This window comes from Peribacillus sp. Bi96 (assembly GCF_918698115.1).
Taxonomy (GTDB): domain Bacteria; phylum Bacillota; class Bacilli; order Bacillales; family DSM-1321; genus Peribacillus.
Window position 1 is genome coordinate 57672 of sequence record NZ_CAKKLV010000004.1, and the last position, 57069, is coordinate 114740.

Sequence of the window (57069 nt, forward strand, 5' to 3'; positions counted from 1 at the left end):
TATATATCAGTGTAAGCGTTACGAAAGGAAGCCCACGAACCTACGCTCGACAATGCCATGCTAAATAGCGAAAGGCTCGGTATGACGGTAAACGAAATATTTTATAGGGAAAAATCATGACGTCCATTGCTGGGCGTTTTTTTTTATGCCTTTGCCTTTTCAACTCCGTTTAATTTTTTGTTAGGTCGCGACTTGGAACGTGTAAAAACGCTCAACCCTACGTTTAATATGTCCGATATGAAAACGGAGAAAGACAAAGACGTTCGACCGACTCTATACGTAAAAAAGCCCCGACAATTAGCGGATCACTCCGTAAGGTCGAGGATTTTTTCTTGAACAAACGAAAGTGCGATACTGCTGATTTAATTTGTCACCACGATGCTTTCAAGTGTTATATAGGTATTCAAACATAAATTATAGGGGATTGGGATAGTCAAGAACCTGAAAAGGGACCTAAATAGTCCCTTTTGTTTTGATTAATAAAATAATCGATGGGCTCGATTATACTGACTATCAAAAGTTTTCTTTGACAAATTCTGCTTCTTGTTCAGGAGTAAGAACTCCGGTAGCTTTACCAACATTTCCATTTTGGGCACCCCAAAGGTAGTTGTGATCTTCCACTATATTGTCGAAGTTTCCTTCTTTCCAGTTTCCTACGATCCTCAGTAATTCTCTTTTAAGTGTGAAGCCGATGTCAATATCTTTAATAAATGCATAAACGACATTGATGTTTTCAGGAGTCATCTCAAGGTTGTACCATTTTTCTTCAGAAATTACTTTTTGATGAGTCATACTATGCATAGTTTTCATCACGTCTTTTGCAGTTGAAGCCGGGCCAAGACCTAATTCATATAGAACTTGTTCATATTCTGAAGTTTGTTCTTCCATATCCTTATCTTTCTTATTTTTCCCCGAAACTTCCATAACAGCAATACCGGTATTTGGTTCATTATGCGTTGCTTCATACTTTTTAGCATTCTGCTGTAATGTTATTACCACTGCAAGAACTGCTGCAGCAACAATAATTGAAACCACTGACCATCTAAATTTATTCATGTTAAGTTCCTCCGAGTCATAGTTCAATTATTCACTCATCAATTACATCCTTTTATGGATAAGCTAACCAGTATTATATTAACATAAAATATTAACCGATAATCTTAAACAATTATGTAACCATAAAGAATACATATAAATTTTTTATCGGAAACCAATACAGAGTATCCTGAGACAACTGGTGACTAAATGAACAGGCGCATTGGCGATACACGTCCGTGTATGTAAAGAGAGCGACTGCAATTGTTCACTTCCCTGCTTATTATATAGACGTCCACGTGCATCTTCGTGTTGCCTTTTTCGAAAAGGTTTTCCGGTAAATGATATCGATGAAAATAATCTTCCGTTTCTTTTCATAAAATTGGGGATATAACGATTTTTGGGAGAGGTGGCAGATTTCATCATGACCTTAATCTTTGCTCATCGAGGCTCATCAGGTACCCATCCGGAAAATACGATGTCGGCGTTCAAAGAAGCAGCCCGTGTAGGAGCAGACGGAATTGAAACGGATGTCCAGCTCTCGAAAGATGGAGAAGTAGTCATCATTCACGATGAAAAGCTCGATCGGACGACGAATGCCTCAGGGTATGTAAAAGATCGGACCTTAATGGAGTTGAAAACTCTTAAAGCTTCCTCAAATTATAAAGGTAAATGGGGTAAAGAAAAAATTCCGACACTTGAAGAACTTTTGATATGGCTAAACAATAATCAGCTTTTTTGCAATATTGAATTGAAAAACATGCTTTTTCTGTATCCAGGCTTAGAAGAGAAAGTCATACGCCTCATCCGTACCTACCAAATGGAAGAAAGGATCATTCTTTCTTCTTTCAATCATTATAGCTTGGTTCATTGCCACCGATTGGCACCTGAAATGGAAACGGCACCGCTTTATAGGGATGGGCTGTACATGCCGTGGGTTTATGCCAAGGCAATAGGAGGGAGCGCTATCCATCCAAATATCCGGGTTGCCCCTGATGTCATTATTCGAGCATCGTTAAGAATGGGTGTTCCTGTAAGGCCCTATACCATTAATAAGGAAGCGGAGATGAAGCGATTATTCAATTTGGGATGCAGTGCCATCATTACCGATTTTCCTGAGGATGCGATACGGGTCAGAGAAGGACTTAAATAGAGATAATGAAAGAAGAAGGTGCCATATCTTACATGGCACCTTCTTTTTGCGCATTAAAATTTATTGAATCTGCTTTGAACCTTATTTTGTTTTCGATCTCGATGAAGGACGAAGCCGGCGATGAAGGCTATCCCGCCAATTGTGATAAGCAGGCCGATTAAAAATTGCAACCACAGGACTGGATAGGGAGGCTGTAAAATGCCGAACACCATGTCCCTCATTATTTTTATGCCATAGGCAGCAAATGCCCCGGGAATAAAAAGAATCAAAAAAGCGATTAAACGTTTCATGCGGTCAAATCCCTTCCGAAAATTCCGTCTTTTAAAAATGATAAAGGATATAGAATATTTGTCAAGTTTCGGGAAACTAGAAAATGACTGGAAGGCAATGACTGTTTTTAAGGGATATCAATATGGTAAAATGAGAGGGCGTGGAGTATGAAAAAAATTGCAGAGATGAATCTTTTAATGGGGTAAATAAATCATAAGGGGGATGGCTCATGCAAAAAGTCATGATAGTAGGGGGAGGAGTGGGAGGGACGACCGTGTTGAAACTCCTTTCGGAAAGCGAAGTATTCTCAATTGTTTGTATGGCTGATACGAATGGATCCGCAGAAGGGATGCTTGCAGCAAAAGAACGAAGGATTCCTACAGTGACTAATTGGAGCAAGGGATTGGATGGGGATTTGGATATCATTTTTGATACGACTGGAGATCCGTCTGTTTATAATAAGATAAAAAGGGATATGCATGATCAAACGATACTCATTCCTGGAAGTGTCGCCCACATCATGACGAAGTTGTTTGAAGAGAAAAATCGTTTAATAAATAAATTGGAGAATGCTTCGGCAAAAATGGACCTGATCCTGAATACGACCAGTGAAGGGATGGTGGTGATTGATCAGGATGGATTCATCATCATGTTCAATGATAGTGCCGAACGAGCATCTGATATAAAACGCAGGGACGCGATTGGCAGACATATTAAAGATATCTTCCCTACAACTGGATTGCTTCGAGTGATGGAAATGAACAAAAAAGAAGTAAATCAGGAGATCACCATTTCTAATGGGATGGAACTCATAACGACAAGGATTCCTCTGGTAAATGCCGATAAGGAAATCATAGGGGCTTTTTCCGTGTTTAGGAATAAAACGGAAGCTGTACAATTGGCAGAGCAGATCACTGATTTAAAAGAGATACAGACAATGCTCCAGGCGATCATACAATCCAGTGATGAAGCCATATCTGTCGTGGATGATCAAGGGAGGGGACTATTGATCAATCCAGCCTATACGAGAATCACTGGCCTGACAAAGAACCAAGTGATCGGGAAGCCGGCGTCCATCGATATTTACGAAGGGGAAAGTATGCATATGAAAGTGCTACAGACGAAAAAGCCTGTTCGGGGTGTCAATATGCGTGTCGGGCCAAAACATAAGGAAGTGATTGTGAATGTAGCTCCAATCATTGTGGATGGGTGTCTGAAAGGGAGTGTTGGCGTCATTCATGATGTATCGGAAATTCAAGCCTTGACTCATGAATTGAATCGGGCAAGACAGATTATCCGGACATTGCAGGCTAAATATTCCTTTGATGATATAATAGGAGCTTCCGAAGAGATGAAGCTTCCCATTGAACAAGCGAAATTATCGGCAAGGACACCGGCTACTGTCTTATTGAGAGGGGAATCAGGGACAGGCAAAGAGTTATTTGCACACGCCATCCATAATGCAAGCGATAGGAAATTCAATAAATTCGTACGTGTAAACTGCGCGGCAATCTCGGAAGCATTACTTGAAAGTGAACTGTTCGGTTATGATGAGGGAGCGTTTACAGGCGCAAGCAGAGGCGGAAAGGTCGGTTTTTTTGAAGAGGCAAATCAAGGGAGCATCTTTTTGGACGAAATTGGTGAATTACCAGCGAACATCCAAGCAAAATTACTGAGGGTTTTACAAGAGCGGGAAATCATCAGAGTGGGGGGAACAAAGCCGATTCCCATCAATGTCCGGGTCATAGCCGCTACGAATATCAATCTTGAACAGGCAATAGCAAGCGGATCATTCAGGGAAGACTTATATTTCAGGCTGAACCGCATGCCAATTTTCATTGCTCCTTTACGAAAACGTAAAGAAGATTTAAGAGAATTGGCGGAGCATTTAATTCATAAAATCAATCAGGAGTATGGACGGAGCATAGAGGGAATCACTGCAGAAGCTATACATAAGATGCAAATCTATAACTGGCCAGGGAATGTGAGGGAACTGGAAAATATTTTAGGACGGGCGATCATTTTCATGAAATTGAACGAGACGATCATTGATGTACAGCATATTCCGGACTTTATCGAATCGATTCCAATAATACAGGAGAAAGACTCAATGGAGCCATCTGGCTACGTATCGGGCAGACCGCTCTCGGAGATAATAGACCAGTATGAAGCAAAAATCATTCAGCAAGCTATAAATACACACAAAGGAAATAAAACACTTACGGCAAAAGTGCTGGGGATTTCGGTTAGAAATCTATATTACAAAATGGAAAAATTCGAACTGTGAATATACTTGCATGCTAAAAATTGCACACTATGAAAAAAACTGCGTGGAATATTCTGATTTATTTTAATTTAAGTGTAAGTCCACTTCTAACATGAAATTTTTTTAAATCTGGTATAGGCTATAGTTGTTCACCTTATTAACCAGCATCTCCTTTTTTTGGTTATAAAGGCTCTCGCATTTCAATTTATTGGCATGTTATTTGCATATTTAAAGGTACATGGATTTTCCAAGGGAACCATTCCCAATGGGGAAAATATCATGTGATTAGCGGATTTCATTTAAAAAGAACGTAGTAGCCAGTAAGAATGAGGAGTAATGCAATGTCCTCATATCTGACACGAATTAAAACATCTAGGGAGGATTTCTTTATGGAAATTTTTAAATATCTTGAGAAGTATGACTACGAACAACTGCTGTTCTGTCAGGATAAACAATCGGGTTTGAAAGCGATTATTGCCATTCATGATACAACATTGGGACCTGCACTTGGCGGCACACGGATGTGGACGTATGCTTCTGAAGAAGATGCCATAGAAGACGCTTTAAGGCTTTCAAAAGGAATGACATATAAGAACGCAGCTGCCGGCTTGAATTTAGGCGGAGGAAAAACCGTCATCATCGGCGATCCGCGCAAGGATAAAAATGAAGAAATGTTCCGTGCATTCGGTAGGTATATCCAAGGGCTTAATGGACGTTATATAACAGCTGAAGATGTAGGGACGACGGTCGAGGATATGGATCTCATCCATGAGGAAACGGATTTTGTCACTGGGATTTCCCCTGCATTCGGTTCTTCAGGTAACCCGTCCCCTGTAACTGCTTATGGGGTATACCGCGGTATGAAAGCTGCTGCAAAAGAAGCATTCGGCACTGATTCTTTAGAAGGCAAGGTAGTTGCAGTCCAGGGCGTCGGGAATGTAGCTTATAACTTATGCCGTCACCTTCATGAGGAGGGCGCTAAGTTGATCGTTACGGATATCAATAAAGATAGTGTGGCCCGTGCGGTTGAATCCTTTGGGGCGACAGCAGTGAATCCTGATGAAATTTATGGGGTTGAATGTGATATCTATGCTCCATGTGCATTAGGGGCTGTCATAAATGATCAAACAATCAATAAAATCAAGGCGAAAGTCATTGCAGGTGCAGCCAATAATCAATTGAAGGAAGCTGTTCATGGTGATCAAATACATGAAAAAGGTATCATATATGCTCCTGATTATGTCATTAATGCAGGTGGAGTCATCAACGTTGCTGACGAGCTTTTAGGGTATAATCGGGAAAGAGCCCTTAAAAAAGTGGAAACGGTTTATGATACCATTGAACGAGTCATTGAGATTGCAAAACGTGATCAAATTCCAACCTATAAAGCAGCTGATAGGATGGCAGAAGAGCGAATTGCACGTATGAGGAACTCCAGGAGTCAATTTTTACAAAATGAAAAGCATATTTTGAATGGACGAAAATGATTTTAGTTGTACGAGATTTTAATTCCTGTGTTTTTTTAACGAAACACAGGAATTTTCAACATTGATAACGTAATAAACATAATGCAAGTAAAAATAGTGACTATCTTTTATTAGTGAGGAGGAGTGGTTTTGGCTGAAGAATTTGACCTCGTTATCCTCGGAGGAGGAACAGGCGGGTATGTGGCAGCGATAAGGGCTGCTCAATTAGGATTGAAAACTGCTGTCGTGGAGAAAGGCAAGCTCGGCGGAACGTGTCTACATAAAGGCTGTATCCCTTCGAAAGCACTTTTACGGAGTGCGGAGGTTTATCAGACTGCAGTGAAAAGTGACGAATTCGGTATAGTTACCGGGGATGTAAAGGTAGATTTCCTTAAGGTGCAGGAAAGAAAGAATAAAGTGGTTGATCAACTCTATAAAGGTGTTCAACACTTGATGAAACAAGGAAAGATAACGGTTTATGAAGGGTTAGGACGGATTCTTGGTCCATCGATATTTTCACCGATGCCCGGAACAATTTCCGTGGAAATGAACAATGGCAGTGAAAATGAAATGCTTATTCCTCAGAATGTCATCATTGCTACCGGTTCGCGTCCAAGGACCCTGCCCGGATTACAGATTGATGGGGAATTGGTACTAACATCCGATGAAGCTCTAAACCTTGAGAACTTGCCAAAATCAATCATTATTGTAGGCGGGGGAGTTATCGGCATTGAATGGGCTTCGATGCTGAATGATTTTGGTGTGGATGTGACAGTGCTTGAATATGCAGATAGAATCATACCGACTGAAGATCACGATATTTCCAGTGAGATGCTTAGACTCCTAACAAAAAAAGGCGTCAAATTCGTTACAGGTGCGAAAGTATTATCGGAAACTCTGAAAACGGATGTCTCAGTATCCATTTCTGCTGAAGTAAACGGTTCGGTAGAGGAATTCACAGCTGAAAAAATGCTGGTTTCCGTAGGAAGATCAGCAAATGTTGAAGGGATCGGCCTGGAAAATACAGAAATTGTGAAGGAAAATGGTTTTATTGAAACCAATGAGTTCTTCCAAACGAAGGAAACACATATCTATGCGATTGGTGATTGTATCGGCGGTTTGCAGTTGGCTCACGTTGCCTCCCATGAAGGAATTACAGCTGTTGAACATATGGCAGGTAAAAAGCCGGAACGGATCGATTATTCACTGATTTCAAAATGTGTGTATTCTAGCCCTGAAGCTGCAAGTGTCGGTTTGACGGAAGAACAGGCAAAAAAGGAAGGCTATGAGCTTAAAGTGGGGAAATTCCCATTCCGTGCAGTTGGTAAGGCCCTGGTATTCGGGGAAGCGGATGGTTTTGTCAAAATCATTGCCGATAAGAAAACGGATGATATCCTTGGCGTTCATATGATAGGACCACATGTTACGGATATGATTTCTGAAGCAGGGCTTGCAAAAGTGCTTGATGCGACACCTTGGGAGATAGCAAAAACAATTCATCCGCATCCAAGTCTTTCTGAAGCAATCGGCGAGGCGGCGCTTGCTGTCGATGGACTTGCCATTCATTCATAAAGAATAAGGTCAGGAGGTTTTATGATGGTAGAAAAACGTCATGAACAATTAGGCTTAAATGAGGAAACGGTTTTAGATATGTATCGGACAATGCTTTTGTCCCGCAGGATTGATGAACGGATGTGGCTGTTGAACCGGTCCGGGAAAATTCCTTTTGTGATTTCCTGTCAGGGGCAAGAGGCAGCACAAGTAGGGGCAGCGTTTGCACTGGATCGGCAAAAGGATTATGTACTTCCTTATTATCGGGATGTGGGTGTGGTACTTACCTTCGGGATGACCGCAAAAGACTTAATGCTATCTGGTTTTGCGAAAGAAGAAGATCCCAATTCCGGCGGACGCCAAATGCCTGGACATTTTGGTCAAAAGAAAAATAGGATCGTCACTGGTTCATCCCCTGTAACCACACAGGTGCCACATGCAGTTGGAATTGCGCTAGCAGGGAAGATGGAAGGTAAGGATTTAGTAACATTCGTAACGTTTGGGGAAGGTTCATCCAATCAGGGCGATTTCCATGAAGGTGCCAACTTTGCAGGTGTGCATAAGCTACCGGTCATTTTCATGTGTGAAAATAATAAATATGCCATTTCCGTGCCTATTTCGAAACAGTTATCATGTGAGAATGTTTCCGATAGGGCGATTGGCTATGGAATGCCTGGAATAACAGTGGATGGCAATGATCCATTGGAAGTGTATGCAGCCGTGAAAGAAGCGGCGGACCGTGCACGAAGGGGAGAGGGCCCTACCCTTGTTGAAACCGTTTCTTACAGGCTTACGCCTCATTCCAGTGATGATGATGACCGAAGCTACCGTACTGCGGATGAAGTGGCCGAAGCGAAAACAAAGGATTCCATAAAGACATTTGGAGCGTATTTAAGAGAAGCGGGAATCATGGATGATGATCTTGAGAAACAAATGAATGATGAAGTCATGAAAATAGTGAACGAAGCAACTGATTATGCTGAAAATGCTCCATATCCGAAGGCTGAAAGTGCGATGACTCATGTGTATGCACAAAAGTAAGGGGGTAATAGAATGCCAGTGATTTCATATATAGATGCCGTAACAATGGCAATGAGGGAAGAGATGGAACGTGATTCCCGTGTATTCGTATTGGGAGAAGATGTTGGGAAAAAAGGCGGGGTCTTCAAAGCTACTAATGGTTTATACGACCAATTCGGTGAAGCCCGGGTCATTGATACCCCGCTTGCTGAATCTGCAATAGCAGGAGTGGGGATTGGAGCAGCCATGTATGGGCTACGGCCAATAGCAGAAATGCAATTTGCTGATTTCATCATGCCTGCCATTAACCAAATTGTCTCAGAGGCAGCCAAAATTAGATATCGTTCTAATAATGACTGGAGCTGTCCTATCGTAATCCGTGCTCCATATGGGGGAGGAATTCATGGAGCTCTTTATCATTCACAATCGGTTGAAGCGATCTTTGCTAATCAGCCAGGTTTGAAAATTGTGATGCCTTCCACTCCATATGATGTCAAGGGATTGCTTAAAGCTGCCATTCGTGATGAAGATCCAGTGCTTTTCTTTGAACATAAACGAGCCTATCGCTTGATTAAGGGTGAAGTGCCCACTGAAGATTATGTACTTCCGATCGGAAAAGCGGATGTGAAAAGGGAAGGGGAAGACATTACGGTCATATCCTATGGACTTTGCGTGCATTTTGCCCTTCAGGCAGCAGAAAAATTAGCAGCAGATGGAATCTCTGCACATGTTCTGGATTTGCGTACCGTCTACCCTTTAGATAAGGATGCTATCATAGAGGCAGCATCTAGAACGGGAAAGGTTTTACTGGTCACAGAGGATAATAAAGAAGGCAGCATTATAAGTGAGGTCGCAGCCATCATTGCCGAGCATTGCCTTTTTGATTTGGATGCCCCGATAAAACGATTGGCAGGACCTGATGTACCTGCCATGCCATATGCGCCTACGATGGAAAAACATTTTATGGTGAATCCTGATAAAGTGGAAAAAGCGATGAGGGAATTAGCTGAGTTTTAATGACTGTTAAGAAGGAGGAACGATTCATGGCTATGGAATTAATGAAGATGCCTCAACTGGGCGAAAGTGTCACAGAGGGAACCATCAGTAAATGGCTTGTAAAGCCTGGAGATCATGTAACGAAATACGATCCGTTAGCTGAAGTGATGACGGATAAAGTAAATGCTGAGGTTCCTTCTTCCTTTACCGGCATCATCAAAGAATTGAAAGCGGATGAGAATCAAACGTTGGCAGTCGGAGAAGTCATTTGCTCGATTGAAGTTGAAACGGCAAAGACGGATAACGAAAATGAAGGGCAAGAGATTTCTCATGGAGAGGAAAACGCTGATGCAGCCGTAACAAGAGATATACAGCCGCCAGTGGGAGAGCCGTCAGGAAAAGCTCGCTTCTCACCGGCAGTGTTAAAACTCTCCCAGGAGCATGGGATCGACCTTTCAAAAGTAAAAGGAACGGGAAGTGAGGGGCGGATCACACGTAAAGATTTACTGAAACTTGTTGAATCCGGCACACTTCCTAAGGCGGATGAACCTGCAGCAATATCCGATTCGACTCATGAAGAGATTGCCCCTCAAGTTAATCGTCAAACCAGTTCAGTAACAAACGTACCGACTGTTGCAGGCGACAAGGAAATAGCGGTTACCGGCATACGTAAGGCAATTGCGTCCAATATGTTAAAAAGTAAGCACGAAATTCCGCATGCTTGGACAATGGTGGAAGTTGACGCAAGCAATATGGTAAAGTTGCGTGATAATCTCAAATCCGATTTTAAACAAAAAGAAGGATATAACTTAACGTATTTTGCCTTTTTTGTAAAAGCGGTCGCTCAAGCTCTTACCGAATTTCCAGAGCTCAATTCGATGTGGGCAGGCGATAAGATCATTCAAAAGAAAGAAATCAATATATCAATAGCTGTTGCAACGGAAGATGCCCTATTTGTCCCGGTCATAAAAAATGCTGATGAAAAATCCATTAAAGGGATTGCAAGGGAGATACAAGAACTTGCATCCAAAGTGAAGGCAGGCAAGTTAAAAGCAGAGGACATGCAAGGTGGCACGTTCACTGTCAATAACACTGGCTCATTCGGTTCTGTTCAGTCCATGGGAATCATCAATTATCCACAGGCAGCTATTTTACAAGTTGAAACGATTGTAAAACGGCCAGTGGTCATCAATGACATGATTGCTGTACGAGACATGGTGAATCTCTGTTTATCACTGGATCATCGTGTTTTGGACGGACTGGTTTGCGGCCGTTTCCTTGCAAGGGTTAAGGAGATCATTGAAAAGATTTCCAAAGATAACACGCCCATATATTAAAAAATTAAAGGAGGATAACCTTAATGGTATCCTCTTTTTTATGGTGTGCCCGGCATGGGTCTAATCTATACGGTGCGGCTCTCACCATGAAGGCGGTAGTGGTGGCTTCATGAAAGGTATAATTGGATGAGCAGCCAAAGGTTAACTATGAGAAATAGATGCATGATCCTACCTGTAAAAGAACGTCTTTCGGTCGAAGTCAAAGAAGATCCATAAGCTTTGAATCAGGGAAACAACAGAACCAAAGTAAATAGAATGACAATACTAAGTAAGACTTAAACTGATCTGCCGTTTCCTGAACCATATGGTTGTATGAGAGGGAGGAGGCTAGGCGCCTCCTTCTACTCGATTAATCTGTACCTATTAATGGAATAAAATTCTATTCTATGTAGAAAAACATCGACAAATTTTTTTTTTATGCTTATTATTTTATAGAGAGCTGTTCTAATACACAACTGACTCTAACTCATAAAAGATAATACATTGTTGATTATTTTAATAGCTGGGCATTGGTCTTTGTAAAAAAGCAATCATTCATCCTTATCTGTGTGCAAAACCGGACAATTTCTTGTGTATAAGATACATTTCTTTTTATTGTTCACAAAAATGGACACTTTTTTCATTTGTTAACACGTGAAAGCAATCTCTTCAATGATATTATCTTTTGGCATTATTTTTGCATATTGAAATAAGGAATATATTTTTATCAGATCAAATTGATGGGAGGGTAGTTTTCTTATCTAAACTGACTGAGCGTTCGTTCTCCCGAAGAATGGGTAGGTCGTTTTAAACGTCAGACGATAAGAAAGCGATTACAGATGGAACTGAAAGATGTAAAAAACATAACCTTTCCTAAGCCTTCTTATGAAGAGTGGAAAGAAGCTGTGGAAGCCAGTTTAAAAGGTAAAAGTGTAGAAAAATTAAAAACGAATACATATGAGGGCATCACTCTATATCCGCTCTATACAGAAAATACAGATTCGAAAAACAATGCAGCGGAATTGCCAGGATTCTTTCCTTTCACCCGCGGTACGTCTCCAGCGGGTTATTATGAAAAGCCTTGGCTTGTCGTCCAACCTGTAAGCGGTATCACAGCTGAAGAGGCAAATGATAAAATGCGTGCGTCATTCAAGCGCGGTCAAAATGTCGTGGCATACCCTGCGCGATTGCTCGCTGAGGGAGCAAGGGTTGAAAAATTGCTTAAGGATATCCCATTAAAGGAAATCCCGATTTTCATTGACCTTAAGGGAAAACAAAAAGATTTATTCCCGCAATTTAAAGCTGTTGCAGAATCACAGAATGTCCAATTGACAGGAGTAGCTGCGGAAGATCCGATTGCAGAATGGCTCATTTGCGGTCAGTTACCTGAAGATACGGACCAATATTTTGCAGAGTGGTTGAAAACGATCCAAGACTATCAAAAGGTAGGTCCAGATTTAAAAACCATCCTGATTAATACGTCTGTATACCATAATGGAGGAGCTAACGCCGTACAAGAAATCGCGTACGGATTATCGGCAGCCGTCCAATATGTATTGGAAGGGCAAAAACAAGGACTCTCAATTACTGAAGTTTCCGAAAGAATCGTTTTTTCTTTTGCAGTGGATTCCAACTACTTCATGTCAATCGCTAAACTGCGGGCGGCCAGGAGGCTATGGGCCGGTCTATCTGAAGCCTTTGATACAGCTCCGGACTATTTTAAAATGGCCATACATGCCGTTACGTCCGAATTGACAGAAACGCTATATGATAAACACGTCAACATTCTTCGGACCACCAACCAGGCATTCGCTGCCGCCATTGGAGGCATTCAATACCTTCAAATTCATCCATTTAATCACGCAAGTGGTGAATCTGATGATTTTTCAGAAAGAATTGCCCGCAGCACTCACCTGGTTTTAAAAGAAGAAACAAATATCACGTCGGTTGTCGATCCTGCAGGCGGTTCATGGTATGTTGAGCAATTAACGGATGAATTGGCTGAAAAGGCTTGGGCGAAATTCCTTGAAATCGATGAAGCAGGAGGGATCATCGAACTGGTCAAGCAGGGCATCCTCCAGAAAGAAATAGCTGAAGTTTACCAAGGAAGAGTCCTTAATGCGGCATTTAGAAAAGAAAGTATCATCGGAACGAATGTGTATCCGAATCCCTCGGATAAAATTAAAATTTCACCACAGGATAACGATCTTTCATATATGAAAGTGGTGAAGCCGGTTGATATTACGCCCATTATCCTGGATCGGGTATCGGTTCAGTTTGAACAGTTAAGACTGCGTAGTGAAACATATAAAGAAAGTAATGGAACGGCTCCGACGTTCGGAATGATTAATTTGAAAGACCTTAAATCCTATAAACCTCGCGCTGATTTTGTTAAGGGGCTGGGTGCAGCAGGTGGCATTGAAACAGTAGGGAGTAAAGGTTGTCAATCGATCACTGAAGCAGTCGATTTTGTTGCTGCGACCAATCTTCCCATCTATTGTGTTTGTGGAAGTGATGAAGACTACTCCGAATTAGCGGCGAACATCATGAAAGAAATTAAAAAGAAATTTCCTTCAATCAATATTTATATTGCTGGCAAGCAGCAGGAAGAACTGGAAATGACGCTAAGTGAGGCCGGTGTCAAAGATTTTATTCATGTTAAAACGAATGCTATAGCCATTTTAAGAGAGCTATTGCATGAGCTAGGGGTGAACTGAAATGAAAAAACCGAATTTTTCTACTATTAATCCTGCCAAGACTGAGACTAAAGGGACGGTAGAAGCTTGGAAAAAAGAAGCTGCCAAGGCTGTTGGGCTTAATATTGATGATCTCCTATTTGAAACGAATGAACAAATAAAAATCAAGCCGCTTTACGTTAAAGAAGATAATCACGAATTGGAACATATGGAAAGTGTACCAGGCATCGCTCCGTTTACAAGAGGCCCCTATCCTTCGATGTATGTCAATCGTCCTTGGACGGTACGTCAGTATGCAGGTTTTTCGACTGCTGAGGAATCCAATGCGTTTTACAGACGTAACTTGGCTATGGGGCAGAAGGGGCTTTCAGTTGCCTTTGATTTAGCTACACACCGTGGTTATGACTCCGATCACCCGCGCGTTGTCGGTGATGTGGGAAAAGCGGGAGTAGCCATTGATTCCATCCTTGACATGAAGATTCTGTTCGACGGAATCCCGCTAGATCAAATGTCAGTGTCAATGACGATGAATGGTGCAGTATTACCCATTCTGGCATTTTATATCGTGACAGCTGAAGAGCAAGGCGTTACACAGGATAAGCTCTCAGGTACGATTCAAAATGATATCTTAAAGGAATATATGGTTCGGAATACGTATATCTATCCGCCAGAAATGTCCATGAAAATCATAGCAGATATTTTCGAGTATACATCCAAATACATGCCCAAATTCAATTCCATTTCCATCTCTGGTTATCATCTGCAAGAAGCGGGTGCACCGGCGGATATTGAACTAGCCTATACGTTGGCTGATGGTCTTGAGTATGCACGTACAGGCATGAAAGCAGGCATTGATATCGATAAGTTTGCACCACGACTGTCATTCTTCTGGGCTGTAGGATTGAACTATTTCATGGAAGTGGCGAAGATGAGGGCAGCTCGTTTCATTTGGTCAAAACTGATGAAACAATTCGAACCGAAAAATAAGAAAGCAATGGCATTAAGGACTCATTCCCAAACCTCAGGCTGGAGCCTCTCCGAGCAGGATCCGTTTAACAATGTCGCACGGACTTTGATTGAAGCACATGCTGCGGCGCTTGGGCATACACAATCCTTGCATACGAACGCACTGGATGAGGCTATTGCACTGCCAACTGATTTCTCGGCCCGCATTGCCCGTAACACACAGCTTTATTTGCAGGAGGAGACGGGAATTACAAAGGTCATCGATCCATGGGCTGGATCATACTATGTAGAATCGCTCACGAATGAACTAATAGAACGTGCTTGGTCTCACATAGAAGAAATCGAGGGGCTTGGAGGGATGGCAAAGGCAATTGAAACCGGCCTTCCAAAAATGCGAATCGAGGAAGCGGCAGCAAAACGTCAGGCGAAAATCGATTCTCAAGAGGAAACGATCGTCGGCGTCAATAAATATCGTTTGAAAAAAGAAGATCCGATTGAAATACTGGAAATTGATAATACCGCAGTTCGTGAGAGCCAGCTTAAGCGGTTGAGTGAATTAAAAGCGAAACGGGATCAGGCAAAGGTGGATGAAGCACTTCAAGAACTATCCATGGCTGCTAGAACAGGTGAGGGTAACCTGCTTGAGTTGGCTGTACAGGCTGCTAGAGTACGGGTATCACTAGGGGAAATCTCTGATGCAATCGAAGAAGTGGCTGGACGTCACAAAGCAACGATCCGTTCTATCAGCGGTGTGTATAGCTCCGCATACTCTAAAGAAGCAGAAATCGAGGAAGTCGTCCGAATGACGGAAGAGTTCCTTGAAAATGAAGGAAGAAGACCGCGTTTGTTAATGGCTAAAATGGGTCAGGACGGTCATGATCGTGGAGCTAAAGTAGTAGGAACGGGGTTTGCGGATTTAGGCTATGATGTCGATATCGGTCCATTATTCCAAACACCAGAGGAAACGGCCTTACAGGCCGTGGAAAATGATGTGCATGTAGTCGGCATGAGTTCACTTGCTGCAGGCCATAAAACATTGTTGCCGCAGCTTATGGCGGAGTTGAAAAAATTGGGTCGTGAAGACATTATCGTGATCGTCGGCGGTGTCATCCCTGCACAGGATTATGATTACTTGATGGAAAATGGCGCTTCCGCCATTTTTGGACCTGGTACAGTCATTCCGCAGGCAGCGAAAAAAGTGCTTCAGGAAATATACAATCGCCTCGGTTATGAGGAAGTGGCCCAATAATGAGTGAAGACAAGAAGCCGGAATGGGTCGATCTTAACAATCAGGAAGGTTTTGCTTCATCATTAAAACCAGGTGTGGAATTAGAAGCCAGCCATAACAAAGCTTCAAAAAGTAAATTCGTCAAAAAACAAAATGTAACCATACCGATCCAAGAACTTAAAGAGGGAATCATAAAAGGGGATAGGGCCAGGCTGGCTAAAGGGATTACACTGCTTGAAAGCAATGCTCCACACCACTTTGATCATGCGCAGGAATTATTGCACTCTATCCTTCCACATACAGGGAATTCGATTCGAATCGGGATTTCCGGAGTGCCCGGTGCCGGAAAAAGTACGTTTATAGAGACGTTTGGAACCTACTTATGTGACAGGGGCCATAAGGTTGCAGTTCTTGCGGTCGATCCAAGCTCTTCGGTCAATGGGGGAAGTATACTGGGCGATAAGACGAGGATGGAAGAGCTGGCGAGAAATCCAAATGCCTTCATTAGACCCTCGCCATCCGAAGGTACTTTAGGAGGAGTTCATCGCAAAACAAGGGAAACGATGTTGCTTTGTGAAGCGGCAGGATTTGATGTCATTCTGATTGAAACGGTTGGTGTCGGCCAAAGCGAAGCAATCGTGAGAAGCATGGTCGACTTCTTCATGCTCCTTGTCCTAACGGGTGCAGGGGATGAATTACAGGGAATGAAAAAAGGGATCATGGAACTTGTTGATGGAATTGTAGTCAATAAAGCGGATGGCGAGAATATTCCGCTTGCAATTCGTACAAAGTCCGAATATAGCAGAATCTTGCACTTCCTTCAGCCAGCAACTAAGGGATGGGCGGGAAAGGCCTATACTTGCTCTGCCATAACCGGTAAAGGAATTCCTGAGCTTTGGGATGCATTAAATGAATTTTCCGTTATGACCAAGGGATCGGGTGTTTTCCAAGAACGGAGAAGAATGCAATCAAAGGAATGGCTGTATTCGTTAATGGATCACCAGCTTAAAGCGATGTTCTATAAAAATGAAACCGTCAAAGGTCTGCTCCCTATACTCGAGAATCAAGTGATGTCAGGGAATAAAACGGTCACTGCTGCTGTTAAGCAGGTCTTTCAATCTTTTAAGGATACCTTTAAAACAGATTAAAAAAGAAAAGGATGGGGCATGCTTCTCACGCATGCCCCATCCTTCATTATGAAGTGAAGTCTCCTTGTTGTTACATATGTAATTCCCGCATTCATCTCGTTTTAAACTTGTTGGGAAACCTTTATGCAGAATTAGCAGGTAAATTTATTGAATCACGATGGGGCAATTGTTATGATAGGATTGAAGAGAAAACTTGGAAGGAGCATAAACCATGAATATGGATTTTAATTTTTTAATGAACGACGTAGTCAAACAAGCTCGCGATGAAATTAAGACTGCTGGATATACAGAATTAACTACTCCCGAGGAAGTAGAAGAAGTATTTGCACAAAAAGGAACTACACTTGTAATGGTCAACTCCGTTTGTGGCTGCGCCGGAGGAATCGCTAGACCGGCAGCGGCTCATGCGATTCATAATGATAAACGCCCAGATCAGCTTGTAACGGTTTTTGCAGGGCAAGATAAAGAGGCAACGGAGAAAGCTCGTGATTATTTCGAAGGATATCCGCCGTCATCTCCATCATTTGCTTTACTGAAGGATGGCAAAATCATCACGATGATAGAACGCCATGAGATTGAAGGGCATCACCCGATGTCCGTAGTTGAAAAATTGCAAAACTACTTCGATGAATATTGCGAAGAAGTATAAGTCATTTTGCTATTAGGTAAAAAACCCGTCCAATAGGCGGGTTTTTTTTATTCAACAATTTGCATAAATAAGGAACGTTTAGGAAAGAAGAAAGATAAGGGAACCATATATATTCGCTTTGAAGTGAACGTGCGAGTCTCAAAAATAAACTATGTTAATATTCTGAAAAGTGAATCTATTATTTACGTTATTGAATAATTATTAGAGTGTGTTAAAATACACATTAGTGTATGAATATTAGTTATTCAAATTAATTGATATTTTAACCTATACCAAATTTAATAACAAGAGAATTGAAAATATCATTTTGGAGGAATAATTATGAAGTTGAAAAAGCAGTTAGCATTGTTGCTTACTTCTGTTTTATTAGTAGGTATTTTAGCGGCATGCGGTACATCAGAGAAAGAAGATAAAAACACAGCTGGCAATGAAGACAAAGATAAAAAGGTCCTTGTAATGGGAACATCTGCGGATTATCCACCGTTTGAATTTGTTGAAACATCTAAAAGCGATGAAATTAAAGGATTTGACATTGATATCGCTAAGGCAATCGGTAAAAAATTAGGTTATGAGGTTCAAGTGAAGGACATCGACTTTAATAGTCTTGTTCCGGCGCTAGAAAACAAATCCGTCGATTTTGTTATCTCTGGAATGACACCTACAGAAAAACGTGAGCAATCCGTTGATTTCAGTGATATTTACTATACAGCTAAAAACATGATCATTACGACACAGGACAGTAAAATCAAAACTGTTGAAGATTTAAAAGGGAAAACGGTAGGCGTACAGCTAGCATCCATTCAGGAAACATTGGCAACCGACTTGAATAAAAGCAAAGATCTCGGGATGAAAATTGAAAAACGGAATCGTATTCCTGAGGTTGTTCAAGAAATGTCTACAGGACGTTTTGACGCCGTGATCATGGAAGATACCGTGGCAAAAGGCTATTTAAAAGACAATAAAGATTTGGTTGGCTATTTAATCAAATCTGGTGAAGAAGATGCCGGCTCGGCAATCGCTTTCCAAAAAGGAAGCAAGTTAACTGATGAATTCAATGCCGAATTGAAAAAAATGTTAGAAAATGGTGAAATGGAAAAATTAATTCTAAAATGGTTCGGTGACAGCGAATCTAAATAATACAGAGAGATGAAAAGCGTTCAGAAGTGTTTTAATATGCCTTCTGAGCGTTTTTCCGCGCTTTATTGTTTGTAGAATGAAGCAGGAAGGCCTAGGATAACGGCTTTCATAAGAGAGGATGAATGGAGTGAATCTGGAATTTGAAAGGATTATACCTTCCCTACCATATATCCTGGAGGGAATACCGACTACATTAAAGGTTGTAGCGGTTGCGGCTGTAATCGGTTTTGTTTTGGGAATATTTTTATCTATACTTAAAATCAGCAGAATTAAGCCATTGAATTGGATTGCTGACTTTTATACTTCCATTTTTCGCGGTACCCCTTTAGTACTGCAATTAATGCTAATTTATTTTGGTTCGCCGCAAATATTGGGGATTCAAATCGAAGCATTCGAAGCCGCATTTTTAGCATTCGGCCTGAACTCTGCCGCATACATCTCTGAGATTATCAGGGGAGGGATTTTAGCGGTCGATAAAGGACAACGTGAGGCTGCGCTTGCGCTTGGGGTTCCCTATTCAGGGATGATGCTCAATATCATCCTTCCGCAGGCCATCAAGAATATCCTGCCGTCCCTTGTGAACGAATTGATTTCCTTAACGAAGGAATCAGCCGTCGTCACAATTATTGGATTGGGGGATATCATGCGCCGTTCGTATATTGTCGGCGGTGAGACATATAAATTCTTCGAGCCGATTTTATTTGCCGGTCTCATTTATTATGTGATGGTTATGGTTCTTACCATCTTGGGCAAAGTGATTGAAAGGAGAATGAGACGCAGTGATTAAAATTGATGAACTCAAAAAAAATTATGGTAAGCTCGAGGTTTTAAAAGGAATCAGCACCGAGATAGGACAGGGTGAAGTGTTAGCCATTATCGGTCCATCCGGTTCGGGAAAGTCAACTTTCCTGCGTTGCATCAATCTGCTGGAAACTCCAACTGATGGTCAAATTTGGTTTAAAGATCAAATGATCACTGGAAAAAAGACGAACATCATGAAAGTGCGTGAAAATGTCGGAATGGTATTTCAACATTTTCATTTATTTCCTCATAAAACCGTGCTGGAGAATCTGACATATGCACCCATGAAGGTGAAAAAATTATCAAAGGCCGAGGCAGTGAAGCAAGCTCGTGAGCTCTTGACTAAAGTCGGTTTGGCCGATAAAGAATCGTCTTATCCAAACCGTCTATCAGGCGGACAAAAACAAAGGGTCGCCATTGCACGGGCATTGGCAATGAATCCGGAAGTCATGCTGTTCGATGAGCCGACTTCAGCGCTAGACCCCGAGATGGTAAAAGAAGTACTAGATGTCATGAAGTCACTGGCACATACAGGGATGACCATGTTGATCGTAACGCACGAAATGGGATTCGCTAAAGAAGTGGCAGATCGTGTACTATTCTTGGACCAGGGCCTGCTCGTTGAGGAAAGTGCTCCGGAAGAATTCTTTTCCAATCCGAAAAGCCAGCGTGCAAAAGACTTCTTGGAAAAAGTTTTATAAGCCGAGGCATATACTATATAATAATGAAAAAAAGGTAACGAAATAGTTACCTTTTTTTATTTTATTCATATAATGTAACTTTCGGTGAATTTATGCTGAAAAATAAGGAAATTCATTAACAAAGGTCTGTAAAAATATCTGAAATCCTGATAGTATTATAATAGATAGTGAAAGAGCCAGGTGATACATAACAATGTTTAAAATCGGATACAGAACGATTAAAACTGCTTTGGGGGCTACCTTGGCAATTATTATTGCACAAATGCTTAACCTGGAATATTTTTCGGCTGCGGGAATCATTACGATTTTATGCATTCAAGTTACAAAAAAGAAGTCGGTGTATGCCTCCTGGCACCGGTTTTTAGCTTGTTTGATCGCAATGGCCTATGCATCCCTATTGTTTCAGTTCATCGCGTTCCATCCGCTGATAATAGGGTTGATCCTCTTGATTTTCATTCCGACGACAGTTGCCTTGAAGATTAATGAGGGGATCGTAACAAGCAGTGTAATCATCTTGCATCTATATGGGGCGGGTCACATCACTTTCGCTCTGCTGCTCAATGAAACGATATTAATTGCCGTTGGGGTTGGAGTGGCGCTTGTGATGAATCTGTACATGCCCAGCGTTGATAAAAAATTGCTTGCCTATCAGGAAAGTATCGAAACTAACTTTAGTGTGATCTTGATGGGGATTGTCCGCTATTTAAGGGATAACGATCACACATGGGATGGAAAGGAAATAACTGAAACGGCCAATCTTCTTAATCAAGCCAAAAGCCTTGCTTTCAGGGACGTGGAAAATCATTTTTTAAGGGAAGAAGACCTGTATTACCATTATTTCAAAATGCGTGAAAAGCAATTTGAAATAATTGAGCGAATTCTTCCTCTAGTCACAAATATTCCGTTGGTCGTCAAGCAAAGCGGGATATTGGCTGATTTTATAGAAGATCTGGCAGAAAACGTCCATCCTCAAAATACGGCCATTCTTTATCTGAAAAAGCTTGAAAAAATGGAGCTGTTTTTTAGGGGAATGGCACTTCCGCATACACGGGAAGAGTTTGAATCAAGGGCCGCATTACTGCAGCTCATGAAGGAAATGGAACGCTATTTATTGTTAAAGCATTCCTTCAAAGGATTGCCTAAGCAAGTCAATAATCGAATGAAAAAGAGGCACTTGGCTTAAACTAAGCAAAAAAGTAAAGGAATGGATGCGAATGAAATGGATCCTTACTTTAATGCTTATGCTATCTTTGTTGCCTCTACACGTACAAGCTCAACCTCATTCGGTTAAGCCTGGCGATCCTTTTATCATCATCAATAAAGCCAACAATAAATTGGCTTTCATTGATGATAACGAGGTCAAGGAGATTTTGCCTGTCGGTACGGGAAAGAGTCAGGAATTGACACCAGAAGGGATTTTTACGGTCAAGGTCAAAGCGGTCAATCCCTATTATCGAAAAAAGAATATTCCGGGCGGCGATCCCAGGAACCCTTTGGGATCGAGGTGGATTGGATTTGACGCACGAAATACCGATGGCAGGATTTATGGAATACATGGAACGAATCAGCCGTGGTCAGTGGGGAAATTCATTTCAAATGGCTGTGTACGGATGCATAAATCCGATGTAGAGCGATTGTACGAAGAAGTCCCTATCGGTACAAAGGTGTTAATCACCATATCGAAAGAGGATTTTAAGACCTTGGCAAAGAAAAACGGAGCGATAAAATAAAAAGAGGGAAGCTTTTAGCTCCCCTCCCCATTGTGATATCTATTACAAAAGAAATGCGATACCTGATAATAGGGTCGTTAATAACATTGAGATAAGCATTAAATACACAACGATTTTTCTTATTTTTTTATTTCCCATATGCTCTCTCCCTCAAACAGATTAATTGATTTCATTTTAACTTGAACATTTAGGAGAAACAAGTAAAAGTATAATGTTCATATTATTTCGAATCTTAAAGGCTTTCATGCAAGAATAGAAGTATTTTAATAGAATCATTCAAGCATACATAACATGGGGGTTTAAAAGATGATAAAAAATATTGATCATATCGGTATTGCCGTCAAGTCACTAGATGAAACCTTGCCACTTTATACGGAAACGCTGAAGTTGGAACTCGAGGGAATTGAGACAGTGGAGAGCCAAGGAGTAAAAGTGGCCTTCATCTTGGCAGGCAATACCCGTTTGGAGTTATTGGAAGCGTTATCACCGGAGAGCCCGATCGCTAAATTCATTGAAAAACGCGGGGAGGGCATCCATCATGTTGCACTTGGCGTCGATGATATCGAAGATCGAATTAAAGAAATTAAAGAATCCGGAATACGCATGATTGATGATTCATCGAGAAAGGGAGCGCATCATGCTGATGTTGCTTTCGTTCATCCCAAGTCTACTGCGGGTGTTTTATATGAGCTTTGTGAACGAGCTGAATCAAAGGAGGAGCAGAAATGACAGACATATATGAAACGATCAATGACTTATATGACAGACGCCGTAAAGTGGAAATGGGCGGCGGTGAAGAAAGAATCGATAAGCAGCATGAAAAAGGGAAACTTACGGCAAGGGAAAGAATCGAACTCTTGGTTGATCCGGGAACTTTCATTGAACTGAATCCTTTTATCAAGCACCGTAACACCAATTTTGGCATGGAAAAGGAAGAAGGACCGGGAGAAGGGGTTGTCACTGGTTATGGAAAAGTAAACGGCCGCGACATTTATCTCTTTTCACAGGACTTTACTGTATTTGGCGGAGCTCTAGGGGAAATGCATGCTCTGAAAATTGCCAATGTTATGGATTTGGCAGCGGAAAACGGAGCCCCCTTCATAGGATTGAACGATTCTGGTGGAGCACGTATTCAAGAAGGTGTGGTTTCTCTAGACGGTTATGGTCAAATATTTTATCGGAACTCCATATATTCAGGGGTCATCCCTCAAATATCCGTTATCATGGGACCTTGTGCTGGTGGAGCCGTATATTCCCCAGCCATAACGGACTTTGTCTTCATGGTTGAAAAAACAAGTCAAATGTTCATCACAGGACCGAAAGTCATTGAAACGGTTACAGGAGAAAAGATTTCATCTGAAGGATTGGGTGGAGCCACTGTACATAATACTATTAGCGGTAATGCACATTTCAAGGGAGCATCTGAAGAACAAGTATTGGCAGACGTCAGGCGTCTTCTGAGCTATCTGCCGCAAAATAATGAAGAGAAGCCGCCGGTTCTGGAAGCGGACGATGGAGATGACTATCGTCCGGACTTGACGGATGTTGTCCCTTATGAAGGGATCCGGCCATATGATGTTCGGAAAGTATTGGAGCAAATTGTCGATGAGGATTCATTCATGGAGGTCCAAGAGGGCTTTGCGAAAAATATAGTGGTAGGATTAGCGCGGATCAAAGGGAAATCAGTTGGACTTGTCTGTAATCAGCCAAAAGTATTGGCAGGGGGACTGGATATTGATTCATCCGATAAGGCTGCCCGTTTTATTCGTTTCTGTGACTCGTTTAACATTCCGTTAATTACATTTGAAGATGTTTCAGGGTTCTTTCCAGGCGTCAAGCAAGAGCATGGCGGGATTATCCGCCACGGGGCAAAGCTGCTATATGCTTATTCCGAAGCAACAGTGCCAAAATTGACGATCATTCTTCGTAAAGCCTACGGAGGTGCTTACGTGGCGCTTAATAGTAAATCTATCGGTGCTGATCTTACATTTGCATGGCCAAATGCCGAAATCGCGGTAATGGGTTCAGCGGGGGCGGCAAATATCATTTTTGCCCGTGAAATTCAAAATAGTGAAGACCCGGAAGCGACTCGTGAAGCTAAAATTGAAGAATACCGTGAGAAGTTCGCTAATCCGTATGTAGCTGCAAGTCTTGGTATGGTGGATGATGTCATTGATCCTCGTGAAACTAGGATTAAGATCATTCAATCTCTGGAAATGCTTCGCAACAAAAAAGAAAAGCGTCCATGGAAAAAGCACGGCAATATTCCGTTGTGATTTGATTGCTGGAGCCCAAAACAATTGTTTGGGGCTCTTTGCTATACGGGGAATTATCATTCTTGAAGGAAATCTTAGGCATTAGTTCACCATTTTTAAACGAATGTTTGGAAGGCGAATAGCCGTCATTCTATTTAACGGGGGGCTCTTCAGTTTCACATTATTTGCCGGAGCGCCGCTTTTAGCAGTATAATTAAAGAGGAAAACTTTTTTGGAGGTTTTATTTTATGATTAATGAAGAACGTTTAGTTAGTGAATTTATGGAATTGGTACAGATCGATTCCGAAACGAAAAATGAAGCTGCCATCGCCAAAGTGCTTAAAGAAAAATTCAAGGCACTAGGTGTAGAGGTTTTTGAAGATGATACAACAGCAGTTACCGGTCATGGTGCAGGCAATTTAATATGTACTTTGAAAGGAACGAAAGAAGGCGTAGATACCATTTATTTCACCTCCCACATGGACACGGTTGTCCCTGGTAATGGAATCAAGCCTTCCATCAAAGATGGATACATAGTGTCGGACGGAACAACTATTTTAGGGGCGGATGACAAAGCTGGATTAGCGGTCATGTTAGAGACGCTTAAAGTGTTGGAAGAACAGAATATCGAACATGGGACAATCGAATTTATCATAACAGTTGGTGAAGAATCTGGATTGGTTGGGGCAAAAGCACTGGACCGCTCCCTTGTAACGGCTAAATTCGGTTTTGCACTTGACAGTGATGGAAAAGTGGGCAATGTGGTGGTTGCTGCACCTACTCAGGCGAAAGTTTCTGCGACAATTTTAGGCAAGACGGCTCATGCTGGTGTTGCTCCTGAAAAAGGAGTTTCGGCGATTACGATTGCTGCCAAAGCCATCTCAAGAATGCCGTTAGGCCGAATCGACGAAGAAACGACAGCCAACATCGGACGTTTCCAGGGCGGACAGCAAACCAATATTGTTTGTGACCATGTTGAAATCCTGGCTGAAGCAAGATCCTTAATTCCTGAAAAAATGGAAATACAGGTAGCGAAAATGAAAGAAGCATTCGAGACTGCAGCTATTGAAATGGGTGGACGTGCTGAAGTTGAAGTTACCGTCATGTATCCTGGGTTTAAATATGGAGCTGGTGATCATGTTGTCGAAGTTGCAAGAAAGGCTGCGGAGAAAATCGGTCGTCCATGCGAGTTGGTTAAAAGCGGAGGCGGTAGCGATGCGAATGTCATTGCCGGTTTTGGAATTCCTACTGTCAATCTTGCAGTTGGCTATGAAGATATCCATACTACGAATGAAAGAATTCCAGTTGAAGAATTAACGAAGCTTGCTGAAATGGTTGTCAGCATCATTAAGGAAGTATCCGGGGAATAATTAACCTTCTCGCTGTGACTTGTTGTACAAGCCCGTGAAATACTTGATTTAACGGATGGACTTATTAGACAAACAAAAAAACTGGATATAGGCAGGGGTTGCCATGTGGGCAGCCGTTTGATTACTATCATTGATCCGCAAAAACTCGTATCTCTAGAAGGCGTTAAAGTATTGCAGGAATATATGTACAGTCATCAATGACATGATGGCTGTTTTTCTTGGAGTAGAAGCTTCTTTACGGTGGTTACCAAAGATAAGTGGGGATCTAATATTTTTTGGGTCCTATTATCCGGCGGTTTTTATTTTTACAAGGATGTGACGCTCACGCATGAAGGACATGTATCCCAAAAATGGCAGGGTCATTCTCCATGTAGATATGAATAGTTTCTATGCTTCAGTGGAAATGTCGTATGATGCTTCATTGAAAGGTAAACCGCTTGCCATTGCAGGGAATGTAGAAGAGCGAAGAGGTATCATTGTCACTTGCAGCTATGAGGCAAGGAAGTTCGGGGTTAAAACGACCATGCCGATTTGGCAGGCGAAAAAACTATGTCCTCAATTAGTCATTCAGAAACCGAATTTCGAGCGTTATCGAAAGGCATCACTGGCAATTTTTGATGTTTTGAGGCAATACACAGAGATGGTTGAACCCGTTTCAATTGATGAAGGGTATCTGGATATCAGTGAATGCGCCGAATTGGGTTCACCTTTAGAAATAGCCAAAAGCATTCAGGAAAGAATTTTTAATACGATGGATCTCCCTTGCAGCATAGGGATCGCCCCTAATAAATTTTTGGCCAAAACTGCTTCTGATATGAAAAAGCCAATGGGAATCACCGTATTAAGGAAAAGAGATATTTATGAGAAGCTCTGGCCTTTACGAGTGGCTGAAATGCATGGCATCGGCGATAAGACTTCGGAAAAACTTCATACAATCGGCATAATGACGATCAGGGACCTTGCAGAAGCACATGAGAGCCAGCTGAAACAATTACTTGGGATCAATGGCATCCGCTTGAAAGATAGGGCGAATGGAATTGACCCCAGGGTTGTAGATCCAGAATCGATTTTTGACCATAAAAGCATTGGGAACTCGACAACTCTTCCACATGACTCCACCAATCAAAAAGAACTGATCGGTGTATTGGAAAAGCTTTCAGAGAAGGTTGCTGTCAGATTGAAAAATAAGCGGCTGCTTGGCCAAAAAATAGGTGTGACGATCCGTTACAAAGACCGCCGCACAATTACAAGAAGCAGGACGGTTCCAAATCCAGTTTTTGAAAAAAAGGATATTTTGGATGGAGCTACCGATCTTTTCATGAAAAATTGGAATGGCGATGGAATCAGGCTTCTTGGTGTCACTGCCTATGATGTCATCGAGAAAGATTCGGCCTTCAAACAACTGGATATTTTCTCCTTTCAAGAGGATGCAGAAAAAGAACCGCTGTATGAAGCGATGGAACACTTGCAAAATAAGTACGGAGAAAATATTATTAAAAAGGGATTACCCTTGAAGAACCGTTCGATTGGAACAGACACTAGCTTCAGTAAAGATTTCTTTGAGCAATCTAGGAGAAACGATCCTTCTTTTGACAAAGAATAGCTGTGTAAAGATATGGAGAAGGGAAAGATGATCATGACAAAACAACAGATTGGTGTTATCGGACTAGCCGTAATGGGTAAGAATCTTGCATTTAATATTGAAAGCAGAGGATATTCCATTTCCGTCTATAATCGCTCTGGGGCAAAAACAGACGAAATGATGAAGGAAGCGGATGGCAAAAACGTAAATGCCACTTATACGCTTGAAGAATTCGTCAATTCTCTGGAAACACCACGCAAAATTTTATTGATGGTTAAAGCCGGTGCTGCAACAGATGCAACAATCGAGCAATTAAAACCGTTGCTTGAAAAAGGAGATATCGTTATTGATGGAGGGAATACGTTCTTCAAGGACACTCAGCGCCGCAATGAGGAGTTAAGCCAGTTGGGCATCCATTTCATCGGTACAGGCGTCTCAGGTGGGGAAGAAGGAGCTCTAACGGGTCCGTCCATCATGCCTGGAGGCCAAAAAGAAGCATATGAACTTGTTGCACCGATCTTGAAGGATATTTCAGCTAAAGTCGATGGTGATGCTTGCTGTACATATATCGGACCGGATGGAGCAGGTCATTATGTGAAAATGGTACATAATGGTATTGAATACGGTGACATGCAGTTAATTTCCGAATCTTATTTCCTTCTAAAAAATCTTCTTGGACTATCTGCTGAAGAATTCCATGAAGTCTTTACGGAATGGAATAATGGGGAACTTGATAGCTATCTAATTGAAATTACTGCTGATATTTTCAAAAAATATGATGAAGAAACCGGCAAGCCAATGGTCGATGTCATCTTAGATAAAGCTGGCCAAAAAGGAACAGGAAAATGGACAAGCCAAAGTGCGCTTGATCTTGGTGTTCCACTTCCAATCATTACGGAATCCGTATTTGCACGCTTTATTTCAGCAATCAAGGACGAGCGTGTTGAAGCGAGTAAAATCCTTCGCGGTCCAAAAGCCGAATCATTTACTGGAGATAAAAAGGCTTTGATTGAAAGTATCCGTAAAGCACTTTATATGAGCAAGATCTGTTCCTATGCACAAGGCTTTGCACAAATGAAGGCAGCATCCGAAGAAAGTGACTGGAACTTGCAATATGGTGAAATCGCAATGATTTTCCGTGGCGGCTGTATCATTCGTGCACAATTCCTACAAAAAATTAAGGAAGCGTACGATCGTGAAGCGAACTTGAATAACTTGCTTCTTGATCCTTATTTCCAAGGGATCGTTGAAAGCTACCAAGGAGCTTTACGTGAGGTGATATCAACAGCAGTGATGAACGGAATTCCGGTTCCTTGCTTGTCATCAGCACTTGCTTATTTCGACAGCTATCGTACAGAAACACTGCCAGCTAACCTAATTCAAGCTCAACGTGATTATTTTGGAGCCCATACGTATCAACGCATTGATAAAGAAGGAACATTCCATACCGAATGGATGGAAAAATAAAAAGCAAGCCGGCTTAAAAGTGAACTGCACCCTAATTGTTAGACAAAAGTCTAGCAATTGGAGGTGTATTTTTTATGGGGAGATTTTTTGAAATAAAGTAGAAGTGGTTTTGCAGTACTTGGAAGGAAAGGATTCCAATATAGTAAAGATAATTTAAATACAAGTAAATATTTTTAAAGTGAATCATCTTAATATTTCTTATAATGAGAAAAGTTCTAAGTCTATCCATGGTATGGAAAATTATTTTTTAAAAAATCCTTTAAAGAAAGCTTCTACCCATGTATGTATATCTCTCGAGATATTATAGTTATATAACAAAATTTGTAAAATAATGAGAGGGAGCTATTTTATTAAATTATGGATTTTAAACAACATGGTTAATTACGTACTAAATCAATGGGTGTAGTTTTTGAAGTTTCGTTGGAGGTGATAACTTTTTTCAGTACGAATAATATCTATCCTTCCCATGATTGGTGCTGCAGGAGTGCTCACAGCCTTAGTGCCGGGTTCGATGCTTTTAATGTCTGCTGCTACCTTGTTGGCCAAAAATGTATACGGTGTATTTGTGCCTTCTGCTACCGATAAGCAAATTGTAAGTTTAGCTAAGTATTTAGTACCTGTCATTGCTCTTGTTTCCTTATGTTTTACGTTTAAAAGTGGTACGATTGTGGCTTTATTATTAATGGGGTCTAGTTTGGTAACACAGTTGTTTCCAGCTATGATATTTAGCTTAATGAGGAATAATTTCGTGACAAAGCAAGGGGCATTTGCGGGAATCATCATGGGGGAAGCAACGGTAGCATACATTACGCTTTCAAAAACCACTATTGCAACCCTGTTTCCTTTATTTCCTCAGTGGGTGAAGGATATAAATGTAGGGATAATAGCACTTACTATAAATGTAATAGTTATGACCGTTGTAAGCATGGTCACAAAGAATTATAGTGTTTCTAAGAAGAAGACTGAACAAGTTGCATCGTGATGTTGATAAGCCATTTGTTAAGAACACCGGTGTTTAGGTGAACAACTATTCAGAAAGGCCATGTTTATGTCTTATAATTACATTAACAGTATTTATTTTAATCAGTAATGGAGGTTTGAAAATGGATAAATTCATGGAACGAGCAGTAGAACTGGCGGTAGAAAATGTTCGTGAGGGTGGACAACCTTTTGGTGCAGTACTTGTGAAGAATAACGATGTTGTAGCTGAAGGTGTTAATGAGCTGCACAAAACTTATGATGTTAGTGGACATGCGGAATTACTGGCTATCCGGCGCGCGCAAGAGCAATTACAGACGAATGATCTATCAGGCTATACAATGTATGCAAGTGGGGAGCCTTGTCCGATGTGCCTAACGGCAATGTACCTTGCTGGAATCGAAAAGGTTTTTTATTGTGCTTCAGTTGAGAATGCGGTTGAAGTGGGATTAGGGAAATCTAAAATTATATATGAGGATTTACAAAAAACAAAAGCAGAACGTTCACTTTCGATGATACAAATGCCATTAAATGAAGGACAAAAAGATCCAATGAAGCTTTGGGAGGAGAGAACGTAGTCTTTGGAAACTCTAGGTTAAATGATTCCACATATAAGTTAATATAAGTTTATTCATTCTCTCAGCAAACGGGCGCATTTCCTAAATAAGGATAAGTGCCCGTTTTGCTTATAAGGGCAGCCTTAACAGTAAATTACGATCAATAACCGAAGTCTTAACATCAATCTAAAGCTGCAGGGAACTTCATTCCATTTATTGATTTCTGAATCTATTTTTTTGAAGGATGAAGGATTTGATGTGAAACTGCCCAAAATGGCTCATCGATGGACATTCTATGTTTAAGCCCAGGTGGATTTACTGTGGAGCTACTCAGTTGAGTAAGGACTATATAGTATAGCAATACCGATTTTTGGAAATATAATCAACTATTCTCTATAACTGCTTCAAATTCAATAAAAAATCAAAAGGGTTTCGGAATGAGAACATTCCGAAACCCTTTTGTCTACAAACTGAGAGGGTGGTCCAATGCGCCCTCTTTTTTACTATCTCCGATGCTCTACGAGGTCAATGACCCCTAATACAACATGTGCCAAACCGAAACCAAAAACCGTATTAGCTACCATTTTGTTTGAGCCCCGGGTCTGCTTCATTGCATAACCCGCAGCTGTCACGGCTGTGCCCAACGCTGTTGGAATTAATCCTTCACGAATGTCCATCGTTTAATCCCTCCACATCGAAGTTAGTGGTGCCGTCACCAGCACCTTTTCTAGTGTAACCTCAGCCAGGCCTTACCATTCTTTTTCCATGAGGTGATCAAAAGGTTAAAAATGGTGAAAATGAACTAGTTGTAAATAGTGCCAATTCATTTTCCTTTTATATGGAAAACGTAGTATGATGTATGTCATTCATCCATGGCATTTAGGTTTAAACACCTGCGGAAAAAGGAATATGAACGTTGAAAGAGATGAACGGACCGTAGAATACAGTAGGCAGATAGGAGAGAAGGAGCGGATGACTTATGTTCATCATCTGGTTGGCTGTAGCCATTTTTTTATTTTTTATTGCCTTAGAATGTGGTGTTTCATTTTGGCTAAATTCAGAAACGGATGGAGTCATGTCCAAGGCCAAGGAAATGTTTCATTTTATCCGGAGGAAATTAGTCAGGAAGAGTGTTTCATGAATGAAGAAGGGATGCAGATTCAAATCTGCATCCCTTCTTTGTTTAATCAATCATCACTATTTTCGTTTTTCTTGATTTGCCACCAAATATGTCCATCTTCTGCCAAAAGTTCATCGGATGCAAGTGGACCTGTGGATCCTGCATCATAGTTAGGGAAAGACTCTTCTTTAGTGTTTTCCCATGCATTGGAAATGGTGTCGACAAACTTCCATGAGAGGGCAACCTCGTCCCAGTGGGTGAAGTTTGTAGCATCTCCGCGCATACTGTCAAACAATAGCTTTTCATATGCCTCCGGAGAATTGATGTGTTCGATTCCTTTGTTGGAGACGGTCAGCTTCATGGGCTTAGTATTGGATGTCGTCCCGGATTTCTTGACATTTAAGTAAAGTGTGATACCTTCGTCAGGTTGGATATGGATAACGAGAAGATTCGGGTTCAAAGTTTCTTCCGTTTTATAATACAGATTCATTGGGATATCTTTGAATTGGACAACGATATTGGTAGATTTGACATCCATTCTTTTACCAGTCCGGATATAAAAAGGTACACCTGCCCAACGGAAGTTATCAATCATCAATTTACCCGCTACATAGGTTTCAGTGTTGGATTCCAGATTCACGTTATGTTCATTGCGGTATGCCGGAAGAGTTTGACCATCTATTGTTCCTTCACCATATTGGCCACGGACGAAGTATTGATTGACTTCGTCCACTTTCATTGGTCGCAGTGAACGCAATGCCCGCACTTTTTCGCTACGGATCTCCTCCGTTGTCAACGCGATTGGAGGCTCCATGGCAAGCAAGGCAACCATTTGCAATAGATGGTTTTGGACCATATCCCTAAGGGCACCGCTGGTTTCATAATAGCGCCCACGCTCTTCAACGCCAAGTGTTTCGCTTGAGGTAACCTGGATGTTTGATATGTATCTGTTGTTCCATAGCGGCTCGAATAGGGCATTTGAAAAACGTATGACTTCAATATTTTGAACCATTTCTTTACCTAAATAATGATCGATTCGGTAGATTTCATCTTCGGCGAAAGCAGTTCGGATCTGTTCATTCAATTTTTGAGCTGTTTCGAAACTGTGTCCAAATGGCTTTTCTATGACAAGGCGCTTATAACCATTCGTATCAGTCAGGCCTTGAGCTTTTATCTGTTCGGCAATCGTTCCGAAAAACTCAGGTGCCATCGCCAAATAGAAGATCCGGTTTCCTTCTAATTGATATTGTCCATCTAATTTTTCTGCAATGTCTTTTAATTGCAGGTATGATTCTGAGCTCGATACGTCATGGGAGTGATAATGGAAATGAGAAATGAATTCGTCGACCTTTTCTTCCGCATGTCCGAACGTAAGTATGGAGTCTTTGACACTTTTTTGAAACTCCTCGTTCGTCAAAGGTCTCCTCGCTACGCCAACAACGGCGAATTTATTGATTTTCTCTTTTTGAAATAGTCGATATATGGAAGGAAACAATTTCCTTTTCGCTAAATCTCCAGTCGCACCAAAAATCATGATCAATGCTGTGGGTTTATTGTTATCTGTCATGTTAAAACCTCAACTTTCCGTTAATTCTGTCTCTAAAGTTGGAATTCCCGTATGTGTACCAACTTCTAATTTTACGGTTAGCTTTCCCTCAAAGCAAACAATTTGCGTATTTTTTCTCATTTTTCATGAAAAGTATAAAGTGGATCCTGTTTTAATGAGTCATATATGAAAGAACACCCTTGGTTATGCTATAGTTAAGTTATAACGTATTTGCAACGGAGGTAGGATGAGTGGATTTTGTTTTATTGGGTACAGGGGCTGGGGTTCCGGCTAAAGCGCGTAATGTGACGTCAATCGCACTTCAATTATTGGAAGAACGAGGGACGGTTTGGTTATTCGATTGTGGTGAAGCAACACAGCATCAAATTTTAAAAACGGCAGTCAAACCTCGGAAGATAGAAAAGATTTTCATCACCCATTTACATGGTGATCACATCTTCGGACTTCCTGGTTTATTAAGCAGCAGATCCTTTCAGGGTGGAGTGGATAAACTGACCGTATATGGTCCAAAAGGCATTGATGCTTATATTAATACAAGCTTACAGGTGAGTGGCACGCATTTAAAATATCCATTGGAAATCATCGAAATAGAGGAAGGCATCGTGTTCGAGGACGAACAATTCACAGTTACGGCCATGTCGCTTGATCATGGCATTTACAGTGTCGGCTACCGGATTGTGGAGAAAGAACGTCCAGGAAGCCTGTTGGTCGACCGGCTACTGTCTGAAGGTGTGAAACCGGGTCCGCTTTTTAAAGCATTGAAAAATGGACAAAATGTAAGCCTCGATGATGGCCGTGTCTTAAACGGGAAAGATTATCTTGGTGCTCCTCAAAAAGGTCGGATCATTACGATTCTTGGTGATACAAGAGTTTGCAGTAATGCACTCATCCTTGCTGAATCTGCAGATTATCTTGTTCATGAAGCTACATTTTCAGCAGCAGAAGCTGAAATGGCATCTGCCTATTATCATTCGACCACCCTTCAGGCTGCTGAAACGGCTTTGAAAGCGGGAGCTAAGCATCTAATCCTTACACATATCAGCTCACGGTATACTGTCGAGGATTCTGAGAGGTTAAAAGAGGAAAGTAAAGCGATCTTCGCAAACACAATCATGGCAGAAGATTTAATGGCGATAAGAGTTCCTTTATATGCAGAGGAATAGGAAGCTGAAATCAAAGCGAATGTTTGATATAATGAATCAATTGTTCATTGGATATTTAAAGGAGTGTAACCTATGACTGACCAAAGTAACCTACATAATAAAGCAATGGATTTTCTCTTAAAAACAAGCAGGACTTTTTTCATTCCAATCAGCTACCTTCCAAAGGGATTACAGGAGGCCATTGGGGCAGCATACCTTTGTATGCGCGCTATCGATGAGATCGAGGATCACCCTGGTATTCCTGCCAATACCAAGGTTTCCCTGTTACAGGCTCTTAGTGAGCTGCTTTTAACTGATTTTAGTGAAGGTGAATTTCAATCGTTATTTGAACCATATAAGGAAGATTTGCCGGAAGTGACCCTGCTTCTATCGGACTGGATTCAATATTGTCCTCCTGGTGCAAAAGCGAAAGTATTGGAGTCCACGAGGGAAATGGCCGATGGCATGGCAAAATGGGTTACGAAGGACTGGCAAATTCATAATGAAGAAGAACTCGATGATTACACTTATTATGTTGCGGGTTTGGTTGGAGTCATGCTGTCTGATATTTGGAACTGGTACGATGGAACGGAAACGGACCGTGAACTTGCCATCGCATTTGGCCGTGGACTCCAAACGGTCAATATCCTGCGTAACCGTGTGGAAGATGCAGAACGCGGTGTAAACTTTTATCCGGATGGATGGGGTTTCGATGAAATGCTTGCCCATACGGAACATAATCTTGTTTTAGCTGATGCGTATATTGAACAGATCGAAACGAAAGAGATCATCCAATTCTGTAAAATTCCCTTGGAGTTGGCAAAAGCAACATTGAAGGCATTAAAAGAAGGCAAAGAAAAAATCGATCGTGCGACGGTTACCGAAATTGTTACCCAAGTAGTCGAACACTGATATTTCATTAAGCTGCTGTGAAAAGTTAACATTCCTTTCACAGCAGCTTTTTTGATGTTTTTCATAAAAGAACTCGAAAAATTCTAAAAAGTAAAAAAATATATTGGAATAATTGGGACTAAACGATTATAATTTAGGACATAAAACCAAAAAGTTGGTGTCGTTAAAAAGACCTATCAAAAATAAGAGAAAAGCGGGGGGAAAATATGAAAAAGAAATTATATTCGACTGCAGCGATGACATTGGTTGCAGGGTTACTATTGGCTGGGTGTGGAAATGACAAGGAAAAAGATACGGCGAAGGATGAAAGCGAAAAGGATACCTTCAACATTGGGGTAACACAAATCGTTCAGCATGATTCGCTGGATCAGGCTTATGAAGGATTCCAGGCTGCATTGAAGGACAGTGACATTGATGCCAAGTATGACCTTCAAGTTGCACAGGGTGATCAAAATAATAGTCAAACGATCGCCAATAACTTTGTTGGGGATAAAGTGGATCTAATCTTTGCCAATTCTACTCCTAGTGCTCTAAGCGCTTTGAATGCGACAAAGGATATACCAATCGTTTTTACATCGGTTACCGATCCTGTAGCGGCGGAGCTTGTTACATCTTTGGATAAGCCAGGCGGAAATGTGACGGGTACGACGGATTCACATCCTGAAGCCATTGCCAAATCCATGAAATTCCTAGCAGAAGAACTTGGCGCCAAGACAATTGGAACCGTTTATAATACAGGGGAGCAAAATTCCGTCGTCCAAATAAAAAACGTGAAAGCGGAAGCGAAAAAAGCGGGATTGAAAGTCGTGGAAGCATCCGTCTCCACTTCAGCCGAGGTTAAACAGGCAACGGAATCATTAATCGGAAAAGCCGATGCTTTCTATATCATTACGGATAATACCGTTGTATCCGCATTAGAATCGGTCATTTCGGTGGCAAATGATAAAGATATCCCATTGTTTGTCGGTGAGCTTGATTCCGTGAAAGCTGGTGGTTTTGCAGCATATGGCTTTAGTTACTATGATATTGGTTATGAAGCGGGGCAAAAAGCGGTTGAAATCTTGAAGGATGGCAAAAAGCCTGGAGATATCGCAGTTCAATATCCACAAAAACTGAAATTGGTCATCAATGAAAAGGCAGCAAAAGATATGGGTGTTGAAATAAAAGAAGAATGGAAAGCAGATGCTGAGTTTGTAAAATAAACTCTGCTTTTGTTCGGGGAAGGAAGAAAAAAAATGTTCTCAGCTTTATTCAACTCTTTTGAGTCGGGAATGATTTATGCGATCATGGCACTAGGTGTCTATTTAACATTCAGGATTCTCGACTTCCCGGATATGACAGTGGAAGGTAGCTTTGTGACAGGGGCCTCTGTGGCCGCCATTATGATCGTTAACGGTTTCTCGCCAGTCATGGCCACATTTTGTGCCATGGTGGCAGGTTTCATCGCTGGGACAATAACGGGATTCCTGCATACGAAAGGGAAAATCAATCCACTCCTGGCAGGTATATTAATGATGATCGCCCTCTATTCCATCAATTTAAGGATTATGGGTGCATCTAACATTCCGTTGCTTTCTCAAACGACCATTATCACGAATATTCAGGATGCCTGGGCTGGCACTGGCCTGGACAATATGTTGAATGGTCTTTTATCGATCGTGGGCCTCGGTGATAGCTTGCCAAAAACGTGGGCCATACTAATTATTATGTTGATTGTGGCTTTAATCATTCAAGCTGGAATGTCAGCTTTTTTAAAAACGGAAATCGGACTTGCTTTACGTGCGACGGGTGATAATGAAGCAATGGTCAAGAGTTTTTCCGCCCATACAGGTAACATGAAGATCCTGGGACTTGCGATTGGAAATGCACTTGTGGCTTTCTCGGGATCCTTGGTTGCCCAATATAACGGGTTTAGCGATATTGGCATGGGGATTGGAATCATCGTCATCGGATTGGCATCCGTCATAATTGGCGAAGCATTATTTGGCTCAAAAACGATTGCACGTGCGACACTTGCGGTCATTGGGGGAGCGATCATTTACCGAATTGTCGTAACATTGGCACTACGCGTGGAATTCCTTGATACGGGTGATGTTAAATTAATTACGGCACTTATTGTGGTCGGGGCACTTGTCATTCCGAAAATTACCGATAAACAAAAGGAAAAAAGCCGAAAGAAAAGGCGTCTCAAAGAAATACAGATGCGCCATGGTGGGACTTCAACGAAGGGGGGAGAAGGATATGCTTCAGTTAAATCAGATTTATAAGGTCTTTAATGAAGGGACACCAGATGAAAAGCTAGCCTTAGGGAACCTGGAATTGCATATGACAAAAGGTGAATTTGTAACAGTCATCGGGAGTAATGGAGCAGGTAAATCGACGCTGATGAACATGATATCCGGCAAAATTCTCCCTGATGCCGGTGAAGTCATCATTGATGGGGAAAACGTGTCGGCTATTGAGGAACATGCTCGTGCTAAAATGATTGGCCGCGTTTTTCAGGATCCCATGCTTGGTACGGCACCCCATATGACAATTGAAGAAAATATGGCGATCGCCTATGGCAGAACCAATAGAAGAGGGTTAGGCTTCGGGGTGACAAAAAAACGGAAAGAGCTTTTTAAAGAAAGTTTGGGTACCTTGCATTTAGGATTGGAAAACCGCATGACGGCAAAAGTCGGATTATTATCAGGAGGGGAGCGTCAGGCATTATCATTGTTGATGGCGACCTTCACCGATCCTAAAATCCTGCTTCTTGATGAACATACAGCCGCTCTCGATCCTTCCAGGGCAGAGCTTGTTACAAAACTGACGAAGGAAATCGTCGAAAAGAACAAGTTAACGACGTTGATGGTGACTCACAATATGCAGCAGGCAATCGATCTTGGAAATTCCTTGATCATGATGGATAAAGGACAAATCATTTTTGAAGCAAGAGGTGCTGAAAAGCAGAAGCTTACCGTTGAAAAACTGCTTAACGAATTCCAACGCATCAAAGGTGAAAAAATGCTCAATGACCGTGCAGTGTTGATTTAAATGATGAAAAGGCCCGACCCAAGTGGAAGATTAACCTTGGATCAGGGCCTTTTATTTTGGGGGCAATTAATCCGTAGTGTTCTTGAAGCGAATGTATATCCCTTGAAGAACCTGGAATAGGAAAGATGGCTATGATCGGACCTTGAATCGAATTAATCGCTGTCGGCTGTGTTCCATGAAGAAGTATCGTTCTTTCTGTTATTTCCAAAAATCATTTTTATGAATGGTATTTTCTTCGTTTTTTTAGTGGCGGCAGTTTCTTCAGCTGCGAGGAAATAATCAAATGGCTGGACTGTTGGTGTTTCTAACGCTTCGATACGAGCTTCGAGCTTTTTCACGAGTTTATGCATTTCTTCCATTTCACTTCTATGCTGTAAAAGTTGATAGGATACAACATCATCCGCTTTTGTTTTCAGTCCATTTTCAAGCCTGACGACCCGCTCTATCAGTTGTTCATGCTCTTTATTCATTTCGGAGTGTTTCGGGATGGAGGCTTTCCTAATTTTTTTCTCTGATATACTGACCTTTTGGAGAATGATACCCTCGTTCAGCTGATCTTGGATTTTTCTCAATAAGGCAATGTCATCATCTGAAAATTGGTAGTGGCCTAGTTGATTCCGCTCTACTTCCATGTTCAATTGGGTAACCCAGCGTTGAATCGTACTATGGGATACATTCAGTAACCGGGCAACTGCACTTGTATTCATCGAGATTCCCCCTTTTGGTTGTTGAATTCGATAAGGAAGAGGGAATTCCTTTACAGATGACAAAACATGTATTCATTCGGCAAAGAAAGTGGATTTCCTACGTAATTTGCATGCAAACGGTCAATGAAGAAATTTCTTGGAGGCATTTGACGTTCCTTGTTATAGTTCAATAGGTGGGAGGCGTATTTCTTATGGTCAATTTAAGGCGAAAAGGAAATTCGAACTAGATGTCGAATTACCATTTGAACAACAAAAAAAGGAGGACTAGTATGAACAGGATTAACATTGTAACTTTAGGAGTTAAGGATATGAATAAATCCTTAAGGTTTTATCGGGATGGATTAGGATTTCATACATCCATTAAAGAGGACGAGCCCTCCATTGTTTTTTTTAATAATACGGGGACGAAACTTGCTTTATATCCTTTGGAGGAATTGGCTAAAGACATCAATGAGAAAGAACCGCCTAAGCAAAGTGGATTTTCGGGTATTACCCTTGCGTATAACGCTAAATCAAGTGATGAAGTGGATGATGTGATCAACAAGGCAGAAAAGGCCGGAGGAACGATCGAGAAATCTCCTGAAGATGTTTTTTGGGGAGGATACAGCGGATACTTTTCAGACCCCGATGGTTACTATTGGGAGGTTGCGTATTCGAAGGATTGGAGTTTTGATGAAAATGATATGCTAATTATAAAGTGAACGTTCACTTCGGAAGAAATTAGGCCTCCTGTATTCCTATATAAGCAGTTCGAATCATAATAGGCTGTTGCCTTGCCACTGCCTATACGGCGTGCTAGTCAACAGCCAAATCATCATGTTCATTTACTGCGAAACTACATACTTGGCAAGCTCTTTACTTATTTGATTGCCCATTCGCTTCGATTGTTCAGTCGCTTCTTGTACACAGGCAATGAATGCTTCCTGCACTTGATGTGCTTGTAGTGCCTTCAATCCGGCTTCCGTCGTTCCGCCTGGTGAAGTTACTTCCTTCCTAAGCACGGCAGGTGTTTTAGGTGATTTTTGTAACATATCGGCTGCACCCAACAGCGTCTGGAGAATTAGTTGCTTCGCGGTTTCGGAATCGAGGCCTATTGTTTCAGCTGATTGTTCCAATGCTTCCACCAAGTAATAAATATAAGCCGGTCCGCTTCCTGATAAGCCCGTTACCGCATCGAGCTGAGTTTCTTCTACGATTGCCACTGTCCCAACCGTTTCAAAAAGGGTAATGGCCGTTTGTAATTGCGATTCGTTCGTATGACCATTAGCGGCAATGGCGGTTGCTGATTTTCCTACTGTTGCTGATGTATTAGGCATGGCACGGACGATGGAGAACTCCTTGTTGGCGATTCCTTCAAGGCTGGATGTATGAACACCGGCCACAACAGATATGAACAGCATTTCTTCGCGAATGTATTCTTTTATTGATTGCATCGTTTCTAAAATATCTTTCGGTTTCACAGCCAGTACGACAAGGTTTGCATCTTGTAATAATCGTTGAAGCGATCTTGTTGTGGTTACACCATATTGTTTCTTTAAATAATCAAACCGGTCATCATTTGATTTATTTGTTACAAAAATATTGGCTGGTTCAATTACCTGTTGAGTCACCAGCCCCGAAATGATTGCTTCTGCCATCGATCCAGCTCCGATAAATGCGATTTTTTTCATATTTCTCGCTCCCTTTTCTTTTGTTTACGGTCTTTTTTGAAAAATAAAAAGACCCCTCATCCAATAAAGGACGAAAGGTCTAGCTTCCGTGGTACCACCTTTGTTCAACCTTTCCATAACAAATAAACAGAAAAGCTGCACTTGATTCCTCTAACGCGGGAATTACGTCAGGTTTTCCTGAAGGCTCATAAGGTAGGTTCAATAATGAGGGGGCGGTGAAGCCTTTCAGCACATTCCGAGCTTCACTCTCTTTACGCCATCAATAAATTTACTTGGCCTTAATCAAAGCCATGCCGTCTTTAATTACTTGTGATTATGAAGGATAGATCAGTACTATGTCAATGATAATATATGCATGGACGTCAAAAAATAGACATGAATTATGTGAAAATAATGACAGTAATTAAAAATACATGTAAAATGGTAATTATACATTCATTTTCTTGATAAGTGCTCCAAGAATCCGGTCTTACGTATAAAAAGATTTATATAAATATAACTTCTAAGGTGGAAATGATTATGGCGAATTGGAATGGAGATATTGCAAAAATTGCTTTGCCCACGCCGTTTGCAGTGGGTGATGTAAATGTTTACGTAGTTAAAGGGGATGCTTTAACGTTAATTGACACTGGAGTCAAAACGAAACGATCAAAGGAAGCTTTGATTCAGGGGCTTGGCGATTTGGGTCTAAAACTGTCTGATATCGAACAAATCATCTTGACCCATCATCATCCTGATCATGCTGGTGCTCTTGATTTCTTTGATAAGGAAATTCCGGTTTATGGACATAAAAATAATCAACGCTGGCTGACTATCAGTGATGAATTCCTTGAAATCCATAATCGTTTTTTCCTTGATTATGCCACGAAGTTTGGAGTGGCAGAAGAGCTGAAAAGTAAACTGATCCATAACCGCGATGAAATCAGGTTCCTTAGTGAACGGAAGTTGCAGGGATACTTGGCTGAGGGGGATGAGCTTCCTGGCCTTCCAGGCTGGAAAACGATCGAGACTCCAGGGCATGCACAAAGCCATTTATCCTTCTACCGGGAAAGTGACGGTGTCATGATTGCAGGTGATCACTTACTTGCTAAGATTTCACCTAACCCATTAATGGAACCTCCGCTCCTTCCCGGCGGCTTGAGGCCTCGTCCGTTACTACAATATAACGCATCACTTCAGAAATTATTGGAATTCTCCATATCCACCGTGTACTCCGGACATGGATCCGAAGTTGCAGGTGATGCGGTTGCCGACTTGATTCAATATAGATTCGAACGGCAGCATAATCGGGCCATGCAGGTGAAAAGCATGCTTCAAGATAAGCCTTTATCGGTCTTTGAAGTGTGTCAGCAACTGTTTCCGAAAGTATACCTACAGGAAGTCGGTCTTACACTTTCGGAAACAGTCGGTCAACTGGACTATTTAGAAGATTTGGGTGAAGTCGAAACAGAAATCCAATCTGGAGTCATTCTATATTCAATCGCTTAATGTTCTTAAGGAGGCTCATTTTTTTGAATAAGTTGCAAGGGAAAGTAATTGTTATTACCGGAGCTTCCGGAGGAATTGGCAAGGAAGTTGCAATCAAAGCGGCAAAGCAGGGAGGCCGTCTCGTTCTTTTGGCTAGAAGCCTGGATAAATTACAACAGCTAAAGAATGAGCTAATCAACCAATTTGGGGTTGATGCATATGCATATAAGCTTGATGTTGCAGACACCGATCAGGTGAATAGGGTATTTAATGACATCCATACCCAAATAGGTGAAGTGGATGTATTGGTCAACAATGCTGGTTTCGGCACGTTTAAAGAAGCCCAGGATACGGAATTAGACGAAACAAAGGCCATGTTTGCTGTCAACGTGATTGGATTGATGGCCTGTACAAAATTAGTGCTTCCGTATATGAAGCAGAGAAAATCAGGTCATATCATCAATATCGCTTCACAGGCCGGTAAAATTGCCACGCCTAAATCCACTTTGTATTCGTCGACCAAGTTTGCAGTTCTTGGCTATTCAAACGCACTTCGGCTTGAGTTGATGGAAGATCATGTTTTTGTGACCACAGTCAATCCTGGGCCTATAGAAACGAATTTCTTTAACATTGCGGATGAATCAGGAACATATTTAAAGAATGTTGAAAAATTCATGCTTAAGCCTGAGGATGTCGCATCTAAAATCGTAGCGGTGATGCTGACCAATAAGAGGGAAATCAATCTCCCTGGCTGGATGGATTTCGCTGGGAAATGGTATAACATGTTTCCAAAGATCACCGAAACTTTAGGAAAAAAAGCATTTTTTAAAAAATAGGCTAGACTTTCGATAGCGCAAAAAGACGAAAGTCTAGCCTAAAAGGGGAGTGTCTAATGACATTCCCCTTTTGTGCGAAAATAAAAAGGAATTTATTTGAATAAATTGGTAACCATTTCATCGGGAAATCCGTCTATTTCTTAGGAGGGATTTTCATGAAGATGGTAGTAAACCTTTTTATATATATACTAGTTTCCTTTATTCTGGGGAGCAGTCAATCCTCTGATTGGAGCATGCATGAGGCTGTTGATAAAGGGGAAGATGGTTTCATTACCGATCTTGACGATAAAAAGATTTTGATTAAAGGGACGTACTATAAGGTGACCAACCATACAGATATTCAAGATCAGCATGGTAAAGACCTCGATTATTCTGACTTGGAGATCGGGATGAAAGTAAAGCCATGGCACCGTGGTGGGGTCATGGAATCATTTCCTGGGAAAGCGGAAGCGGTGTTGATTCTTGTTTTGACGGACGAAAAGAGCTTAGCAGAACAAAGGGTGGTCACTGCTGCCATCGAGCATGTCAGCAAAGCGGAAAGTCAGCGATTCATGGTTCTCGAAGTCGTCCATTTACCCTCTGAGCATGTGTATAATATTGAAATGATGAATCGCTCCAACTTGGATTCATCATTCATGGTGACTGTAGAAGATTTAACGGATGAAATATTATATATAAAATAAATCAATAAAACCGGACTGAATCATTTATGAATTCTGTCCGGTTATTTTATGGGGATTCGCTCACAAGAAAGAGCTCATGTCCTGGATTTTATAAAGTTTTTGCACCTAGGTATTTCGGTTTCCAATAAGAGTTATCCATATCAGTGATGGTTATTCCTTTTGAAGACGTAGAACTAATGAATTGACCATTTCCGATATAGATCCCAACATGTGATACTCCTGTTCTTCCAGAAGAAGTATCAAAGAATACAAGATCACCCTTAGATGGTGAAGATACTTTTAAACCAGTATTGGAATAGAGTAATGATGCTGTACGCGGTAAGGTAATTCCTTGTGATTTCTGGAATACATAATAGATGAAGCCTGAACAGTCAAATCCAGTTGGTGTTGTCCCGCCCCATTTGTAGGGTTTGCCGATTAAGGTTTTTGCATAGCTGATCAAGCTGGTATTATTGACCTTATAAACACCAAGCGCATTAAATGTGCCGCGGCCGGCAATTCCGTCGGCAGTTAATCCTTTAGCTTTCTGGAATTTTTTTACTGCTGATACAGAATAGGTGCCGTAATATGTAGTCAGTGAACCTGAATATGTGAAATAACCTTTGGTTTTTAAAAGTTGTTGTAGTTGTTTGACATCGCTATGTGTCATTCCGGGTCTGAGGGTTTGATCTCCGATATTTGCAAAGGCTTGCAGTGGGGTTAGCATCATGGCAGATGCAACAGCAGCTGAAGCGATCCATTTCTTCATAATTTTCATTTCCTCTCTATCTATCTCTCTATTATTCTTAACAATATTATCCTACAATACCATTATGACAATTAGACATAATTTTGGTTACAATTTCATTACAAAAAATGAGTAGTAAGACTAAAGTTAATGTGGACGAAAGTCTGTTGAAATGGGTAAAAAAATTTAATAAAACTAAGTATTTGGGCATGGTTTAAATTATTCAAGCTACGAATTTATCTATTTTAAAAAAACTATATGGATACTAAGGGATATTTTGTTATTTTATCAATTTTTAGGTTTGATTATATTTTTCGAGGAAATTACATTAAAAAGTAGAAATTTGTATGAAAACTTCCATTGAATAAGAACGTATATTCGGTTAAAGTTATGAATATAATAAAAGCGAACATATATTCTTGTTAGGGTGAAGAAATGATGGATTATGGGACGATGCCGAAACAATCAATTATGTGTATCGATATGAAAAGTTTTTATGCAAGCTGTTCAGCGGTCATGCTTGGTTTGAACCCACTTGATTGTTATTTAGCGGTGGTTGGTGATTTGAAGAGGACGGGGAGCATTGTGCTTGCGGCTTCTCCAAAGATGAAGAAGGAGTTTGGCATCAAGACAGGTTCGCGGATGTTCGAGATTCCGAATGATCCAAGAATTGTCGTCGTTGAACCCAAAATGGCGACCTATTTAAGGGTTGCGACGGAAATCACCCGTTTGTTTAACCGTTATGTGCCCAAAGAAGCGATTCACGTGTACAGTGTGGACGAAAGTTTTGTGAAAGTCGATGGTGCCGCTTCTTTATGGGGAGATGCCCGGGTGATAGCTGAAAAGATAAAAGATGAAATCGAACGGGAATTACAGCTTCCCTGTGCCATTGGAATTGGTCCGAACATGCTTATGGCAAAACTTTGTCTTGATTTGGAAGCCAAACATGTAGGGATTGCCGAATGGAAGTATGAGGATGTGCCAAGCAAATTATGGCCGATTTCCCCACTTCGTGAAATGTGGGGAATCGGCAGGCGCGTAGAAAAAACCCTTCATGGAATGGGAATATTTACGGTTGGGCAGCTTGCCAATTATGATCTTGAATTACTTGAAGCGAAGTTTGGAATTATGGGCAATCAGCTTTACCATCATGCGTGGGGAATAGATTTATCGGACATGGGGGCAGTGATCATCGAAGGACAGGTCAGCTTTGGCAAAAGTCAGATTCTGCTGCGGGATTATAAGGAGGAGCATGAGGTAAAGCAGGTTATGCTGGAAATTTGCGAAGAAGTTGGAAGAAGGGCACGCACCCACCGCAAGGCAGGAAGGACGGTCAGTTTAAGTATTGGTTACAGCAAGGATGAGTTTGGCGGAGGTTTCCATCGTTCGCGTTCGATTAGCGAACCGACCAACATTACGATGGAGTTATATAAAGTTTGCCTGGAGCTTTTTCGTGAGAACTATAAGCAAAAAACGGTTCGGAGCATAGAGGTCAGACTCTCGAATATTGTGGATGATAACGAGATGCAGCTGACTTTATTTGATGCTTCGCGCTGGAAGAAGCGGGAGTTGAGTTACACGGTTGATCGAATCCGCCATAAATATGGATCCAAATCGTTATTGCGTGCAGTTTCGTATACCGAAGCAGGCACAGCTGTTTACCGAAGCAGGCTGCTTGGCGGGCATAAGGCGTGAGGCTGAATTTGAAGGGAGGGAAAAGAATGATTCGTGATCGCGGCCGTATCAAATGGACATCGATGATGTTGCCGGAGCATGTGAAAATGCTTCGGGATTGGGTGGTGGAGGATGGCTATGAAGCGAAGCGCATCGTGGATGAGCAGCAACTGGAAGAAATGAATGTGGTGATGGGGGAAGCGATGGAGGAAAGAAAGGATGTCACGGTTGCTCATTATGAAGGAAACCGGTATCAGCTGTTAATTGGCAGGATCCATTATTATAATGAGCTCACCCAAAAGCTTCATGTCGTCGATCGTTTTCAGCAGGCTCATTATATCAGGCTTTCTGATATAGCGGATGTAAGGATAATGGAATAATGAAGCGAAGAGCTGTTCCCGGAGCCGGCCTTTCATTTTCGAAACAATTTCCGTCCTCTTTCATAATGGAAGGAAATCATCGGGGTATAAGAGAATCCGCACTTGTTAGCACAGTTAGCGGAGGAAAAGGAAGCAGGCAGTTTCGTTAACAGAAACGTTTTTATCGTTTATAATGAGGAAATGCAAAGACTTCGGGAGGCATGTAATCATGTATATTGAATGGACGGAAAGAGCGGCAGAGAAAATAGCCAGTAAGGTACAGGGGCAAAAAGGATATTTACAGTTGAAATATGATACGGATGGCTGTGGCTGCGTTGTAAGTGGCGTGACGGCGCTATGGCTGGTCAACGAACTTGAAGAAGGTACCGAAAAAGCGGAAACGAACGGACTCCCTCTGTACGTAGAAACATCAAAAATGATTTTTCTGGATGAAGTCATGAAAATAGACTTTGTGCCGGAAGCGAACAGCTTTCAGTTAAAAAGTCCGAATCAAATCTTAAATCCGAGGATGAGCTATTTTAATAAAATCTAACGCAGCAAAGAGGGAATCTTGGATACCCTCTCTTTTCCTTCTCAGACAAGTTTGAGAAACTGATCGATTTGATTTTCATATTCTTGTGGATTTTCATTATAAGATTGAGCGTGGGCCCCTTTTTTAGCAATATACAGCTGCTTTGGGCCCTCTTTTGCTGCATATAATTCCATCGTCATGGAAGCGGGGATGAAGCTGTCATTTTCACTATGGATGAAGAGCACGGGGTTTCGGATGTTTTTCATATAATTGATCGGGGACACTTCATTTGTCCAATATCCGTCACGAAGTTTGATGAACGTACGCCCAAGCGGAAACACGGTCCAAGCGGGAATTGGGATTTTCAGCTTGAGCTGGTGTTTGATCTGATCCTCGAAATTTGAAAATGGACAATCGGCAATGTAAAAATCAGCGCCATCTTCAAGCATTCCGGCATATAAAAGAAGGGTTACCGCCCCCATGGATTCCCCATGAATGCCAATGTGAAGATCGGGACCTTTACGTCTTTTCAATTCATCGATAACGGCCTTCAGGTCGAATTTTTCATAATGTCCATAACTGCTCGTCTTGCCACCAGAATCCCCATGACGGCGGTGGTCATAAATGATGGCATTGAAGCCCCGCTTAAGAAAAATATTCATGTACTTAATCGAATTGACTTTGTTCTCCGTCACACCATGAGAAATGACTACCCACTTATTGGTTTCATACGGTTCGATAAATAAACATTTCAAGGAATATCCGGATGGTGAAGGTATCCATATTTCCGTTTTAGGCAGATTATCGAAATCCTCCCTAATCAGGCGTTTAGCCAGGATTTCACGATTTTGGATAAAATCATCTTCCTTCTTTTTCATGTACATGATCCGATTGGAAAAATAAATGCCGACGCCGATGATATAGGTTAGAATTCCAGCTATTACGAGCCACCATTTTTTCATGAATGCTCCTCCTTGGTTGATTTTCTTTATTTTACCATGAGGGAAATGGGAAAACACTGTTTTGAAAACCTAACGAGAAAAACGGCAATCGTGATATAATGATTTCATTATACTGGCTAGGAGGTTTTAAGGATGAAAAAGAAACAGCCGCGCAATCAAAATCAAAGTAAAAACCAAGATAAAGATTCATCATCATTGAAACTTGGTGATATGCTCAATCAAGATATCATGTCCCAGCTTCGTCAAAAACAAAAAGAATTGAATGAGGCTGAAGTGGAGAAAAAGGCAGCGGAAGAAGAAAAAAAACGTGCAGAAAGAAAACAGCGTGAGAAAAACAAATCATTCGAAGAGCTATTGGGTGAAAGCAATCTGAACTGGAAGAACTATAAATAAAATAAAGAAAAAAAGGAGCGGCATAAGAAAGAGGGCTGTCTCCCTTTTTGGACTTGATTCATCGATAAAAAGAACCATTCTTTAGAAAAACAGACTATTCCTTTATTTTATAAAGTATAACGATTATATTAGAGGTAAGTTCGATATGCATTCATATCGGATGGACTACTACTAGCTGGTGATTTGATGCAAAGTAAAATAGAAAATGTACTGGAAGACCAATTATGTTTCCTGCTTTATGCAAGTTCAAGGGAAATGACGAAAAAATATAAACCGCTGCTTGATAAACTCGAAGTGACATATCCACAGTACCTCGTTCTCCTTCTACTATGGGAGCAGGATACACTTACAGTCAAAAAACTAGGGGAATTACTTGCCCTGGACTCAGGGACGCTTACCCCCATGTTAAAACGAATGGAACAGAATGGTCTGATTGTCCGTGAACGTTCCACTCAAGATGAACGGTCTGTCATGATTCAGCTGACGGAAAAAGGAATGGGTTTACATGAAGAGGCTTGTTTCATTCCCGATCGCATTTCAGCTATGTCGGGTGAGGATAAGAAGGTGGTCGAGGATTTGAAAGCCTCGCTGCTCCAACTATTGAAAACATTACAGAAATTTTAGCGAAAAGAAAAAAACGCTTGGGATAGCTCAAGCGTTTAGTTTGTAGACAAAAAGGTTTCGGATTGGTCTCATTCCGAAACCTTTTTGATTTTTTATTGGTTTAAAGCAGTTATAGAGAATAGCGACCTCTCCAAGGTCATTATTTAGGCGATTTATTGGGTCAGATCAACTCCATTATTATCGAGTTTGTCCACAGTCTGAATCGCTTGGGGAGCCCAAGTGTTTTTTAAAATTATTAATCTACATCGACTTCAATAGTGACGTCCACATTGCCGTTGATGGCTTTTGAATAAGGGCACATTTGATGCGCTTTATGAACAAGTGTTTCAAATGTCACTTTATCGATTCCAGATCCCTTCACAGCTAAAGTGACAGCTAAGCTGTACTGGTGCATTTCCCCCATCAATAAACTGACACTGGCGGTGACTTTGGAATCAAATGAAAGGCGTTCAATTTTACCGACTGATTGCAAAGCACTATCAAAACATGCAGCATATCCAGCAGCGAAAAGCTGTTCCGGATTGGATGCTTCAGGCATCTGTTTGGCCCTTGGTGTTCCAGGCATCGCTATATCAACCGTAAAGTTACCATCAGCAGAGATTGCTGTTCCTTCTCTTCCGCCATCAACCGTTACAGACGTTGTAAATAAAGTTTTTGTCATCATTATTTCTCCCTTGTCTTTGTATTTTAATTGTGCACAATTGAATTGTACAACATCATTTTTAGAATAGCAATGAAAAAGAATAGTTGAAAAACAATTCGAATGGCATACTCTCGGTAACATGGAGGCTAAGCTCTCCGTCACTTTTCCATCTCTGCTGGTTTGCAAATATTTTAGAAAAAGGAGGTAAAACTGTTGGGGGAAGCAAAGCGATAAGTGATAGAAAACAGAAAGAGGGTACAGAAGAGCAGTATGGCGAAGAAAAAGCGAGGGAAACGGAAATAGGCTGCCTATCCCGCTGGTTAAACGGAGATAAGGCAGCCTACCGATGTCCATGATATTTAGTTTGATTGAATCATTTTAATCCCGATGACTTTCATATTTGTTCGCTTTGGTCAACTGCTCCAAGATAGCAAGTTCCGTTTTAGACAGTGAAGAGCTGTTTGCGGCCTTGCAGTTTTCACGCAGCTGCTGTATTGAGCTTGCACCGGGTACAACGGTAGCGACGCTTTGATGTGATAATACATATTGAAGCGCCGTTTCATTCAACTTCCTATCAGAAAGTTTGTCCTTTAATTGCGGAAGCAAATCTTTAAGTTCGTGATAGCTATAGTCAAGGTACCCATCGGCATTTGCCTTTTCAAGCATTCTCTCGCTAAGCAGCCCTTTAGCAAGGGGACCGCGTGCGATGATGCTGATCTGTTTGTTGGCCAAAAGGGACATCCACTCTTCCGGACGGCGGTCTAGTAAGTTATATTGCATCATAACGGAATCGGGTTCAGACTTTTCAGTGAATTCCTCGATTACATTCGGACGAATCGAGGAAATTCCATAATACCGGATATAGCCTTCTTTTTTTAGTTCTTCAAATGCTTCTACCGTTTCTCCGATATTGTCTGAAATGGTGCCGCCATGTAACTGATAAAGATCAATATAATCAGTCCCCAGTCGTTTTAAGCTATCCTTTACTGCCGTTTTAATGTAAGTGCCAGAAGGATCCCAGCTCCAGGCATCCTTATTGTCGTTCCAGCGGTTTCCAACCTTGGTGGCTATGTATACCTTATCGCGGACAGATTTTAAATTCTTTCCGACGATTTCTTCATTCACACCGAAATCATATAAGTCAGCAGTATCAAAATAATTGATTCCTTCATCTAAAGCGGCCTGTATGATTTCAGATGCCTGATTTTCAACAGTTCCCAATGACATGCATCCGAGCCCGATTTCAGAAACTAGCAATTCGGAACTGCCTAGTCTGCGTTTTTTCATGTTATCCACTCCTTTAACATTCATTGTAAAGGAGAAAACCATTTCACTCAAAGAATTCACTTTATCCGTTTTAAAGGAGCGGGTGGTGCCTGTGGGTGTATGTCGGCAATCCAATCATTGATATAGACATATTGATTTTGCAATTGTTTTAGTTTTTGAATGATTTCCCAACTCTTTCCGGATAAAGTAACGCTTTTTTCCAATACATAAACTTTCATTAAATCGCCCTCCATCTCTATTATGGTAAAATGTATGAGGAATCATGCGGCAATTAGAACAGAGGAGTGGTCAAGATGAAAAAATTTGAAGAGAAAACGCTATCTTCGGAAAAAATCTTTACAGGAAAGGTAATCAGCCTGCAAGTGGATGATGTAGAGCTTCCTGATGGGAAAACGGGAAAACGTGAAATAGTCAAACATCCGGGGGCGGTTGCCATCATAGCGCTTACGGCAGAAAATAAAATCATCTTGGTGGAACAGTATCGAAAAGCGCTGGAGAGAAGCTTGGTGGAAATCCCTGCAGGAAAGCTGGAAAAAGGCGAAGAACCGGTTCTGTCGGCTAAAAGGGAACTGGAAGAAGAGACAGGTTATGAATGCGAAAAGATGGAGCACATCATATCCTTTTATACTTCCCCAGGGTTTGCAGATGAATTGGTCCATCTCTATGTGGCCCACAATTTGAAAAAGAAAGAAAATGCGGCACCACTTGATGAAGATGAATTTGTCGAGATGATTGAACTCACGCTGGAGGAAGCTCAAAAATATATGGCTGACGGGAAAATCCAGGATGCCAAAACGGCATATGCTGTTCAGTATCTGCTTTTGAAAGAGGCAATGACTTCATAAATGAAAGAGTTTTACGCAGACCTTCATATCCATATAGGCAGAACGAGAAGCGGAAGGTCCGTAAAAATAACCGGTGCTAAAACATTAACCTTCAGTAAAGTGCTGCAAGTTGCAAGTGAAAGGAAGGGTCTTGATTTAATCGGGATCATCGATTGCCATTCTCCTGAAGTCATTGAAGAAATCGAAGAGGGGATTCTGGAAGGGGAGGTTACGGAAAAGATTGAAGGCGGCCTTCTGTACAGGAATACAACAATCATCCCAGGCTCGGAGATTGAGATTTATGATCAGAATTGTAATGGACCAATCCATGTCCTCGCCTATTTTCCAACTTTAAAAGCAATGAAGGAATTCTCTACATGGATGGGCGGCCATGTTAAAAATATCACCTTAAGCTCCCAAAGGATTTATTGTGATGGGAGAACGTTACAAAAAATCGTCAAGTCACTGGGAGGCCTATTTATCCCGGCCCATGTTTTCACACCATTTAAAAGCTTATATGGAAAAGGGGTGCGATCCAGTCTGACCGAAGTACTCGATCCGAAACTGATTGATGCCATCGAGCTTGGTTTAAGTTCAGATACAGAGATGGTCAAGGATATCGAAGAGTTGGAATCCTATGTATTCGTGACAAATTCCGATGCGCATTCGCTTGGGAAAATTGCTCGTGAATATCAAAAAATCCGACTTGAAGAACCAAGCTTCAATGAACTGGAAAAAGCCCTTAGAGAAAAAGAAAATCGTAAGGTGACCGCCAATTATGGATTGAACCCATTATTGGGAAAATATCATCAAACCGTATGTTCAGCTTGTTTACACCAGGTATTGAGGGATAGTGAACCATGTTCTGAATGTGGGAATAAATCCATTATAAAAGGGGTATCGTTACGGATTGAAGAACTTTCCAATATGAATGGAAGCCATCGAAGGGAAAGACCGCCTTATATCCATCAAGTACCACTCGACTTCATCCCTGGATTGGGACCTAAATCCATGGAAAAACTACTGGAGGCATTTGGGACCGAGATGAATATCCTTCATGAAGTTACGCTTGAGCAGCTCAAGGAAATCGTTCCTGAAAAATTGGCCTCCTACATCGATTCTGCAAGAAAAGGGACCCTTTCTTTTGAAGTAGGGGGCGGAGGCAAATACGGAAAGGTCAAAAGGGAAAGTTGAATATAATCGAACAAAAAAAGTCCTGTAGATGAGCTTGTCATCTGTCAGGACTTTTTAGTTTGTTGTTTTTGCGTAAATGGAGGTATTCCGCAATTCCTTGCCGTCTGCACTTAGGCAGTCATTATGCAAAGTTCCTTCAAGGGTATACCCTAGCTTCTCGGGGATACGTTTGCTGGCAATATTATTGAGGTCACAACGGATTTCGACCCGCTTTGCGCCATAATGATAAAAAGCGAATTTGGTTAATTTATCTATCGCTTCCGTTATGTATCCTTTTTTACTGAACCTCGTATCAATCCAATAACCAATTTCAAATTTTGGGATATCCCAGTTAATTCGGTGCAGACCAGTGGAGCCAACGAATTGATCGTCTTCCTTCCTATAAATATGAAGTCTGATATCCTCTTTTAAAATAAAGTCCGCATGTGATTTTAGAACGTTCTGTTCGGACGTTTCCAAGGACGCATCCTGATGGGCAAATGGCAGCCATTGTTTTAATTCGGGTTTAGAATGAACGAGGGCTTCGTAAACATCATGGCCATCGCCAGGCAAACAGGGCCTAAGATATAATCGTTGGGTTTCAATTTTTTCTGGGAAATCCATTAATATAGCTTTCATCGCCTACCTCCTCGTAATAGATATGGAAAATTATAACATGGATTCAATTGAAAATGTTCTGCCGGACGGAGAATGTTTTCTTAGCATAAATGAGAGAGTGAAAACATAGATTCTAGTAAGCGGAGTTGGGAGGATGAAAGATGAAAAAAAAATCTGTCGTACAAAATGCCGTAATGAAACATATTAACGAACATTCCTCATTATATGTCTTTATCACTGTGCTTTTTTTGATGGGTGTCATTTTTGGAGCAGTACTTGTGAATAGTTTGAGCTTTACCCAAAAGGAGGACTTGTTCTATTATTTATCTCAATTTTTCGGACAAGTATCCAAAGGTGAATTTGCCTCTTCGCATGATATGTTCAGCCAAAGTATTATGCATAATATAAAATATATTGGCCTCATCTGGATTCTGGGAATTTCGGTCATCGGTTTGCCGGTCATTTTGGTTTTGTTATTTATAAAAGGAATGGTTGTTGGATTTACAGTCGGATTTTTAGTCAATCAAATGGGATGGAGCGGGTTCTTATTATCATTTGTCTCCATTCTGCCCCAAAATATATTCATCGTGCCGATATTCATCGTGATAACCGTCCTTGCTGTTTCACTATCAATGAAAATGATCAGCAGGATTTTCCTTAAGCAGATCCGTGAGCCGCTGAAGCCAATAATTTCACGGTATATTTTCTCATTGATTTTGTCAGGATTGTTTTTGATTACAGCTGCAGCATTTGAAGCGTATCTATCACCTTCTTTAATGAAAAACGTCGTAAGTTTATTGGGTCATTGACGGAGATTTGCTTTTATCGCAAATTTTTTTATCATTAACAAGAAATCTATTTTGACAGTTTTCCCTCTTTTGATATAATGGATAAGATAGCGGCGCGGGAGGGAATATTAGGTATGGAAATAGAAAACAGAATTGATAGGATAAAAAAGCAGTTGCACTCGTCCAGCTACAAATTAACGCCTCAGCGAGAAGCGACCGTCCGCGTTTTACTTGAGCACGAAGAGGATCATTTAAGCGCAGAAGACGTTTACCTCCTTGTCAAAGAAAAGTCGCCGGAAATTGGATTGGCAACAGTATACCGTACGCTAGAGTTGCTGACTGAATTGAAGATAGTAGATAAAATTAACTTTGGAGACGGGGTTTCCCGTTATGATTTAAGACAAGAAGGAGCTGCGCATTTCCATCATCATCTTGTTTGTGTGGAATGTGGTGCGGTAGATGAGATCCAGGAAGACTTACTTGAAGACGTGGAAGCCATTGTGGAACGCGAATGGAACTTCAAGATAAAAGACCATAGATTAACCTTTCATGGCATTTGTCATCGATGCCATGACAAAGAAGAAAATAAAGGTGAATGAAGTGTGACCTTTTCCATTTAATGGAGAAGGTTTTCTGCGTTTTTTAGAATCTTTTGCAAAGGCATCAAGAAAACCGTTTTAAGGAATGAATTTTCTCACGTAAAGGCAGTTTTTCCTTTCCCCTTACCGAAACGCGTATAAAACTTGTCCTGTTGGGCATAGATTGATACAAAGGATTGAATGGGAGGGGAAAGAAGATGAAAACGACATTATCGCTTGTTTTGCATACGGCTAAAGTGATGGTTCTCTTTGTTGGCTTCACTGTTCTTTTTTATATAGGAATGGTATGGTTAAATCAGGAATATCAAAATTATCATCGTTATGATGAACCCAAAGGAATGGCTGTGAAAGTATCGAAGGCTGTTGATACGGGTGAGGATGCATGGCTGGAACGCTTAATGTTGTTTTATTTAAACGGGGAGTAATGAATATGGAGAATCAAATCAGGGATTTTATTCATTTTTTAACCATTGAAAAAGGACTGGCCAAGAATACGCTCGTTTCCTATGAGCGTGACTTAAGATCATATTGGAGCTATTTGAAAGATGTTGAATCCATTACCGAATGGAATGATTCCCGGCGTGTGAACATCTTGCATTTTCTCGTTCAATTGAAGGATCAAGGAAAATCATCGAAGACGGTAGCACGTCATATTGCCTCGATCCGGTCCTTTCATCAATTTCTTCTAAGGGAAAAAGTAACCGATCAGGATCCGTCCATACATATAGAAACGCCGAAACCGGAACGAACCCTTCCGAAAGTATTAAGCATGGAAGAGGTTGAAGCGTTATTGGAAGCCCCGAAGTTCATGGACGAATTCGGCCTGCGCGATAAGGCGATGCTTGAATTGATGTATGCGACAGGGATGCGCGTTAGTGAGTTGATATCCATGGATGTAAGTGATGTACATGCATCGATGGGGTTTGTCCGTTGTGTCGGGAAAGGAAATAAGGAGAGAATCATTCCGATTGGACAAACGGCATTGGGTGCGATTGAACATTATTTGGAGAGTTCCCGAGGGAAATTAGCCAGTCACAAGCACAGAACAGATTCACTTTTTTTGAATCATCATGGTAACAGGCTGACAAGACAGGGATTTTGGAAGATTCTAAAAAAACTTGTAAAATCGGCACAAATAGAAAAAGAAATCACACCGCATACACTAAGACATTCTTTCGCGACACATCTATTGATGAATGGGGCAGACTTACGTGCCGTCCAAGAAATGCTGGGGCATGCGGATATTTCAACAACACAGATTTATACACATATTACGAACGTTAGGATCAAGGATGTATATTCCAAATTCCATCCGCGAGCTTAGAAGAATGGCAGAATGATAGAGAGGCTGTGAATTTAACTGAAAGGCAGTTAAAGGATCGGCCTTTTTACAATATGGACTGGACTATAAGGCAGCTAATGGTTCTTGGTCATACATGTATTAGCTTTTTTTTTCTGAAATATATTATTTGTTTCCAACATAGTAATCGTTTACAATGTAGAGAGGTCAGACTTCTGACGTTCTCGTGATTTCATTTTATTGAAGAGTAACGGAGCGATATAAGGGTAAAATAGAGAGTATAAAAGTGATTTACTATTTTAGGAGGAATGAACATGAAAGGGAATTCAGCATTTAAACGAATATTTGTAGTCGTTATGGATTCAGTTGGGATTGGCGAAGCACCTGATGCAGATTTATTTGGTGATAAAGGGGCTGATACTCTCGGCCATATCGCAGATAAAATGAATGGTTTGAACATGCCGAATCTTGCAAAATTGGGTTTAGGAAATATCCGTGAAATAAAAGGGATTGATAAAGCTCAGCAACCGCTCGCATACTATACGAAAATGAAAGAAGCATCTACAGGTAAAGATACGATGACTGGACATTGGGAAATCATGGGGTTGAATATATCCACTCCATTCCGTGTATTTCCAAATGGTTTTCCTGAGTTATTAGTGAATGAACTTGAGGCGAAAATGGGTCGTGGAATTATTGGGAACGTCCCAGCCAGCGGTACGGAGATCATTGAAAGACTTGGCGAGGAACATATGAAGACGGGTGCATTGATTGTATATACATCAGCTGATTCCGTTTTACAGATTGCTGCACATGAAGACATCGTGCCGATAGACGAATTATATAAGGTTTGTGAAATTGCACGTGAAGTGACAATGGCTGATGAGTATAAGGTTGGACGCGTTATTGCTAGACCATTCACAGGTGAGCCAGGCAGCTTCAAAAGAACGCCTAACCGTCATGATTATGCATTGAAGCCTTTTAACCGGACAGTTATGGATGAATTGAAAGATTCCGGATATGATGTTCTCGCAATCGGGAAAATTTCAGATATTTTTGATGGAGAAGGTGTAACTGAATCCTTACGG

The 57069-nt window shown here is 41.2% G+C and carries 58 protein-coding genes and 1 pseudogene (1 of these 59 cut by a window edge); 46 read left to right on the forward strand and 13 right to left on the reverse strand.

Features of this window, described 5'->3' with window-relative positions; translation table 11 throughout:
- Nucleotides 1–513: 513 nt before the first annotated feature.
- Entirely contained in the window at nt 514–1056 is a 543-nt protein-coding gene (locus tag LQ203_RS06880; protein WP_230156810.1) for a DUF6241 domain-containing protein, read from the reverse strand.
- 403 nt (nt 1057–1459) lie between these two features.
- Here LQ203_RS06880 and LQ203_RS06885 point away from each other — a divergent pair, with 403 nt between their 5' ends.
- On the forward strand, nt 1460–2188 hold the full coding sequence (locus tag LQ203_RS06885) for a glycerophosphodiester phosphodiesterase (protein ID WP_230156812.1): 729 nt from the start codon (nt 1460–1462) through the stop codon (nt 2186–2188).
- Between the two features lie 53 nt (nt 2189–2241).
- Here LQ203_RS06885 and LQ203_RS06890 read toward each other — a convergent pair whose 3' ends face one another.
- Nucleotides 2242–2478: a DUF2627 domain-containing protein gene (locus LQ203_RS06890; protein WP_101222519.1), complete on the reverse strand. Its 237-nt coding sequence runs from the start codon at nt 2476–2478 to the stop codon at nt 2242–2244.
- 209 nt (nt 2479–2687) lie between these two features.
- Between LQ203_RS06890 and LQ203_RS06895 the strand changes: the two genes are divergently transcribed.
- From LQ203_RS06895 to LQ203_RS06965, 15 genes are all read left to right on the forward strand, one after another.
- On the forward strand, nt 2688–4745 hold the full coding sequence (locus LQ203_RS06895; RefSeq protein WP_230156814.1) for a sigma-54-dependent Fis family transcriptional regulator: 2058 nt from the start codon (nt 2688–2690) through the stop codon (nt 4743–4745).
- Nucleotides 4746–5113: 368 nt separating this feature from the next.
- Nucleotides 5114–6211: a Glu/Leu/Phe/Val dehydrogenase gene (gene bcd / locus LQ203_RS06900; protein WP_230156816.1), complete on the forward strand. Its 1098-nt coding sequence runs from the start codon at nt 5114–5116 to the stop codon at nt 6209–6211.
- Nucleotides 6212–6340: 129 nt separating this feature from the next.
- Entirely contained in the window at nt 6341–7762 is a 1422-nt protein-coding gene (lpdA, locus tag LQ203_RS06905; protein ID WP_230156818.1) for a dihydrolipoyl dehydrogenase, read from the forward strand.
- Nucleotides 7763–7786: 24 nt separating this feature from the next.
- Nucleotides 7787–8782, forward strand: coding sequence for a thiamine pyrophosphate-dependent dehydrogenase E1 component subunit alpha (locus LQ203_RS06910; RefSeq protein WP_230156820.1), 996 nt, complete (start codon nt 7787–7789; stop codon nt 8780–8782).
- Nucleotides 8783–8794: 12 nt separating this feature from the next.
- Nucleotides 8795–9778: an alpha-ketoacid dehydrogenase subunit beta gene (locus tag LQ203_RS06915; RefSeq protein ID WP_230156822.1), complete on the forward strand. Its 984-nt coding sequence runs from the start codon at nt 8795–8797 to the stop codon at nt 9776–9778.
- A gap of 26 nt (nt 9779–9804) precedes the next feature.
- On the forward strand, nt 9805–11094 hold the full coding sequence (locus LQ203_RS06920) for a dihydrolipoamide acetyltransferase family protein (protein ID WP_230156824.1): 1290 nt from the start codon (nt 9805–9807) through the stop codon (nt 11092–11094).
- 818 nt (nt 11095–11912) lie between these two features.
- Nucleotides 11913–13790 (forward strand): methylmalonyl-CoA mutase family protein, encoded by a 1878-nt coding sequence (locus LQ203_RS06925; protein ID WP_230156826.1) that lies wholly within the window; start codon nt 11913–11915, stop codon nt 13788–13790.
- Between the two features lies 1 nt (nt 13791).
- Nucleotides 13792–15984: a methylmalonyl-CoA mutase gene (scpA, locus tag LQ203_RS06930; protein WP_230156827.1), complete on the forward strand. Its 2193-nt coding sequence runs from the start codon at nt 13792–13794 to the stop codon at nt 15982–15984.
- A complete protein-coding gene (gene meaB / locus LQ203_RS06935) occupies nt 15984–17111 on the forward strand; it encodes a methylmalonyl Co-A mutase-associated GTPase MeaB (protein WP_230156828.1) in 1128 nt (375 codons plus the stop codon). The genes scpA and meaB overlap by 1 nt, the downstream gene beginning before the upstream one ends.
- Before the next feature lie 211 nt (nt 17112–17322).
- Entirely contained in the window at nt 17323–17760 is a 438-nt protein-coding gene (locus tag LQ203_RS06940; RefSeq protein WP_230156829.1) for a BrxA/BrxB family bacilliredoxin, read from the forward strand.
- Nucleotides 17761–18081: 321 nt separating this feature from the next.
- Entirely contained in the window at nt 18082–18897 is an 816-nt protein-coding gene (locus LQ203_RS06945; RefSeq protein WP_290370540.1) for a transporter substrate-binding domain-containing protein, read from the forward strand.
- 127 nt (nt 18898–19024) lie between these two features.
- Nucleotides 19025–19684: an amino acid ABC transporter permease gene (locus tag LQ203_RS06950; protein ID WP_230156830.1), complete on the forward strand. Its 660-nt coding sequence runs from the start codon at nt 19025–19027 to the stop codon at nt 19682–19684.
- A complete protein-coding gene (locus tag LQ203_RS06955; RefSeq protein WP_230156831.1) occupies nt 19677–20399 on the forward strand; it encodes an amino acid ABC transporter ATP-binding protein in 723 nt (240 codons plus the stop codon). The genes LQ203_RS06950 and LQ203_RS06955 overlap by 8 nt, the downstream gene beginning before the upstream one ends.
- Before the next feature lie 193 nt (nt 20400–20592).
- The gene (locus tag LQ203_RS06960) at nt 20593–21582 is read left to right on the forward strand and encodes an aromatic acid exporter family protein (RefSeq protein WP_230156832.1); all 990 of its coding nucleotides are present in this window, start codon (nt 20593–20595) and stop codon (nt 21580–21582) included.
- Nucleotides 21583–21613: 31 nt separating this feature from the next.
- Nucleotides 21614–22129, forward strand: coding sequence for a L,D-transpeptidase (locus LQ203_RS06965; RefSeq protein ID WP_230156833.1), 516 nt, complete (start codon nt 21614–21616; stop codon nt 22127–22129).
- A gap of 42 nt (nt 22130–22171) precedes the next feature.
- On the opposite strand, the gene prli42 is transcribed toward LQ203_RS06965, so the two are convergent.
- Nucleotides 22172–22267: a stressosome-associated protein Prli42 gene (gene prli42 / locus LQ203_RS27465; protein ID WP_155727341.1), complete on the reverse strand. Its 96-nt coding sequence runs from the start codon at nt 22265–22267 to the stop codon at nt 22172–22174.
- A gap of 168 nt (nt 22268–22435) precedes the next feature.
- On the opposite strand from prli42, the gene mce reads away from it, so the two are divergent.
- The 7 genes and pseudogenes from mce to LQ203_RS07000 all read left to right on the forward strand — a co-directional run bounded on the left by mce (nt 22436) and on the right by LQ203_RS07000 (nt 30359).
- The gene (gene mce, locus LQ203_RS06970; protein WP_230156834.1) at nt 22436–22858 is read left to right on the forward strand and encodes a methylmalonyl-CoA epimerase; all 423 of its coding nucleotides are present in this window, start codon (nt 22436–22438) and stop codon (nt 22856–22858) included.
- On the forward strand, nt 22855–24405 hold the full coding sequence (locus tag LQ203_RS06975) for a carboxyl transferase domain-containing protein (protein ID WP_230156835.1): 1551 nt from the start codon (nt 22855–22857) through the stop codon (nt 24403–24405). The genes mce and LQ203_RS06975 overlap by 4 nt, the downstream gene beginning before the upstream one ends.
- Nucleotides 24406–24632: 227 nt before the next feature.
- Nucleotides 24633–25754 carry a tripeptidase T gene (locus LQ203_RS06980; protein ID WP_230156836.1) on the forward strand — a complete coding sequence of 374 codons (1122 nt, stop codon included), beginning with the start codon at nt 24633–24635 and terminating at the stop codon, nt 25752–25754.
- 328 nt (nt 25755–26082) lie between these two features.
- Entirely contained in the window at nt 26083–27357 is a 1275-nt protein-coding gene (locus LQ203_RS06985) for a DNA polymerase IV (RefSeq protein WP_230156837.1), read from the forward strand.
- Nucleotides 27358–27390: 33 nt separating this feature from the next.
- Nucleotides 27391–28803 (forward strand): NADP-dependent phosphogluconate dehydrogenase, encoded by a 1413-nt coding sequence (gene gndA, locus LQ203_RS06990; protein ID WP_230157091.1) that lies wholly within the window; start codon nt 27391–27393, stop codon nt 28801–28803.
- 466 nt (nt 28804–29269) lie between these two features.
- Nucleotides 29270–29785: pseudogene (locus LQ203_RS06995) on the forward strand (sodium:solute symporter family protein); the annotation flags it as partial.
- A 121-nt stretch (nt 29786–29906) separates the two neighbouring features.
- Entirely contained in the window at nt 29907–30359 is a 453-nt protein-coding gene (locus LQ203_RS07000) for a nucleoside deaminase (protein ID WP_230156838.1), read from the forward strand.
- Nucleotides 30360–30841: 482 nt separating this feature from the next.
- Here LQ203_RS07000 and LQ203_RS07005 read toward each other — a convergent pair whose 3' ends face one another.
- Nucleotides 30842–31015 carry a hypothetical protein gene (locus tag LQ203_RS07005; RefSeq protein ID WP_034308217.1) on the reverse strand — a complete coding sequence of 58 codons (174 nt, stop codon included), beginning with the start codon at nt 31013–31015 and terminating at the stop codon, nt 30842–30844.
- Nucleotides 31016–31317: 302 nt separating this feature from the next.
- On the opposite strand from LQ203_RS07005, the gene LQ203_RS07010 reads away from it, so the two are divergent.
- Complete coding sequence (locus LQ203_RS07010; RefSeq protein ID WP_230156840.1) at nt 31318–31479, forward strand: hypothetical protein; 162 nt, start codon at nt 31318–31320, stop codon at nt 31477–31479.
- 46 nt (nt 31480–31525) lie between these two features.
- On the opposite strand, the gene zwf is transcribed toward LQ203_RS07010, so the two are convergent.
- The gene (gene zwf / locus LQ203_RS07015; protein ID WP_230156841.1) at nt 31526–33025 is read right to left on the reverse strand and encodes a glucose-6-phosphate dehydrogenase; all 1500 of its coding nucleotides are present in this window, start codon (nt 33023–33025) and stop codon (nt 31526–31528) included.
- 230 nt (nt 33026–33255) lie between these two features.
- On the opposite strand from zwf, the gene rnz reads away from it, so the two are divergent.
- The 5 genes from rnz (at nt 33256) to LQ203_RS07040 (ending at nt 38115) form a co-directional block, all read left to right on the forward strand.
- Nucleotides 33256–34188 (forward strand): ribonuclease Z, encoded by a 933-nt coding sequence (rnz, locus tag LQ203_RS07020; RefSeq protein ID WP_230156842.1) that lies wholly within the window; start codon nt 33256–33258, stop codon nt 34186–34188.
- Between the two features lie 72 nt (nt 34189–34260).
- A complete protein-coding gene (locus tag LQ203_RS07025) occupies nt 34261–35079 on the forward strand; it encodes a phytoene/squalene synthase family protein (RefSeq protein WP_230156843.1) in 819 nt (272 codons plus the stop codon).
- A 206-nt stretch (nt 35080–35285) separates the two neighbouring features.
- On the forward strand, nt 35286–36281 hold the full coding sequence (locus LQ203_RS07030; protein WP_230156844.1) for an ABC transporter substrate-binding protein: 996 nt from the start codon (nt 35286–35288) through the stop codon (nt 36279–36281).
- 33 nt (nt 36282–36314) lie between these two features.
- Nucleotides 36315–37346 (forward strand): ABC transporter permease, encoded by a 1032-nt coding sequence (locus LQ203_RS07035; RefSeq protein WP_230156845.1) that lies wholly within the window; start codon nt 36315–36317, stop codon nt 37344–37346.
- Nucleotides 37321–38115, forward strand: a complete 795-nt coding sequence (locus LQ203_RS07040) for an ABC transporter ATP-binding protein (protein ID WP_230156846.1) — start codon at nt 37321–37323, stop codon at nt 38113–38115. Before LQ203_RS07035 ends, LQ203_RS07040 begins: the two co-directional genes overlap by 26 nt.
- 152 nt (nt 38116–38267) lie before the next feature.
- Here LQ203_RS07040 and LQ203_RS07045 read toward each other — a convergent pair whose 3' ends face one another.
- Nucleotides 38268–38822 carry a MerR family transcriptional regulator gene (locus LQ203_RS07045; protein ID WP_230156847.1) on the reverse strand — a complete coding sequence of 185 codons (555 nt, stop codon included), beginning with the start codon at nt 38820–38822 and terminating at the stop codon, nt 38268–38270.
- 269 nt (nt 38823–39091) lie between these two features.
- Here LQ203_RS07045 and LQ203_RS07050 point away from each other — a divergent pair, with 269 nt between their 5' ends.
- Nucleotides 39092–39523 (forward strand): VOC family protein, encoded by a 432-nt coding sequence (locus tag LQ203_RS07050; protein WP_230156848.1) that lies wholly within the window; start codon nt 39092–39094, stop codon nt 39521–39523.
- A gap of 123 nt (nt 39524–39646) precedes the next feature.
- Here the strand turns inward: LQ203_RS07050 and proC are convergent, their stop codons facing one another.
- Nucleotides 39647–40492 carry a pyrroline-5-carboxylate reductase gene (gene proC, locus LQ203_RS07055; protein WP_230156849.1) on the reverse strand — a complete coding sequence of 282 codons (846 nt, stop codon included), beginning with the start codon at nt 40490–40492 and terminating at the stop codon, nt 39647–39649.
- A gap of 519 nt (nt 40493–41011) precedes the next feature.
- On the opposite strand from proC, the gene LQ203_RS07060 reads away from it, so the two are divergent.
- The 3 genes from LQ203_RS07060 (at nt 41012) to LQ203_RS07070 (ending at nt 43478) form a co-directional block, all read left to right on the forward strand.
- Nucleotides 41012–41980 carry an MBL fold metallo-hydrolase gene (locus tag LQ203_RS07060; protein WP_230156850.1) on the forward strand — a complete coding sequence of 323 codons (969 nt, stop codon included), beginning with the start codon at nt 41012–41014 and terminating at the stop codon, nt 41978–41980.
- A gap of 23 nt (nt 41981–42003) precedes the next feature.
- Complete coding sequence (locus LQ203_RS07065) at nt 42004–42795, forward strand: SDR family oxidoreductase (RefSeq protein WP_230156851.1); 792 nt, start codon at nt 42004–42006, stop codon at nt 42793–42795.
- Between the two features lie 155 nt (nt 42796–42950).
- Nucleotides 42951–43478 carry a YobA family protein gene (locus LQ203_RS07070; protein WP_230156853.1) on the forward strand — a complete coding sequence of 176 codons (528 nt, stop codon included), beginning with the start codon at nt 42951–42953 and terminating at the stop codon, nt 43476–43478.
- 88 nt (nt 43479–43566) lie between these two features.
- Here LQ203_RS07070 and LQ203_RS07075 read toward each other — a convergent pair whose 3' ends face one another.
- A complete protein-coding gene (locus LQ203_RS07075; RefSeq protein ID WP_230156855.1) occupies nt 43567–44226 on the reverse strand; it encodes an NlpC/P60 family protein in 660 nt (219 codons plus the stop codon).
- A 414-nt stretch (nt 44227–44640) separates the two neighbouring features.
- On the opposite strand from LQ203_RS07075, the gene LQ203_RS07080 reads away from it, so the two are divergent.
- The 3 genes from LQ203_RS07080 (at nt 44641) to LQ203_RS07090 (ending at nt 46791) form a co-directional block, all read left to right on the forward strand.
- Nucleotides 44641–45900 (forward strand): UV damage repair protein UvrX, encoded by a 1260-nt coding sequence (locus LQ203_RS07080; RefSeq protein WP_230156857.1) that lies wholly within the window; start codon nt 44641–44643, stop codon nt 45898–45900.
- Nucleotides 45901–45926: 26 nt separating this feature from the next.
- Nucleotides 45927–46259: a YolD-like family protein gene (locus tag LQ203_RS07085; protein ID WP_230156859.1), complete on the forward strand. Its 333-nt coding sequence runs from the start codon at nt 45927–45929 to the stop codon at nt 46257–46259.
- A gap of 208 nt (nt 46260–46467) precedes the next feature.
- Nucleotides 46468–46791 (forward strand): iron-sulfur cluster biosynthesis family protein, encoded by a 324-nt coding sequence (locus LQ203_RS07090; protein WP_230156861.1) that lies wholly within the window; start codon nt 46468–46470, stop codon nt 46789–46791.
- Between the two features lie 41 nt (nt 46792–46832).
- Here LQ203_RS07090 and LQ203_RS07095 read toward each other — a convergent pair whose 3' ends face one another.
- The gene (locus tag LQ203_RS07095; protein ID WP_230156863.1) at nt 46833–47732 is read right to left on the reverse strand and encodes an alpha/beta hydrolase; all 900 of its coding nucleotides are present in this window, start codon (nt 47730–47732) and stop codon (nt 46833–46835) included.
- 132 nt (nt 47733–47864) lie between these two features.
- Between LQ203_RS07095 and LQ203_RS07100 the strand changes: the two genes are divergently transcribed.
- A complete protein-coding gene (locus tag LQ203_RS07100; RefSeq protein ID WP_230156865.1) occupies nt 47865–48125 on the forward strand; it encodes a YqkE family protein in 261 nt (86 codons plus the stop codon).
- A 186-nt stretch (nt 48126–48311) separates the two neighbouring features.
- A complete protein-coding gene (locus tag LQ203_RS07105; protein WP_230156867.1) occupies nt 48312–48749 on the forward strand; it encodes a MarR family transcriptional regulator in 438 nt (145 codons plus the stop codon).
- 235 nt (nt 48750–48984) lie between these two features.
- Here the strand turns inward: LQ203_RS07105 and LQ203_RS07110 are convergent, their stop codons facing one another.
- A complete protein-coding gene (locus tag LQ203_RS07110; RefSeq protein WP_230156870.1) occupies nt 48985–49410 on the reverse strand; it encodes an organic hydroperoxide resistance protein in 426 nt (141 codons plus the stop codon).
- An 86-nt stretch (nt 49411–49496) separates the two neighbouring features.
- Between LQ203_RS07110 and LQ203_RS07115 the strand changes: the two genes are divergently transcribed.
- The gene (locus LQ203_RS07115) at nt 49497–49748 is read left to right on the forward strand and encodes a hypothetical protein (protein ID WP_230156871.1); all 252 of its coding nucleotides are present in this window, start codon (nt 49497–49499) and stop codon (nt 49746–49748) included.
- A gap of 22 nt (nt 49749–49770) precedes the next feature.
- On the opposite strand, the gene LQ203_RS07120 is transcribed toward LQ203_RS07115, so the two are convergent.
- On the reverse strand, nt 49771–50679 hold the full coding sequence (locus tag LQ203_RS07120; RefSeq protein ID WP_230156872.1) for an aldo/keto reductase: 909 nt from the start codon (nt 50677–50679) through the stop codon (nt 49771–49773).
- Between the two features lie 56 nt (nt 50680–50735).
- Nucleotides 50736–50897 carry a Z-ring formation inhibitor MciZ gene (mciZ, locus tag LQ203_RS07125; RefSeq protein ID WP_230156873.1) on the reverse strand — a complete coding sequence of 54 codons (162 nt, stop codon included), beginning with the start codon at nt 50895–50897 and terminating at the stop codon, nt 50736–50738.
- Nucleotides 50898–50972: 75 nt separating this feature from the next.
- On the opposite strand from mciZ, the gene LQ203_RS07130 reads away from it, so the two are divergent.
- Together LQ203_RS07130 and LQ203_RS07135 are read left to right on the forward strand one after the other, a co-directional pair.
- Nucleotides 50973–51524, forward strand: a complete 552-nt coding sequence (locus tag LQ203_RS07130; RefSeq protein WP_230156874.1) for an NUDIX hydrolase — start codon at nt 50973–50975, stop codon at nt 51522–51524.
- A complete protein-coding gene (locus LQ203_RS07135) occupies nt 51525–52697 on the forward strand; it encodes an endonuclease Q family protein (protein WP_230156875.1) in 1173 nt (390 codons plus the stop codon). It abuts the gene before it with no gap.
- 54 nt (nt 52698–52751) lie between these two features.
- On the opposite strand, the gene LQ203_RS07140 is transcribed toward LQ203_RS07135, so the two are convergent.
- The gene (locus tag LQ203_RS07140; protein ID WP_230156877.1) at nt 52752–53315 is read right to left on the reverse strand and encodes a GNAT family N-acetyltransferase; all 564 of its coding nucleotides are present in this window, start codon (nt 53313–53315) and stop codon (nt 52752–52754) included.
- Between the two features lie 140 nt (nt 53316–53455).
- On the opposite strand from LQ203_RS07140, the gene spoIIM reads away from it, so the two are divergent.
- The 5 genes from spoIIM to deoB form a co-directional block, all read left to right on the forward strand.
- Nucleotides 53456–54103: a stage II sporulation protein M gene (gene spoIIM, locus LQ203_RS07145; RefSeq protein WP_230156879.1), complete on the forward strand. Its 648-nt coding sequence runs from the start codon at nt 53456–53458 to the stop codon at nt 54101–54103.
- A gap of 119 nt (nt 54104–54222) precedes the next feature.
- Nucleotides 54223–54681 (forward strand): Fur family transcriptional regulator, encoded by a 459-nt coding sequence (locus LQ203_RS07150; protein ID WP_230157092.1) that lies wholly within the window; start codon nt 54223–54225, stop codon nt 54679–54681.
- Nucleotides 54682–54878: 197 nt separating this feature from the next.
- Entirely contained in the window at nt 54879–55106 is a 228-nt protein-coding gene (locus tag LQ203_RS07155) for a YqzK family protein (RefSeq protein WP_230156881.1), read from the forward strand.
- A 5-nt stretch (nt 55107–55111) separates the two neighbouring features.
- The gene (gene xerD / locus LQ203_RS07160) at nt 55112–56005 is read left to right on the forward strand and encodes a site-specific tyrosine recombinase XerD (RefSeq protein ID WP_230156884.1); all 894 of its coding nucleotides are present in this window, start codon (nt 55112–55114) and stop codon (nt 56003–56005) included.
- A gap of 290 nt (nt 56006–56295) precedes the next feature.
- Nucleotides 56296–57069 carry the 5' portion of a phosphopentomutase gene (deoB, locus tag LQ203_RS07165; protein WP_230156886.1) on the forward strand. 429 nt of this gene lie beyond the right edge of the window, so the window shows 774 of its 1203 coding nt (coding positions 1–774); it begins with the start codon at nt 56296–56298; the stop codon falls past the right edge of the window.

What these genes read in the sequence shown, in the direction of transcription:
- LQ203_RS06880 (WP_230156810.1), bottom strand. Translation starts at nt 1,056, where the DNA reads ATGAATAAATTTAGATGGTCAGTGGTTTCAATTATTGTTGCTGCAGCA.
- LQ203_RS06885 (WP_230156812.1), top strand. Translation starts at nt 1,460, where the DNA reads ATGACCTTAATCTTTGCTCATCGAGGCTCATCAGGTACCCATCCGGAA.
- LQ203_RS06890 (WP_101222519.1), bottom strand. Translation starts at nt 2,478, where the DNA reads ATGAAACGTTTAATCGCTTTTTTGATTCTTTTTATTCCCGGGGCATTT.
- LQ203_RS06895 (WP_230156814.1), top strand. Translation starts at nt 2,688, where the DNA reads ATGCAAAAAGTCATGATAGTAGGGGGAGGAGTGGGAGGGACGACCGTG.
- bcd (WP_230156816.1), top strand. Translation starts at nt 5,114, where the DNA reads ATGGAAATTTTTAAATATCTTGAGAAGTATGACTACGAACAACTGCTG.
- LQ203_RS06910 (WP_230156820.1), top strand. Translation starts at nt 7,787, where the DNA reads ATGGTAGAAAAACGTCATGAACAATTAGGCTTAAATGAGGAAACGGTT.
- LQ203_RS06915 (WP_230156822.1), top strand. Translation starts at nt 8,795, where the DNA reads ATGCCAGTGATTTCATATATAGATGCCGTAACAATGGCAATGAGGGAA.
- LQ203_RS06920 (WP_230156824.1), top strand. Translation starts at nt 9,805, where the DNA reads ATGGCTATGGAATTAATGAAGATGCCTCAACTGGGCGAAAGTGTCACA.
- LQ203_RS06925 (WP_230156826.1), top strand. Translation starts at nt 11,913, where the DNA reads ATGGAACTGAAAGATGTAAAAAACATAACCTTTCCTAAGCCTTCTTAT.
- scpA (WP_230156827.1), top strand. Translation starts at nt 13,792, where the DNA reads ATGAAAAAACCGAATTTTTCTACTATTAATCCTGCCAAGACTGAGACT.
- meaB (WP_230156828.1), top strand. Translation starts at nt 15,984, where the DNA reads ATGAGTGAAGACAAGAAGCCGGAATGGGTCGATCTTAACAATCAGGAA.
- LQ203_RS06940 (WP_230156829.1), top strand. Translation starts at nt 17,323, where the DNA reads ATGAATATGGATTTTAATTTTTTAATGAACGACGTAGTCAAACAAGCT.
- LQ203_RS06945 (WP_290370540.1), top strand. Translation starts at nt 18,082, where the DNA reads ATGAAGTTGAAAAAGCAGTTAGCATTGTTGCTTACTTCTGTTTTATTA.
- LQ203_RS06960 (WP_230156832.1), top strand. Translation starts at nt 20,593, where the DNA reads ATGTTTAAAATCGGATACAGAACGATTAAAACTGCTTTGGGGGCTACC.
- LQ203_RS06965 (WP_230156833.1), top strand. Translation starts at nt 21,614, where the DNA reads ATGAAATGGATCCTTACTTTAATGCTTATGCTATCTTTGTTGCCTCTA.
- prli42 (WP_155727341.1), bottom strand. Translation starts at nt 22,267, where the DNA reads ATGGGAAATAAAAAAATAAGAAAAATCGTTGTGTATTTAATGCTTATC.
- mce (WP_230156834.1), top strand. Translation starts at nt 22,436, where the DNA reads ATGATAAAAAATATTGATCATATCGGTATTGCCGTCAAGTCACTAGAT.
- LQ203_RS06975 (WP_230156835.1), top strand. Translation starts at nt 22,855, where the DNA reads ATGACAGACATATATGAAACGATCAATGACTTATATGACAGACGCCGT.
- LQ203_RS06980 (WP_230156836.1), top strand. Translation starts at nt 24,633, where the DNA reads ATGATTAATGAAGAACGTTTAGTTAGTGAATTTATGGAATTGGTACAG.
- LQ203_RS06985 (WP_230156837.1), top strand. Translation starts at nt 26,083, where the DNA reads ATGAAGGACATGTATCCCAAAAATGGCAGGGTCATTCTCCATGTAGAT.
- gndA (WP_230157091.1), top strand. Translation starts at nt 27,391, where the DNA reads ATGACAAAACAACAGATTGGTGTTATCGGACTAGCCGTAATGGGTAAG.
- LQ203_RS07000 (WP_230156838.1), top strand. Translation starts at nt 29,907, where the DNA reads ATGGATAAATTCATGGAACGAGCAGTAGAACTGGCGGTAGAAAATGTT.
- LQ203_RS07005 (WP_034308217.1), bottom strand. Translation starts at nt 31,015, where the DNA reads ATGGACATTCGTGAAGGATTAATTCCAACAGCGTTGGGCACAGCCGTG.
- LQ203_RS07010 (WP_230156840.1), top strand. Translation starts at nt 31,318, where the DNA reads ATGTTCATCATCTGGTTGGCTGTAGCCATTTTTTTATTTTTTATTGCC.
- zwf (WP_230156841.1), bottom strand. Translation starts at nt 33,025, where the DNA reads ATGACAGATAACAATAAACCCACAGCATTGATCATGATTTTTGGTGCG.
- LQ203_RS07025 (WP_230156843.1), top strand. Translation starts at nt 34,261, where the DNA reads ATGACTGACCAAAGTAACCTACATAATAAAGCAATGGATTTTCTCTTA.
- LQ203_RS07030 (WP_230156844.1), top strand. Translation starts at nt 35,286, where the DNA reads ATGAAAAAGAAATTATATTCGACTGCAGCGATGACATTGGTTGCAGGG.
- LQ203_RS07035 (WP_230156845.1), top strand. Translation starts at nt 36,315, where the DNA reads ATGTTCTCAGCTTTATTCAACTCTTTTGAGTCGGGAATGATTTATGCG.
- LQ203_RS07040 (WP_230156846.1), top strand. Translation starts at nt 37,321, where the DNA reads ATGCTTCAGTTAAATCAGATTTATAAGGTCTTTAATGAAGGGACACCA.
- LQ203_RS07045 (WP_230156847.1), bottom strand. Translation starts at nt 38,822, where the DNA reads ATGAATACAAGTGCAGTTGCCCGGTTACTGAATGTATCCCATAGTACG.
- LQ203_RS07050 (WP_230156848.1), top strand. Translation starts at nt 39,092, where the DNA reads ATGAACAGGATTAACATTGTAACTTTAGGAGTTAAGGATATGAATAAA.
- proC (WP_230156849.1), bottom strand. Translation starts at nt 40,492, where the DNA reads ATGAAAAAAATCGCATTTATCGGAGCTGGATCGATGGCAGAAGCAATC.
- LQ203_RS07060 (WP_230156850.1), top strand. Translation starts at nt 41,012, where the DNA reads ATGGCGAATTGGAATGGAGATATTGCAAAAATTGCTTTGCCCACGCCG.
- LQ203_RS07070 (WP_230156853.1), top strand. Translation starts at nt 42,951, where the DNA reads ATGAAGATGGTAGTAAACCTTTTTATATATATACTAGTTTCCTTTATT.
- LQ203_RS07075 (WP_230156855.1), bottom strand. Translation starts at nt 44,226, where the DNA reads ATGAAGAAATGGATCGCTTCAGCTGCTGTTGCATCTGCCATGATGCTA.
- LQ203_RS07080 (WP_230156857.1), top strand. Translation starts at nt 44,641, where the DNA reads ATGATGGATTATGGGACGATGCCGAAACAATCAATTATGTGTATCGAT.
- LQ203_RS07085 (WP_230156859.1), top strand. Translation starts at nt 45,927, where the DNA reads ATGATTCGTGATCGCGGCCGTATCAAATGGACATCGATGATGTTGCCG.
- LQ203_RS07090 (WP_230156861.1), top strand. Translation starts at nt 46,468, where the DNA reads ATGTATATTGAATGGACGGAAAGAGCGGCAGAGAAAATAGCCAGTAAG.
- LQ203_RS07095 (WP_230156863.1), bottom strand. Translation starts at nt 47,732, where the DNA reads ATGAAAAAATGGTGGCTCGTAATAGCTGGAATTCTAACCTATATCATC.
- LQ203_RS07100 (WP_230156865.1), top strand. Translation starts at nt 47,865, where the DNA reads ATGAAAAAGAAACAGCCGCGCAATCAAAATCAAAGTAAAAACCAAGAT.
- LQ203_RS07105 (WP_230156867.1), top strand. Translation starts at nt 48,312, where the DNA reads ATGCAAAGTAAAATAGAAAATGTACTGGAAGACCAATTATGTTTCCTG.
- LQ203_RS07110 (WP_230156870.1), bottom strand. Translation starts at nt 49,410, where the DNA reads ATGACAAAAACTTTATTTACAACGTCTGTAACGGTTGATGGCGGAAGA.
- LQ203_RS07120 (WP_230156872.1), bottom strand. Translation starts at nt 50,679, where the DNA reads ATGAAAAAACGCAGACTAGGCAGTTCCGAATTGCTAGTTTCTGAAATC.
- mciZ (WP_230156873.1), bottom strand. Translation starts at nt 50,897, where the DNA reads ATGAAAGTTTATGTATTGGAAAAAAGCGTTACTTTATCCGGAAAGAGT.
- LQ203_RS07130 (WP_230156874.1), top strand. Translation starts at nt 50,973, where the DNA reads ATGAAAAAATTTGAAGAGAAAACGCTATCTTCGGAAAAAATCTTTACA.
- LQ203_RS07135 (WP_230156875.1), top strand. Translation starts at nt 51,525, where the DNA reads ATGAAAGAGTTTTACGCAGACCTTCATATCCATATAGGCAGAACGAGA.
- LQ203_RS07140 (WP_230156877.1), bottom strand. Translation starts at nt 53,315, where the DNA reads ATGAAAGCTATATTAATGGATTTCCCAGAAAAAATTGAAACCCAACGA.
- spoIIM (WP_230156879.1), top strand. Translation starts at nt 53,456, where the DNA reads ATGAAAAAAAAATCTGTCGTACAAAATGCCGTAATGAAACATATTAAC.
- LQ203_RS07155 (WP_230156881.1), top strand. Translation starts at nt 54,879, where the DNA reads ATGAAAACGACATTATCGCTTGTTTTGCATACGGCTAAAGTGATGGTT.
- xerD (WP_230156884.1), top strand. Translation starts at nt 55,112, where the DNA reads ATGGAGAATCAAATCAGGGATTTTATTCATTTTTTAACCATTGAAAAA.